Consider the following 57,671-nt stretch of genomic DNA (forward strand, 5'->3'; position numbering starts at 1 on the left):
CCGCGTAGCTCCACCAAATACGCGTTCACGGCGTTAATCGTGAGTCCGGGGTCCCCTTCGTCTAGAGGCCTAGGACACCGCCCTTTCACGGCGGTAACAGGGGTTCGAATCCCCTAGGGGATGCCAATTTTTGCTGAGTTTCGTAAAACCAGTGCTCGTCACCGAGGATAACAGTGGTCCGGGTCCCCTTCGTCTAGAGGCCTAGGACACCGCCCACCTTCTTTGGGTAGAGAGTCGGCGGTAACAGGGGTTTGAATCCTCTGGCAAATACCATAATTTTGGGGTTATAGCTCAGCTGGGAGAGCGCTTGCATGGCATGCAAGAGGTCCGCGGTTCGATCCCGCGTAGCTCCACCAAATACGCGTTCACGGCGTTAATCGTGAGTCCGGGGTCCCCTTCGTCTAGAGGCCTAGGACACCGCCCTTTCACGGCGGTAACAGGGGTTCGAATCCCCTAGGGGATGCCAAAAATTTTGGGGTTATAGCTCAGCTGGGAGAGCGCTTGCATGGCATGCAAGAGGTCCGCGGTTCGATCCCGCGTAGCTCCACCAAATTTTAAACCACCTTCACGGGTGGTTTTTTGTTTTTGGCGTTCAGCACACTGTTGCTGATCCAGACGCCCTGTCTTGTTTGGTGCTGTCCTGCCTTATCAATTTCATTCCCTTAGCAGCGTGTTTGCTGAAGCGGCTGTCGGTTATCCAATTCCCTGCATTGTTTCAACTGCCACTTGACCTCTGTAGCGCCAGAGCCTCGGGACAGGGCGTGGTGGAAATGGGAAGGACGCTAAAAGGATGCAGAGGTTTACCGGCCCAAAACAAAAAGACCCTGATTGTTCGGGGCCTTTTTCTCATTTGTATGTGTTGCGTACGAGCGGCGTATGTTCCAAAAGCCAGTCAGTAAAGCTTAGCTGTGTCTGGGCACGTTACTCAGTGCCGAGGAAGCCTCCGGTCTGGTGCGCCCACAGCTGAGCATAAATGCCGCCTTGCTCAATCAGCTCTCTGTGGCTGCCTTGCTCAACAATTTTACCCTCATCGAGCACGATAAGGCGGTCCATTGCGGCAATCGTTGATAATCGGTGGGCGATGGCAATCACGGTTTTGCCTTCCATCAGCTGATACAGGCTCTCCTGAATGGCCGCTTCGACTTCGGAGTCGAGCGCAGAGGTGGCCTCATCAAGAATAAGAATGGGCGCATCCTTAAGCAGCACCCGGGCAATGGCAATGCGCTGGCGCTGACCTCCCGAGAGTTTTACGCCGCGCTCGCCGACCATGGCATCGAGCCCATGGTTACCCGCAGGATCCGACAGATTGTCGATAAACTCTTTTGCCTGCGAGCGCGAAATGGCGCTTAACAGCTCGGCTTCAGTCGCATCCGGGCGGCCATAGAGAATGTTTTCCCGAATAGTGCGGTGTAAAAGCGAAGTGTCCTGGGTCACCATGCCGATGTTTGCGCGCAGCGAATCCTGGCTGACACTGTTGATTGCCTGATCGTCAATGCGGATTTCGCCGCGCTCGACATCGTAAAAGCGCATCAAGAGGTTTACCAGCGTCGATTTACCGGCACCTGAGCGGCCGACCAGCCCGACTTTTTCGCCTGCACGAATGTCGAGTTTGAGCCCCTCAATCACGCCGCTCACTTCGCCATAATGAAAGCTCACGTCATCAAAGCTGATTTTGCCTTCAGTCACCCGAAGCGGCTGCGCCGCCGGCGCATCGACAATCTGCGTGGGTTTGGAGAGGGTATTCATGCCGTCTATCACTGTGCCGACGTTTTCAAACAGCGAGCTGACTTCCCACATTATCCATTGGCTCATGCCATTAAGGCGCAGCGCCAGACTGACGGCAATCGCAATTGCGCCTATGGTGATGGCCTGCTCGGTCCACAGCGCAATGGCGATGGCGGCCACCGCAAATACCAGCACATAGTTGATGACCTGCACACTGACGTTAAGCCCGGTAACCAGTCGCATCTGGCGATAAACTGTGTCCAGAAATCCGCTCATCGCATCGCGGGCGTAGGCCGCTTCACGCTGATTGTGGGAAAAGAGCTTCACGGTTGAGATATTGGTGTAACTGTCGACAATCCGGCCGGTCATGGTGGAGCGCGCATCGGCCTGCTCGGTCGATACGGTTTTAAGCCGCGGGATGAAGTACCACTGCAGGCCGATATAGAATACGAGCCAGGCCAGCATCGGCAGCATCAAACGCCAGTCACTTTTGGCGATAATCACCAGCATCGACGTGAAATACACCAGAATGTACACGGCGACATCCAACAGCTTCATCACGCTTTCCCGCACCGCAAGCGCGGTTTGCATCACCTTGGTCGCAATGCGGCCGGCAAACTCATTTTGGTAAAAACCAATACTTTGGCGCAGCAAATAGCGGTGTGCGAGCCAGCGAATTGACATCGGATAATTGCCAAGCAGACTCTGATAGGCAATCAGTGCATGCAGCAACACCAGCAAAGGGATCGCGACCAATACCAAAAGCGTCATGCCAAGCAGGGTACGGCCTTCTTCCTGCAGCAGGGTGGCGGGATCTTTGGTGGCAAGCCAGTCCACCAATTGGCCCATAAAGCCAAACAGCGACACTTCAAGCATCGCGAGCAGCGCCGTAAGCACCGACATGGTGATGAGCGGCACTTCAAAGCCTTTGGTGTAATGGCGGCAGAAGGCAAACAGGGTTGCTGGGGGCTGGCTCGGCTCGGTGTCCGGCAGCGGCGTCGTCCAGCGTTCAAATAATTGATACAGGGTTTTCATCTTGGGCTTCCTTGGCACACAGCAATGCAGCATATCGTAAATTAAGGTTCTGTCTTCGATAAAAATGCCGATTTTTGCGTCCGTCTCCGTCATTGATTATTTGATTGCTTATTTGATTGGCTACTTGATTGGTTATTTGTAAGTCGCAAAGCCCTCAGGTCCATTAACCCTAAATTCAATTGAGGGCCGTTTTCCGCTGGTTGAGGGATCGCGGGCGCGCTAAAGTGACACAACGAATGATGAAACCGGGTCCGCCCACAGATGCCAGCCAAGAATGACGCTATAACTTTGCCTAAGCAGGAGCTGACCAAGAGTCTTCGCAAAGGCCAATCCAAGCCCGAGCGAAAAGACCAGCGCAAACCAGAATGCAAAGGCCAACCAGAACCCAAAAGCCAACTCGTGCAAGCTAAAGTGCCACACAATGGCCAAAGCGGCGCGCGTTGCCCTGATAATGACGTGTGCCAGCGGGCGCGCCTGAGCCGCGATGCGCGGTTTGACGGGGTGTTTTTTGTCGGTGTGTTTTCCACCGGCATTTATTGTCGCCCCGTGTGTCCGGCGCCGCTGCCAAAAGAAGACAACGTGCGCTACTTTGCCAGCGCCCAGGAGGCCGCGGCCGCAGGGCTTCGGCCCTGTCTTCGCTGCCGCCCTGAATCGGCGCCGGGCTCGGCACCCTGGCGCGGCACGGCAACGACCCTTGGCCGGGCGATGGCGCTGATTGATGCCGGTGCACTTAATGCGGCAATAGACAGTGAGCCAGATGGCAGCGCCATAGAAGCGCTGGCGGCGCGGCTTGGCGTTGGCAGTCGCTACCTTCGTAAGCTGTTTCAGGAGCAGCTGGGTATGTCGCCCAAGGCCTACGGCGATTATCGGCGCCTCTTGCTCGCCAAGGCGCTTTTGCATCAAACCCAATTGCCGATGTCCGAGGTCGCATTTGCCGCAGGCTTCGGGTCGCTGCGCCGCTTTAATGAAGTGTTTCGCGATAAACTGGCGCTTACGCCGGCATCGCTGCGCCGAAGCACGGCTTTGCCACAATCTCAAGAACCTGGCTGTGCGACCGACAGCAGCCATGTACGAACGACTAAAGAGGTAAGCAGCAATACAAGCATAAACATAGGTACACAGGAGGCGTGCAGGGTGCTCACGGCCGACATTCGCTTAACCTTAAGTTTCCGGCCGCCTTACGATTTTATGGCGCTGCGGCAGTTTTTTATGGCGCGCGCGATAAATGGCAATGAATGGTTTGTTGATGCGGCAGGCGAGCCCTGCATCGGCAAAGCTCTGAGCATCGGGCCGCTTAACGGCTACTTCGAAGCATCGCCCATCAAGGGTAAGCATGCGCTGATGGTCAGCATCTATCCCGGGCCTGAGCTTGGCAACCTGAGTGCGTTTCTTTCGCAAATCCGCCGGGTGCTGGATTTGGATGCAAACCTTGGCGTAATTGAGGCGCATATCAGCGATGCGATTAAGTCTCTGATCCCAAAGGCACGGCTTCAGCAGTCTGAAGATGGCGGCGATGAAACGCGCGCCTTTGATTTACGTGCGTTAGGCATGCAGGTGAATTCACTGCCGGGGGCCGGCAGCTATTTTGAAGCCTGTTGCCGCGCAGTGCTCGGTCAGCAGGTGAGTTTGACTCAGGCCACATCGTTACTGAATGCGCTGGTGGACGAAGTGGGGGAGACGGTAACGCTTGGCTCCCGCGAGTGCCGGCTGTTTCCGACACCGGCGGCGGTTGCGGGCGCCGAGCTCGCCACCCTTAAAATGCCCGGTGCTCGTAAACTTGCCCTGAACCGGCTCGGTGCACTGTTTGCCGGTACCGCGTTATGCGAGCTTGCAGAAAAAGCCGAAGGCATTATCGCAGACAAGGCCAGTAGCGATAGCGCAGAAAAGCATAACGGCATTCGCGCTGACGGGCTTGGCAATAGCGCTGACAAGGGCACCGAGCTGCTGGAGCCAACCGAAGCCTCTCTCCTTGCGCTTAAGGGCATAGGCCCCTGGACGGTAAACTACGCCAGCATGCGCGGTTTATCGTCGCCGGATGTGTTGCTTGATGGCGATTTGATTGTACGTCAGCGCCTTGAATTGTGCGGTCTTGCCGAGATGTTGCCAGTGCTTAAGTCGCGGGTATCACCCTGGGGCAGTTACCTCACGTTAATGCTGTGGCATATGGATGCAGACGTGCTGAAGACGCTGAAATCAACGCTAATCAAATAAAAATCAGATAATAAGGATAAAAGACTATGCAAACTCAAGCGGGTGGATGCCACTTTTCTTCCCCGGCACTGTCTTCGCCGGCACTGTTTTCCCCTGCACTGTGCGCGGCGGCGCGTGAAGTCATTACGCCGATTGGCCGCTTCTGGCTTGCAGCGAGCGCCAATGGCCTGATGCAGCTTGCCTGTGAGCTTGCGCCCTCGACGCTGAAGGAATTAACCCTTACTGCCAGCGAGCAGGACATCCAGGCCGCGAACGCTCACCTTGATGATGCCTGTGGCCAGCTTGAGGCCTATCTCGCTGGCAGACGGCAGACGTTCAGCCTCGCCCTTGCGCCCAAAGGCACTGAGTTTCAGCGCGCGGTCTGGCAGCAACTGGTTGCTATCCCGTTTGGCGACACGCAAAGCTACTCGCAAATCGCCACCGCCATTGGTCGCCCCAAGGCCGTACGGGCGGTCGGCGCGGCAAACGGCGCCAATCCCATCGCCATCATAGTGCCCTGCCACAGGGTGATAGGGAAAAATGGTACTCTCACCGGCTATGCCTGGGGCCTTGAGATGAAGTCGGCGCTGCTGGCGCTGGAATCGGCCCGCTGAGCAGGCAGTGCTTTTAGCCGCAGACAACAGGTAAAAAAACTGCGTTTTATCAAGTCAGACTTTGGCCGCCTTCTGGCATAATGGTGTCAGATTGGTGGTTGGGGACTGAAATGAAACATCTGTACTGGATGGTTGACGGGGTGCTGGCCGGACGCTGCGGCCCTTGCAGTGAGCCGTGGGATCTGGCGCAGCTTAAACAGTCAGGGATTGGCGCCGTGGTGTCTTTGTGTGAGGTGGCGGGGGATTTATCGGTATTTGCCGACGCCGGGCTTGAGCATCTGTATCTGCCGATGGCGCGCAACGTACCGCCCACCGACGCAGATTTGCAGATAGCTGCCGATATTATGCAGCGCTCGCTTGGCTGGATTGCCGAGCGGGAGCTTCGCGGCGTGCCTGTGCTGGTGCATTGCAGCCTGGGTAACGATCGCACCGGCCTTTTGCTCGCATCTTACCTGATGATGCAGGGCGCAGCGCCCGTGCATGCGGTCAGTCAGGTGCGAAGCTACCGGGACGCGGCATTTACTGCCGAAGGCTGGGATCAATTCGTATACGATGTGTTATATTCAATTCAAAGTTAATCCATTTGAAATTAAACGGAATTCAATTCAATGGCGCGACCGGTATCCTGGCATTCGTTTTGGGTAATGTTGCTTGGCTGTGTCACCCTCGGTGGCTGCGCGAGCTTGCCGCCGCAGGAAGCGCGGCCGCAAACCCTTAAGCTCACCTCAGCGCCGGATAGCCGGATTGCCGGTTATCTGGCTGAGCCGCTCGCGGCGCACCCGGGTAAAAGCGCGGTGCTTGCGCTGTTTGAAGGGCTCGATGCCATGGTGGCGCGCCTTGCGCTTATTCAGGCGGCCGAGACCAGCATTGACCTGCAGTACTATATCTTTCGAAACGATGACACCGGCCGTTTGATTGCCTGGCAATTGCTCGAGGCCGCCGATCGCGGCGTGCGGGTGCGGCTGCTGCTTGACGATACCGCGAGCGCCACCATCGACCGCCAGCTTGCCATCATTGCCAAACACCCGAATATTTCGGTCAGGCTTTACAATCCCTCGGCGCACCGGACGCTGCGTACGTTGTCGTTTCTTGGCGATTTTGCCCGCATGAACCATCGGATGCACAACAAGTCACTCACGGTGGATAACCGCCTGAGTGTGGTGGGCGGGCGCAATATCGGCAACGAGTACTTCTCCAACGATGAATCCGTGGAGTTTGGCGATTTGGATTTGCTGCTCGCTGGCCCTGTGGTGGATGAAGTATCGGATCAGTTTGATGCCTACTGGAATGCGCCTTCTACCTATGGCGTGGAGCAGCTTACTGAGGTGGATGAGCCTGCCGCCCTTGACGATTTCTATCAAATTGTCGCCTCGCAAAAGCTTGAGCTTGATGGTCATCCTTATCTCACCCGGCTTGCCAAATCGCCGCTGCTGCGGCACATGGCGGACAATCGCCTCAATTGGTACTTTGGCGATGCAAGGGTGTTGGTTGACCCGCCTGAAAAACGCGAGGGCGATACCCAAAGCTGGATGATCACGCCCCTACTTAAAGAGTTTGCCGGGGCACAAAAAAGCGTGGTGGTGATTTCGCCGTATTTTGTGCCCACAGATGAAGGGGTGACGCTGCTGAATAATCTTGTAAAACGGGGCGTTGCGGTCACGGTTATCACCAACAGCCTTGCCGCCACCGACGTGCTTGCGGTGCATTCGGGTTATTCGGGTTATCGCGAGCGGCTGCTTCGCGGCGGCGTAAAGCTTTATGAAGTCAAATCCACCGGCCGTAAACCCGGTTACTCCTGGAAAGGCAGCTCCCGCTCAAGCCTGCATGCAAAAAGTTTCGTGTTTGACGACACCCGGCTGTTTGTCGGCTCATTTAATTTTGATCCGCGCTCTGCCTGGCTTAATACTGAAATGGGGGTGCTGGTTGAGCAGGCCGAGATGAACAAAGCGCTGCGGGACTGGTTACCGACCTTTTTGCAAAAAAATACCTATGAGCTTAACTTGTCGCCGGACGGCCTTTATTGGCACGATTTGAAGACAGGTACCGATATTTATGCCGAGCCACAGGCCGGTTTCTGGCGCCGCCTGATGGCCGATTTTTTGGCGCTGTTTCCCTTGGAATCCCAGCTGTAACTCGTGAAGGGGATGTATGAAAAGTAAGGCCAATCAGTCTCAGGGGCTGCTGCTGTTCCATTTGAGCCGGCAACAGCTGTTTGCCATGGGCACGTTGAAAATCCGTGAGCTGGTGCCCTATACCCATTTGAATGCGCTGCCGCAGCAACACCCATCTGTGCTTGGCACGGCCACTGTGCGCGGCCAGACCATTTCGGTTATCGATATGTCGGCGGCGGTGGGGTATCCGCCAATCGCCGAAGAAGAACGCAAAAAGTGCTTTATCATCATCACCGATTGTCAGCGGATGCTGATTGGGTTTTTGGTGCGTGCCATCGATAAGATAATCGAGTGTAACTGGCGCGATATTCAGTCGCCGCCGGAAAACCTTGGTCGCAACGCTTACCTTACCGGCGTAACCCGCTATCAGGACAAGCTGGTTCAATTGCTGGATGTGGAGCTGCTGCTGTCAAAAATCTTCCCCATCAAGGATGACAAGCGTATCGCCATACTCACCGATATTCAGCGTGAGCAGCTTAAGCCGATGAATGTGCTGCTGGTGGATGACTCCAAGGTCGCGCGCAAGCAGCTTGGGGATGCGCTCGATGCGATTAATATCCCCTATCAGGTGTCCGCCAACGGACGTGATGCGCTCGAACTGATGCGCAGCAATGCCGCCGAGGGGCGGCCGGTAAACATTCTGGTGAGCGATATCGAAATGCCGGGCCTCGATGGTTATGAGCTGGCCTTTGAAGTGAAAAATGATGCACCGCTCGCAGGCGCCTACATCATTTTGCACACCTCGCTGTCGAGCGAAATCAGTGTCAGTCAAGCCAAGCAGGTCGGCGCCGATGAAGCGCTGACCAAGTTTGATGCCCAGGAGCTGATAGCCGCTATGCTGCGCGGGGTGGACCATCAGCACCAGCTCCGGGGCTGATGCCTGATGCAGTGTGAGTGGTTTTGCATTGCCTGTGTCAAGATGCCTGTGCTCAGCGCGCCTGAGCATTCAGCCTTACGGTGCGATTAACGTGGCGGTGAACTTTGCCTGTTTGCAGCCAAATTGCGCCATCAAGGTAACAGCCGCCACAAAAGCCGCCACTTTGCTGGACAAACCCTGTCAGTTTCGATAAAACCCATTGCCGGGGTGCCTCGGCGCGTTGCGCATTCGTTTAAGCGCAGCAGCGCTGTTGGCAGCAATAACAGTATTCAGCCTGGGGCGTTTGCCAGGCCCACGATAACGATAACAAGCTCGATAATAAGAGAAGGTCAAGTCATGAGTTCCAACACGTCTTTACTGGCGCGTCTCGCCGGTGGCAGCCTGGTGCTGCAAATCCTTGTGGGGATTATTCTGGGTGGGCTGCTTGCTGCATTCAGCCCTGAGCTTGCCAATCAGGTGGCCTTTTTGGGCGATCTGTTTGTTGGCGCTTTGAAGGCCATTGCCCCTGTGCTGGTGTTTGTGCTGGTGGCTGCATCCATTGCCAATCAGCAAACCGGCACCCAATCCAATATGCGGCCGATTATCGTGCTCTATTTGCTCGGTACTTTCGCCGCCGCGCTCACCGCCGTGGTGTTAAGTTTTGTGTTTCCGGCCAATCTGGTGCTGGTGGATGCCGCGGCGTCGGCCAATCCGCCCCAGGGCATAGGCGAGGTGCTCAATACCCTGCTGTTTAAACTGGTAGACAACCCGGTCAATGCCCTCATTACCGCCAACTATATCGGCATTCTTGCCTGGGGTTTGGGGCTTGGGATAGTGCTGCGCCACGCCAGCAGCAGTACTAAAACTGTGCTGTCTGATGTGAGCCACGGCGTATCGCAGCTGGTGCGTTTTGTTATTCGCCTCGCCCCCATTGGTATTTTTGGTCTGGTGGCCGCAACCTTTGCCCAAACCGGTTTTGAGGCTATCGGCGGCTATCTGCAGCTGCTGGCGGTGCTGCTTGGCGCGATGGCGATTATCGCCTTTGTGGTGAATCCGCTGATTGTGTTTTGGAAGATACGCCGCAACCCCTATCCGCTGGTATTCAAGTGTTTACGTGAAAGTGGCGTAACTGCGTTTTTCACCCGCTCAAGCGCGGCCAATATTCCGGTGAACATGGCGCTGTGTGAGCGTTTGAAGCTCCACGAAGATACCTATTCGGTGTCTATCCCCCTTGGCGCGACCATCAATATGGCCGGCGCGGCCATTACCATTACTGTACTGACCCTCGCGGCAGTGCACACGCTCGGTATTGAGGTGGATTTGGCCACGGCACTGCTTTTGTCTGTGATTGCCTCTGTATCGGCCTGCGGCGCTTCCGGTGTTGCGGGTGGCTCCCTGCTGCTTATTCCACTTGCCTGCTCACTGTTTGGTATTTCCAACGATGTGGCCATGCAGGTAGTGGCGGTGGGCTTTACCATTGGGGTCATTCAGGACAGTGCCGAGACGGCGCTTAACAGCTCAACCGACGTACTCTTTACTGCTGCTGTGTGCGAGGCGGCCGAGCGCAAGGCTGCCTGAGTCTTTACTGCCTGCTTTCGCTTCTACAGCAGCCTGAGCTCCAGTAGCAAAAGTTCCAGTAGCGAAAGCCCCAGACGCAAGAGCCCCAGACGCAAGAGCCTGAAGGAATTTGAACATCATAAAAAAGCGGCAGCATAATGACACTGCCGCTTTTTTTATGCCATTTTCAATGGTGTTCTTTGCCTGGTTTTTATATTACTTAGGGAGATTTGCCATGCTGCTGGTGGATTTTTCGAGGGCCGACACTCCCGTACGCTGGTATAGCATCAACGATGGGGTGATGGGCGGTTTGTCAGCATCGAGTCTGCGGCTATCCCCGGAAGGTTTTGGCGTGTTTTGCGGTCATCTGTCCCGCGAGAACGGTGGCGGCTTTGCCTCTGTTTATCTTGAATTTCCGCCGACTGACGTCAGTGCATTTACCGGCATTGAAATTGAATTAAGCATGCCGCAGCGGTCTTTTAAACTGAACCTTAAAGACAGAAACTGCCGCGACTATCTCTATCAGGCTGCACTGACAATGCCTGCCCCCCTCATCAGGGGCGGGAGTGGCCAAGCGAATGATGACGCCAATGAAGACATCAATGCTGCAGCATTTAGAGAAAAGGGTGCAGCAGAGGGCGGCAGGTGGCTGCGCTGCCGCCTGCCTTTTGCTCATTTCAAAGCAATGCGCCGCGGCATGCCGGTTCAGGCGCGAGCCCTTGATTTGACAGCCCTTACCGAGCTTGCCCTGGTCGCGGCCGGGGCGCCTGAGGGCGACTTCAGTTTGCGACTTCGCAGCATCGGCTTATACCGCGACTGAAGCTCAGTTTACTTTGCCCATCGCTCTGATGAGATGCATCCATGACGTTAGCCAATGGCTTTCTCGTTCCGGCACTTAGCTTTGACAGCTCCTCATTTACACAGTGCTATGCAGCTGACCCAAATCACGGCAGTGATATCGAACGATCGATAAAGTGAGCTTGCTCGCGTTTTTAATTTTCGGCGGCGTTACACTGGCGCCAGCAGATAAGTGAATTTTATCCCCTGCTAATTTATTGAATTATTGTTAGCTTCAGCTAATGGCTTGTTAATTATTTTATCGCATTCAATGATGTGGCCGCGTTGGCGGCGACATCAGGAGAAATCGGTCGATGGCGACTATGCTGAGTGCTGCAGCGGTTTTTGGCAGCTTTGCTGCAACGGAAAGCTGGCAAAGCCGGGTGGCGCCGTTAAGTGCCTTAATGCGCCGGCGTTTGGGAGGATGGGAGGAGCATATGGATTTGAGAGAGACTATCGGCAGTTTTGTCGATGAGCGGCCGGAGCAGGGCGACAGCCTGACCCTGTATCGGGAAAATGGGCGGGTGTATTTGCAAACCTGGTTCAGTGATGGCTGCCACAGCCGCGATGAAATGGCGGTGACTCAAACCGAACATGGCATGCGCCTTGACGACAAAGGTGGCAACTTTTTCGGCGAGTTTTTTGTAATGACAGCTGCCGGGCTTGAGTTTCATAACGACGCTGGCTGCTTTTACACGGCGCCCTTTTATCGCGAGCAGGCCGAAGCGTAAGCGCCGCTAAAACGGCGCTTTACTGATAAATTCCATCGATTTGCCGCTGTAGGGGTGGCGAAAACAAAGCCGCTCGGCATGCAGGCACAGCCTTGGCATAGCGCTTTGCACCGTGCCTGTTTCAGCGGCCGCGGTTTGAAACGCAGAATCACACCCGTAAAAGTCATCCCCCAGAATGGGATGGCCAATGGCCAGCATATGCACCCTAAGCTGGTGGGTGCGGCCGGTTTCTGGAATCAGTTCCATCAGCGCTGAGTTACCGCGCGTTTCAAGCACCCGATAATGGGTGATGGCGGCGCGGCCTTCCTTTTTATCCACCTTCTGCCAGGGCGGATTGTCCCTGTCTTTGCCAAGTGGCAGGTCGATGGTGCCTTTGCCATTCGCCGGTGTGCCCGCCACCAGGGCGATATAGCGCTTTTCTGTTTCGCGGTTCTGAAATTGGGTTTTCAGCGAGGATTCGGCCTGCTTGCTGCGGGCAAATACCATGATGCCCGAGGTGGCGCAGTCGAGCCGGTGCACGAGCAGCGCCCCCGGGTAGATCATTTCAAGCCGGGTGAGGGCGCAGTCATGGGTGTGCGCCGCCATGCCGGGGTTTGACAGGAGGCCCGACGGCTTGTTGATGATAATAATGTCCCTGTCCACGTAGCGGATATCCAGCCAGGGAAGTTTCGGGGGGCGGTATTCAAAAATCTGCATGTCGGCTCCTGTTAAGGGCCACTATTTTAGCGGATTTTTTACTGTCAATTCATCAGCGACGTAATAAAAAGCCGAAGCCGTAGGCCGGGCTCACTGGTAATGCCTCTGGTGACAAAGTGGATGTTGCCGTCGCCATCGACCACAAAAATCGACGGAAAGCCGCTCACGCCAAATTGTTTGGCAAGCGCGCCATTGTCGTTGATAGCATCAAACTCATAGCCTTGCTGCTGTAAAAAGGCCCGCACTCTTTCATCGTTTCCGGAATCCACCGCTATGGCGACCACGGGATAATCGCTCTCGATGCGGCTTATTGCAGGGGAGGTGAGTTTGCAGACACTGCACCAATCGGCAAAAAAGTACACCAGCGTGGGTTTGCCGCCGCTGTGGGGCAGGGTAAGCAGACTGTGCTCGACGCCGCTGGCGCTGATGGCCGGCGCGGTGTCTTTGAGCATGTCTTTTTGCTGAAAGGCGGCAATGCCGTAAAACAGTGCCATGGCGATGGCCGCTTCCAGCAACAGCTGTTTGCGGCGGCTCTTTTTCGGTTTGGGATCCAAGTTCAATCCTTTACAAATACTCAGCAGGGGTGGTGCGGGCAAAACGGCGGGAATAGGCCATCAGCTGCGGATACAGGGTACGAAATGCTATCTCAAGCTCGGTGTCGAGGCGTTTGAGCACTTCTTCTGCGCCGTCAAACAGCGCGGGTTTTGACACCCGGCGGCGCATGCCGTTGACGGCGGCATTCAGGCCGCTGCGAGACGCATAACCGCCAAGCCAATCTTCACGGCACATCAGCACGATGGCAGCAGAGAGGTTGTCAGGCAGGTCGGTTGCCGCCTGTAGTGAGGCGTAGGCGCGGGATGCAAAATCCTTAAGTGGCTCATGATGATATTCTTCCCAGTCGCGGGCGAGGCGATGGTCAAAACCCAAATCAATCAGCACAGGTGCCACGCGGCGAAGCTGCGCGGGAAACAGGGCGAGGGTTTCTTTAAAAATTTCGTGTTCGTCGGTGATTTTATCGATTTGTCGGTGCAGCCACAGTCCCTGTTGCAGCGATTTGGGGAAACGCGCGATCGGGCCTTTGGCAAAATCACCGGCCAGATTGGCCGCAAGACTGGTGCCGCTGATATCGGCCAGATGCAAATGTGCAAGAAAGTTCATAATTTGTGCTTTGAATGGCGCAAGGGATCAAGGTATCATGCGCGCCGATGTCTAGGGAACCCTTTACCAATTAAACAAGGCCAAAGAGCCAAGGGGAACCCTTAAGGATGTGACATCGAGCACCCTGAGTACACGGCCCCCAAAGGAGTCACGGACGATGTTGAATTGGTTTACCAACGCCCTTGGAATCACCAAAAAAAGTCAGCGTAAAAAAGTGCAGGTGGATATTCCCTTTGAACACCTGCAGAACGAACCCCGCAGCCAGAGCCCCCAAACCCCGTCAGAGAGTAATAAGCAAGCACCCAAGGATCCTTGATCTTAGCGGGCGCTGCCCCTAGACTACGCGCGTCTTTTTTGGCCACGGCTTGAGAGTTGTAGATGCGAGTAGCTGACTTTACCTTTGACCTTCCCAATGAATTGATTGCCCGCTACCCCATGGCAGAGCGTACCGCGTCCCGATTGCTGCAGCTCGACGGCAGCAGCGGCGCGTTATCCGACCGCCAGTTCACCGATATTCTGAGCCTGATTGAGCCGGGCGATCTGATGATTTTCAATAACACCCGGGTTATTCCGGCGCGTCTGTTTGGCCAGAAGGCCAGCGGCGGCAAGCTGGAGATCCTGGTGGAGCGCATGCTCGATGATAAACGCATCCTGGCCCATGTGCGCTCATCCAAGTCTCCCAAGCCCGGCACCGAAATCCAACTCGACGGCGGCTTCACCATGGTGATGGATGCCCGTCACGATGCCTTGTTTGAGCTGTCGCTTAAGGATGATAAAACCATCCTCGAAGTGCTCGAAGCCGTTGGCCACATGCCGCTGCCGCCTTATATCGACCGTCCCGATGACGATGCCGACAAAGAGCGCTACCAGACAGTTTACAACGAGCGCCCGGGTGCCGTGGCAGCGCCCACCGCCGGTTTGCATTTTGATGAAAAAATCCTCGCCGCGCTCAAGGAAAAAGGCGTCGATACCGCCTTTGTGACCCTGCACGTGGGTGCAGGCACCTTCCAGCCGGTACGGGTGGATAATATCCTTGAGCACAAGATGCACTCCGAGTGGGCCGATGTGCCTGCCGATGTGGTTGAAAAAATTCGCGCCACCAAGGCCGCCGGTAAGCGGGTGATTGCGGTCGGCACCACCTCGGTGCGTTCACTCGAGAGCGCCGCCAAAGCCAGTGCAGGCGAGTTGCAACCTTTCTGCGGCGATACCGACATCTTTATTTACCCGGGGTTTGAGTTCAAAGTGGTCGATGCCATGGTCACCAACTTCCACCTGCCGGAGTCGACTCTCATCATGTTGGTCAGTGCCTTTGCTGGCTTTGATGAAGTGCTCAATGCCTATCGTCACGCGGTTGCGCAAAAATACCGCTTTTTCAGCTACGGCGATGCGATGTTTGTGACTAAAAAAGCCCCCTAAAGGCATTTTTTGTTTTAAAATGACGGCCCAACCCTCTGGTTGGGCTTTTTTTTGGTGTACATACAACCCTGTTTGGCGTGTTTACACCCGGTTGGACGCGAGACACCTTGAAGGTGACACCTTGCGTCCCCATGTCTTCGAAACCGGCCACTGCGGCCTTTGAATTCGGTCAGACTGTTTCTCTGACGAGGTCATTATGAAATTTGAACTGATTACTACCCAAGGGCGTGCCCGTCGCGGCCGTCTGGTGTTTGAACGTGGCACGGTGGAAACCCCGGCCTTTATGCCAGTGGGCACCTACGGCACAGTGAAGGGCATGACCCCGGAAGAAGTGCGTGCCACCGGCGCGGACATTCTGCTTGGCAACACTTTCCACCTGTGGCTGCGCCCCGGTGAAGAAATCATGCGTAAGCACGGCGATCTGCACGATTTTATGAACTGGCAGCGTCCCATTCTTACCGACTCGGGTGGCTTCCAGGTATTCAGCCTCGGCGATATCCGTAAGATCACCGAAGAAGGGGTACATTTCCGCTCGCCCATCAACGGCGAAAAGATTTTTATGGATGCCGAAAAGTCGATGCAAATCCAGCATTCACTCGGCTCCGATGTGGTGATGATTTTTGATGAGTGCACGCCGTATCCGGCGACCCACGATGAAGCGCGCAAGTCGATGCAGATGTCGCTGCGTTGGGCACAGCGCTCTCGTGATGAGTTTGACCGCCTGGAAAACCCCAACTCGCTGTTTGGGATTATTCAGGGCAGCGTGTATGAAGACTTACGTGATGAAAGCCTCAAAGGGCTTTTGGAAATTGGTTTTGACGGCTATGCCGTCGGTGGTCTGGCGGTGGGTGAGCCCAAGGAAGACATGCATCGAGTGCTTGAGCATGTGTGTCCGCAAATTCCTGCTGACAAACCACGCTATCTGATGGGGGTAGGTAAACCTGAGGATTTGGTGGAAGGCGTGCGCCGTGGCGTTGACATGTTTGACTGTGTAATGCCCACCCGCAATGCCCGAAACGGTCATCTGTTTACCAGCGAAGGCGTTATCAAAATCCGCAACGCGCGGCATCGCGATGACACTTCACCGCTCGATCCTAAGTGTGATTGCTATACCTGCACCAACTATTCCCGTGCGTATTTGCATCATTTGGATCGCTGCAACGAAATCTTGGGAGCCAGGCTCAATACCATCCACAACCTGCGTTATTACCAAAGGTTGATGGAGGGTTTGCGCGGCGCCATCGAGACGGGTACATTAGACGCCTTTGTTAAGGACTTCTATACCAGTCAAGGTCGCGAAGTTCCCGAGCTTAAAGACTAACAATCAAGCAATAAGAAGAGAAAGCTATGTTCATTTCAAACGCGTATGCCAATGCAGCAGCCGGCGCTCCACAGGGTGGCGGTACCATGGAACTTGTGATCATGCTGGGTCTGTTCGGCCTGATTTTCTATTTCATGATCTTCCGTCCTCAGTCCAAGCGCGTCAAAGAGCACAAGAACCTGATGTCGTCTCTGTCCAAGGGCGATGAAGTGCTGACCAGCGGTGGCATCCTCGGCAAAATCGCCAAAATCGCCGATGACAGCGATTACGTGCTGCTGGCGCTGAACGACAGCACCAACATCACCATCAAAAAGGACTATATCGCGGCGGTATTGCCAAAAGGCTCTATCCAGTCCCTGTAAGCCAAGAGGGCTAAAGGCGTGCTAAATAAATACCCAATGTGGAAGAACATCATGGTGGTGCTGGTCATCGCCATTGGTGGCTTCTATGCGTTGCCCAACCTGTTCGGCGAGGATCATGCCGTGCAGGTGGTGGCCACCCGAGGTGCCGAAGTAACGGCTACCACCCAAACTGCCGTGACGGAAGCGCTCGGTAAGCAAGGCATTGAGCAGAAGCGTTCTGAGCTGGAAAACGGCCAGCTGCTGGTGCGTGTTGCCAATGCTGAAGACCAGCTCAAAGCCAAGGAAACCATCGCCGAATTGCTTGGCGATAAGTACACAGTGGCACTGAACCTGGCACCGGCGACGCCTGAGTGGCTCGAATCGGTCGGCGGCAGCCCAATGAAACTCGGTCTTGACCTTCGCGGCGGTGTGCACTTCCTGATGGAAGTGGACATGAGCGAAGCCATCCGCAAGATGGAAGAAGCCAAGATTGCCGATTTCCGTGGTCAGCTGCGTGAAGAAAAGCTGCGTTACTCTGGCGTGCACCGCACAGTGCGCGGTATTGAGATCAAGTTCCGCGACGCCGAGACTGTCGGCAAAGCAGAGCGTTTCCTCAAGACCCGTGGCAATGACATGGTGTTTTCGGATATCTCCAGCGGCGAAAACTACGTGCTGCTGGCGGTGATGAGCGAAGCGTACCTCAAGCAAATCAAAGAGGAAGCGCTGCAGCAAAACATCACCACCATCCGCAACCGGGTGAACGAATTGGGTGTGGCCGAGCCTGTGGTTCAGCGTCAGGGTGCCGAGCGCATCATCGTTGAGCTGCCCGGCGTGCAGGACACTGCCCGCGCCAAGGAAATCCTCGGTGCGACTGCCTCGATTGAATTCCACATGGTGGACGAAAAAGCTGACGTAGCCGCAGCAGCCAATGGCCGAGTGCCAGCGGGCAGCGAGCTGTATCAGCGCCGCGAAGGCGGCTCTGTGGTACTGAAGAAAGAAGTGATGCTCACCGGTGACCATATCACCGGCGCCCAGCCTTCTTTCGATGAGTACAGCCGTCCACAGGTTGCTATTCAGCTGGATGCCAAGGGCGGGGAAATCTTCTCCAACGTCACCAAGGACAACATCGGCAAGCCGATGGCGACCCTGTTCATTGAATACAAGGACAGCGGTGAGCGTAACCCCGATGGCAGCGTGAAAATGCGCAAAATCGAGGAAGTTATCTCGGTTGCCACCATTCAGGCACGCCTTGGCCGTAACTTTGTGATCACAGGCCTTAGCCACAGTGAATCCCAGAACCTGGCGCTTTTGCTGCGTGCCGGTGCGCTGATTGCGCCCGTGTCTATCGTGGAAGAGCGCACCATTGGTCCAAGCCTTGGTGCCGAAAACATCGAAAACGGCTTGCAGGCGATGATCTGGGGTATGGCCGTGGTGCTGGTGTTCATGCTCATCTACTACCGCGCCTTTGGCTTTATCGCCAACCTGGCACTGTGCGCCAACCTCATCATGGTGGTGGGCGTGATGTCGATGATCCCGGGTGCGGTACTGACCCTGCCGGGTATTGCCGGTATGGTGCTGACAGTGGGTATGGCGGTAGACGGTAACGTACTGATTTATGAGCGTATCCGTGAAGAACTTCGTGCCGGTCGCAGCGTACAGCAGGCCATCCACGAAGGTTACGGTAACGCCCTGTCGACCATTGCCGACGCCAACATCACCACCTTTATCACAGCGCTTATTCTGTTTGCTGTGGGTACCGGTGCGGTCAAAGGCTTTGCAGTGACTCTGATGATTGGTATTGCTACGTCCATGTTCACGGCCATCGTGGGCACCCGCGCGATTGTTAACGCCCTCTGGGGTGGCAAGCGCGTGAAGAAACTGTCTATCTGAGGGGGCCCTGGTCATGTTTCAATTATTGGATTTCAAAGGCTCGGTTAACTTCCTCAAGCACGCGCTGCCCATCAGTATTCTGTCTGCCATTCTGGTGGTGGGCTCACTGGTGTCGCTGGCGACCCGAGGCATCAACTGGGGTCTGGACTTTACCGGTGGTACCGTGGTGGAGATGGAATTCTCCAAAGCGGTGGATCTGGAAACCTTAAGACAAGCGCTGGTTGAGCCGGAAGTTGCCGGTGCCGTGGTGCAAAACTTCGGCTCCAGCCGCGATGTACTGGTACGTCTGCAGGTGCGTGAAGGCGTTAAGAGTGACGATCAGGTACGTATTGTGATGGCCGATGCCAGCGCAATCGACCCACAGGTGACCCAAAAACGGGTCGAGTTTGTGGGGCCGCAGGTAGGTAAGGAGCTGGCAGAGCAGGGTGGTCTTGCGGTGCTGGTGGCGCTTATCTGTATCCTGATTTACGTGTCGTTCCGCTTTGAGTGGCGTCTTGCCGCAGGCTCGGTAGCTGCACTGGCCCACGACGTTATCGTGACGCTCGGTGTATTCTCTGTGCTGCAGCTGGAGTTTGACCTTACCACGCTGGCGGGACTCCTGACCGTAGTGGGTTACTCCCTCAACGACACCATAGTGGTGTTCGACCGTATCCGTGAGAACTTCCTCAAGATGCGTAAGGGCAGCCCGGAAGAAGTGGTTAACACCTCTATCACCCAGACCATGAGCCGTACCATTATTACCACGGGTACCACGCTTATCACTGTGGTGGCGCTGTTCCTCAAGGGTGGTACCCTTATTCACGGCTTCGCCACGGCGCTGCTGCTGGGTATTGTGGTGGGTACTTACTCGTCAATTTATGTGGCCAGTTACCTTGCCATTCGTCTGGGCGTGAGCCGCGAGCACATGATGCCGGTCGAAGTGGAAAAAGAAGGTGCCGATCAGCCGCCAATCGTGCCTTAACCGGCCGGTTAGCCAAAAAGCCATCCTGCGGGGTGGCTTTTTTTATCGAAAATTTTCAGGATCCTGAACAGTCTGTTTTAAAAATGCAGAAAAGAGGCGCGTTTATTTGCTCGATTTTGCAGCAGTTTGTCGTTAGCATGGGCAAGTTCCCACGCTCCTTCACAAGGGCTCCCACCAAAGCAAAACAAGGGAAACGGGATCGCGAGGATAATAAAAGAGACAGCCGTAGTTACAGGAAAGTCCGATGGAACAAAGAAAATGTTTGCTTGCCGGCGGCAACTTGCTGCAGGCCCACACCTGGAAAGGCTTGCTGCAAACAGCGGGTATTCAGGTTGAACTGAGGGGGGAAGCGCTCCTTGGCGGTGTGGGCGAATTGCCGGTGGATCTGCAAAATGTCGAGCTGTGGGTAAACGAGTCTGCGTTACCACAGGCGCTGGCACAGCTTGAGAGTATTGCCTGCGAGCGGCCACAGTGGCATTGCCTCAATTGTCACGAACTCAATGAAGCCAGTTTTGAGCTGTGCTGGAATTGCAGCGCCGAGCGCAGTGAAGCCCACAACTGAGTCGCAATTGGCCTTGTGAAGCCTGCGGCGCCACACTAAACTGGTCGCACACAGGCATCATAAGGATTTCAAAATGCAGCATAATCCCGGATTTCTCGCCCTGGTCGAATCCATTTTGCCCAAGGTCACTGAGCTCTCCATCGAAGACTATCAGGCCGACGACAGCTGGCAGCTTCTGGATGTGCGTGAAGATCATGAGTGGCTGGTTGACCACCTGCCCGGTGCCAAACACCTTGGCCGTGGCATTCTTGAGCGCGACGTCGAAACCCGTTTTCCCGATAAGGCTGCGCCGCTGCTTTTGTACTGCGGCGGTGGTTACCGCTCTGCGCTCGCCTGCTATAACCTGCAATTGATGGGCTACACCCGGGTTGCGTCACTCATTGGCGGTTATAAAGCCTGGGTTGCACGCAATTTGCCGCTGGTTAACGAGTAATCCCATCGATGCAGTATTTTCCGCTTTTTATTGATACCCAAGGGCTCAAGGTGTTGGTGGTGGGCGGCGGTGATGTGGCCGCCCGCAAACTTGAGCTGCTTTGCCGTACCCAGGCCACGGTGGAAGTGATTGCCGCCAGTGCCTGTGCCGAGGTGGCGCTGCTTGCCCAAACGGGCCGGATTGTTTTACACCAAAGGCCGGTGGCTGAGGATGATATTCAGCACTGCCGCCTGGTGTACCTTGCCACCAACGATGAGCCGCTCAACGTGCGTCTTGCCGCGCTTGCCCGCAGCCGCGGCATTCTCGCCAATGTGGTCGATAACCCGCCCAACTGCGATTTTATTACCCCATCGATTGTTGACCGTGGCCGTTTGGTGGTGGCGATAAGCACCGCCGGCGCGGCGCCTGTGTTTGCCCGGGACATTCGCGCAAGGCTCGAGTCCTGGTTGCCGCCATCGCTTGCGCCACTCTTTGATTACATAGCCGATAAGCGCACGCTGGTGCAGGAGCGTCTTGGCAGTGTCCCAGAGCGGCGCCGCTTCTGGGAGCGCTTTTTTGCCCTCAATGGCGACAGGTTTGATGCCGCCACGGACGGCCACTTTGAGGATGCCTTTGGTATGCTTCACGCCGAGGGGCAGCTGCTGCTGGTGGATGATGAGACTGCGCCCGGGCTTTTGCCCATTGCCGCCATGTCGCTGCTGCAGCGCCTCGATGTGATTGAAACTGATCAGCAAATTGAAGGCGAGCTTGCTGAGCTTTGCCGCCGTGACGCGAGCCGCCGCCCTGTTTCCGGTATTGCGGCCCTTGAGGCCGAGCTTGGCCGCGGCAGGCGCATTCTGGTGTATGGCAATAGCGCCCTGATTTCGGCGCTTAAAGCACATTTCCCGTCGGCGCGGCATCTTCGCGGCGGCGCGCTTTAGCGCTGTGCGAGCCGGGAGCGGGTAATGACGCTTAAGTCAGACATCCATAAAGTCACCCTGGATATTGCCGATCTGCAGCGCGGCTATTTTGCCCGCCACAAGCTGACCGTGGCGCGCCATCCTTCCGAAACCGAAGAGCGGCTGATGCTGCGGCTAATTGCGTTTGCGATGAACGCCTCTGAAGGGCTGCATTTTCACGGCGAGCTTTGCAATCAGGATGAGCCGGAGCTGTGTGAGCTTGAGCTTGATGGCCGCTATCGGCTGTGGGTGGAGTTTGGTCTTGCCGATGAGCGGCGGATAAAGCGCGCCTGTCAGCGTGCCAGCTTGGCGCGGGTTTATGCCTACGGCGGCCGGGATTTGGCGCAGTGGTGGCAGCAGCTTCAAGGTAAGTGCGCGCAGTATCAAAACCTTAGCGTGATAGCCTTTGATAATGCTGCCCTGACTTCGCTGCTGCCTTTTGCCGCGCGAACCATGGATCTTGCGGTCAATATCGATGAAGACGGCGGCCTTGAGCTGTCGGATGGGCAGCACGAGGTAAGCATCAGCCCCGACTTCTTACAGCCAAGGCGCGCAGCGCCTGCGCTGGCCGAGGATGACTGAGCCGCTCGGTTGAAGCGGCATTTACAAGCCAAAAAGAAAAGGAGCCCGAGGGCTCCTTTTTGCGGTTTATGCCTGGCTTACTGGAACGTCAGTTCCCATGCATCGATATAGCCTGTGTCGCGGCGAGAGCTGTCCACCGCTTTAAGCTTCCAGGTGCCTTGAGATGGCACACCGGCGGCATTTACCGAGTAGGTCTGATTGATGTTGTCGGCACCGGCACCTGTGTTGTCGTGCAGCACGAACACCTTGCCATTGGGGGCAATCAGCTGCACTTCCAAATCGCCAATATAGGTGTGCACTATGTTCACTTTCACCGACACGGTACCTGAATCGCCGCTGCGGCTCACCTGGATTGGGCTGGTGATCCCGGCTGTGCTGTTGTCAGGAATGTTGTAGTTGCCTGTGTTGGTGTAGGTAACCGGACCTGTGCTGCCACCACCGGTGCTGCCAGCGGTGTAGCTTGCCACCAGGCTCACGCCACTGAAGGCGTTGTAACCCTGTACCATGGCATAGTAAGTACCGGCCTGGGCATTGCTGATTGGGCAGGACTCAGTGTTGCCACCTTTCCATGGACGGCAGTCATAGCTTGAGGTGGTGGGGGCTGCGCCGTACTGCACGTACAGATCCGCATCACCTGTGCCGCCGCTCATGGCGAAGTTAAGGTTGGTTGCACCCGCTGGCACGTCGATGTAGAAGTGCAGCTCATCACCTTTGGCGCCCGCCAGATTGGTTTTGGCCACGCCGTTGGTCATGACGGCATCCGCGCCGCCATTGCCGCCACCGCCGTTGCCTGGGCCGTCACAGGACGCGTCCAGATACTCTTTGGCAGCCACGGCGTTAACCAGACCATAACCTGTCTTGTCGTCACGGCCGGCAACATCCAGATCTTCGGCTGTGGCACGCAGGGCCGCGCGCACCTGAGCGGCGCTACACTCTGGGTGATGGCTCCACACCAGTGTGGCCACGCCTGACACATGCGGGGTCGCCATGGAGGTGCCGTTGTAGTACTCGTAGTCCTTGCCGCCTTCGTTGGAGACAGTGACAGAGGAGCCGATGCGGCTACGCAGCGCAAGGCCGGTGGCGCGGTCAACTGACACTGACACCTTGGTCAGCTCGCTGTTGGTATCGACCACGAAGGGGTTTTGCAGGCCGGGCAGGGCAGTGTTCGAGTAAACAATGGTCGCGGCGGCGCCTGCGGTTTGACAGGCCTTGGCGGCGTTGATTTCAGGGTAGCTGGTGCCTTGGTTGCCGATACGCTCAACCAGACACACTTTACCTGTCATATTGCCGCAATTGAACACACCGCCTGACACGCTGCATTCGGCCAGTGTGGCAGTGACAGTACCGTTAATTGGCGCTGGCGCATAGCTGGTGCCGGATTTCACCAAACGGTTGTGTGGCACAACACCGTTGTTGAAGTAAGACTGACCGCCGATAACGATATCCGCGAGGCGTCCTTCGCCGCGGGTCACGGTAGACAGAATCGCTTCGCCCGGGCCAGAGACTTCGACCTGATTGGTAAACTGCGAAAACGCGGCGTGCTGTTTGGTGCTGTCAACCGCAGCAACCGACACAACGCTGTCGTAGGAGGCGGGGTAGCTGTGGGTGTTGTCACCGTCGTTACCGGCGGCGGCAATAAGCAGTACGCCATTGTTATAGTGGGCCGCCATGGCATTGCGCTCAGTGGTGCTTGAGCTTGCGCCGCCAAGTGACATAGACACCACGTTGGCACCGTTGGCCACGCAGGTGTCGATGGCGCTTACCAGGCTTGAGGAGTAGCCCCAGCCGGATTCGTTGAATACCTTGATAACATGGATATTGGCGTTTCGGTTTGGCAGCACGCCGACCACGCCTTCGCCGTTGGCGATGGCGGCGATGGTACCGGCGACGTGGGTACCGTGGGCGTTGTTGTTGCCGGGCTCAAACCAGTTGCCGGTGCCTGAGTTGTTGGTGCCGGTGACATTGTTGCCAGACAAATCCGGATGGGCGCGATCGTAACCTGAGTCAATGATACACACGGTGCGGTTGCCGCTTAAGTTGTCGGCAAGCTGCGTCGCGCCGACAAAAGTCTGGCCCCAGGGAGTGGTTTCAGCCAGCAGACGACGTGGCACGTCTTCTTCAACCAGTTCCACATCCGCGCGGGCGCGCAGCGCCTTGATGGCCTGATTATCCAGTTTTACCGAGTAGGCGTTGCTGCGACCGATGCGCTTCATTTCTTTCGCATTTACGGCATTGAGCGCGCGATGCTGGTCAAACACTTCGAAGGTGCGTGGCTGATATTCCATGCTGCTCACGCTTTCTTCTGCGCTGTACATTTCGGCTGCGGCGTTGTTTTTAAACTTGACCACATAACGCTTGGGCAGCGGCGATTCCTGACTTGCGCCAAAGAGGCCATTGGCCGGCGCGGCGTGTACACCGGCAGAAATCGCCAGTGCCAGGGTGGACAAACCCAGGGCTAAGGTTTTGCTGTTTTTGTTTGTCATACTCGTCTTCCATGTTTCAAGAGATAGAACAGTTTCAAGAGGTAGAACATTTTGTTTTTATTGCGCATCCATTCGGTATAACTGCTGAAATATCCGTTATTTCGCAGAGAATGTATCTACGAGTGACATATATGTAAATAAGATGTAATCGGTATGGCGTATTGCGCGGATGAACTGGTATGAGCAGCTTTGTTGCATGGATATGCAGTTATACAGGCTAATATTCAAGCGGGGCGGTTGTCGCTGAGTGATTATTCAAAAGTTTGAATGGCAATTGTTGACTGGGATGTTGTCGTTAATTAGGTTTAGGTTTTGCGTAATTTATTGAAATTAATTGAATTGAATTTTCATATTCAAATTAGAAATAACATATTCAGTAAATTTACAATGAACAATGTAGGCCTGAAATGCTGCTTTAACAGTGCGTAAAAATGCCATTCAAATGGCGGGCGTCAATCAGATACCGCTCAGCGTTCTGCGCCGCCGAGGCGTAAATGTTATCGAAATGGAATAAAAAAGGCACCTAGGGGTGCCTTTCTTATGGCTGCTCTGAGCGCTGCTTCGAACTGTGCTTCAAGCTCTGCTTCGAACTGTGCTGAGAGCGCTGCTTCGAACTGTGCTACGAGCTGAACTGTGTTAAAAGCTCAGTTCCGGGCTTTGCGCTTGATATCCGCCTCAGTTTTGCGGGGCAGGTGATGGCGCCGCAGGACGGTTTTCCTGCAGGCTCTGGTAGCCGCCACCGTTGTAGGTTGCCTCAAAACCTGCGGCAATCAGGGCATCGTTGGCCACGCCGCTGCGACGGCCGCTGCGACAGTAGAGCACCACCGGAGTGTCTTTGGCGATGGCACGCTTTTCAAATTCCGCCGCGACATTCTCGTAGGGAATATTGATAGCACCCTCGAGGTGTCCGGCGGCAAATTCCTCAGCCGTTCTTACATCGACTACCATGGCACCCTTGCCAATCTTATCCCACGCGGTGGCGGGGTCTTTATCGGCGGCGTGCGCCGCCGAGGTGCCCAGCAGCAGGGCGAGGGTCAGCAGGCAAGTGTGCAGGCAAGTGTGCAGATAGTTGGCCAACGTTTTCACGGTTTCTCCTTGTCTGTATTTATTGTGCCGTGTGGCTATTGTTTGAGTTTGCAAAGCTCGGCTTCGGTTTTTACGCCGAGCTTTTTCATCAGCATCGCTGCCGGACAAAAGCCGGTAAAGGCGCTTTGGAACAGATTAGCGCCGACAAAGGCGGTAAGCCAGACAAAGTTGTGATGCACAAAGGCAGTCAGTACCAGCGATAACAACACCATAAAACCGGCAAAAGCCATGATAGAGCGTTCGAGTGACATAGGATGTTCCTCCGTGGTGGATTAATGGGTCTCATAACCGTGACGCATAAAGGCGTAGTACAGCACGGGAATGACGACCAGAGTCAAAATGGTTGATATAAAGATGCCAAAAATCAAACTGATAGCCAGACCGTTGAAAATCGGATCGTCCAGAATGAAGAGGGCTCCTATCATGGCCGCCAGCGCCGTCAGCATGATGGGTTTGGCCCGCACGGCGCCCGAATGGATAACCGCCTGTGCAAAAGGTTCGCCCCGTGCCACTTCCTGATTGATAAAATCCACCAGCAGTATCGAGTTGCGAACTATGATCCCTGCCAGCGCAATCATGCCAATCATCGAGGTGGCGGTGAACTGCGCGCCAAGCAGGGCATGGCCGGGCATAACCCCAATTACGGTGAGCGGAATGGGCGCCATGATGATGAGCGGCACCAGATAAGAGCGGAATTGCGCCACCACTAAGAGGTAAATCGCTATCATGCCCACCGCGTAGGCAATGCCCATGTCGCGGAAGGTCTCGTAGGTGATTTTCCACTCGCCATCCCACAGCACGGCAACCTCAGTCAGCCCTGAAGGCTGGTTGATATAGTGCTGGTTATAGCCCATATCCTCACGGTCTGTGATGGTGCCGGCCATCTCGAACATGCCGTAGAGCGGGCTGTCCAGCGGGCCTGCCATATCCGCCACCACCATCACCATGGGGATGAGGTTTTTATGGATGATTGGCGCATCTATCACCCCTTTACGGATACTCACAAGCTCAGACACTGCCACCTGACCACGGCTGCCGGGCAGCGTCATGCCAAGGATGGCGTCCAAATCCAGCTTACTGCCTTCTTCAAGCTGCAGGCGGATAGGCACGGGGCGCGACTGGTTGTCGATATGCAGCACGCTCACATCTTTGCCGCCCACCGAGGTGGACACCAGCTCGACGATAGAGGCGTAAGGTACACCGAGCAGCGCCGCCTTGCTGCGGTCAATCAGTACCTGCCATTTTTGCTGTGAGGCAGGCAGGAAGATGTCCATGTCGACCACATGTTCTGTGGTCTGGAACACATCCAGTACGCGGCGAGCCGCTTCCTGGCGCATGGCTTCGTTGGGACCATAGACTTCGGCCACAATCGGAGACCACACAGGTGGGCCGGGCGGCACTTCAACCACTTTGACGTTGGCGTTGAAGTGACGGGCCACTTCCTGCAGTGGGCCGCGCACCGCCAATGCGATGCTGTGGCTGTCACGGTCACGGTGTTTCTTGTCTTTAAGGTTGACCTGAATATCGCCAAGCTCGGGGCTTGCGCGCAAAAAGTAGTGGCGAACCAGGCCGTTGAAGTTCATTGGCGCCGCGGTGCCGGCGTAGAGCTGCATATGCTCCACTTCCTCGACCTGCTTAAGCTCATCGGCAAGCGCCAGCAGCACCTTCTGGGTTTGCTCAAAGGTGGTGCCTTCCGGCATATCCACCATCACCTGAAACTCAGACTTATTGTCAAAGGGCAGCATTTTGAGCACCACCGCCTGCATCACCGGCAGCGCCACCGCCACCATGATAAGGCCGACAATGCCGAGCCCGAGCCCAAGGCGCGCCTTGCGGCCATCATTGCCACGCAGAAACGGCCCAATCAGACGGTTAAAGAGGCGCACCATGCGCGGATCTTCGCCGCCGTGGGGATGGGCATCGCTCGCCGCTGGGGTATGCCCGTCATGGGATTTCAGCAGTTTACGGCTGAGCCAGGGGGTGAGCACAAAGGCCACCGCCAGCGAGATCAACATGCCCATGCTGGCGTTGATGGGGATGGGGCTCATGTAAGGGCCCATCAGCCCGGACACAAAGGCCATTGGCAACAGCGCCGCAATCACGGTGAAGGTGGCCAGAATGGTCGGTCCGCCCACTTCGTCCACCGCCACCGGAATAAGCTCGGTCATGGACTTTTTGCCCATGGCCATATGGCGATGGATGTTTTCGACCACCACAATCGCATCGTCCACCAGAATACCGATGGAGAAAATCAGCGCAAACAGCGACACCCGGTTTAAGGTAAAGCCCCAGGCCCAACTGGCAAACAGCGTCAGCGCCAACGTGATGATAATGGCGATGCCTACCACCAGCGCTTCGCGCATGCCCATGGTAAAGAGCACCAGTACCACCACGGCAGCAGTGGCAAAAATCAGTTTAAAAATAAGGGTGTTGGATTTATCGGCCGCGGTTTCACCGTAGTTGCGGGTCACGGTGGCATGCACGTTTTCCGGCAGCAGGGTGTTATTAAGCACGTCGAGGCGCTCGACCACCGCATCGGCAATGTCCACTGCGTTCATGCCCGATTGCTTGCCAATCGCCACTGTGACCGCCGGGAAATTGCCGTCTTTGGTCACGTGCTGCACCTGGGCGCGGGGCAGGTCGGCCTTAAGGCTGATGTCGGCCAAATCCTTTAAGTACACAGGCTCGCTGTGGCCGGAGGCACCGGTACGCACCGCCACCACCAGGTTTTCAACATCTTCCAGGCTCTTTAAAAACTGGCCGGTCTGTACCTTGATTTCCTGATTGTCCTGCACCAGAGGCTGCGGCATAGAAATCTGGTTGTTGCCCATCAGCGCCTGATTGATGTCGGTAAAGCTGAGGTTGTGGGCCGACAGGGCGGCTGGGTCAATGCGCACATTGAGAACCAACTCATGTTGCCCGAGGGTGTAGATCTCGCGGGTGCCGGGAATGCGCTTAAGCTCGGTCTCAAGTCCGCGGGCAACATGGGTCAGTTGTTCTGGGGTGGTGTTTGGGTCTTCTGACCAGAGGGTCAGGCTGACGATGGGCACATCGTCAATGCCACGGGGCTTAATCAGTGGCTCGCCTACACCGGCGCCGCGCGGCAGCTTATCCATGTTGGAATACAACTGGTTATAAAGCGCGACTATGGCGTCGTTACGTTTTACCCCCACCTCGAAGATGGCGATGATAAGGGCGCCATCGGGCTGGGAAAACGAATACAGGGTATCAATGCCCTTGATTTCCGAAATCACCTGCTCGGCGGGCAGGGTGACCAGATGCTCGACTTCGGCCGGTGTGGCACCGGGGAAGGGAATAAACACGTCGGCAAAGGTCACATCGATTTGCGGCTCTTCTTCTTTGGGGGTGATAAGCACCGCAAACATGCCAAGCAGCAGCGCCAGCACCGCCAGCAGCGGCGTAATGGCGCTCGACTGAAACGCGCGTGCAATCCGGCCCGACAGCCCCATCGACTTGTTAGTGTTGTCCGTCATGATGCCTCCGCTCGTTACTGCAGTTTGACGCTGTAGCCATCGGCGGCAACCATGTCACCGTCATTCAGGCCTGAGAGCACCTGTACCCGCTCACCTTGCTGTTTGCCAAGGCGCACCTGTGTCAGCACCGGCTTATCGCCGTGCATCAGATACACGGCAGTAAGCTCGCCGCGCTTGATAATCGCACTTTGGGGCAGCAGCAACATGGGGCGGGTGCCCTGCACAAAGCTTACCTTGGCCCAGGTGCCGGGCTGTACGTCCATGCCGTCCGGCAGGTCAATACGAACCTGAAAGCTGTGGCTCTGGGGCGAGGCAAAACTGAAGATGGTCAGTTTATCGCTTTCAATGGCACGGCCACCGGCAAGGGCGAGTGACACCTTACCGCTCGCCTTGAGCGCATCCAGATAGCGGCCCGGCACCTGCATCACAGCGCGCATCTTTTCGGTGTCAAACCCCGACAGCAGCGGCTGGCCCGGGCTTACGGTTTCACCCTGCTCAACATGGCGTTCGGTCAGCACACCGGCAAAGGGCGCAAATACCGTGGTGTAGCCAAGGGATTCGCGGGCGCGCACGATGGCGGCATTGGCGGCGCTTACCGCCTGCTCGCTGCTTTTGGCGCGGGCGACGGCTTCATCAAAGGCGCCGCGGGAAATCGCCCCCTTGGGGAAGAGTTCCTGATAGCGCTTGAGGGTGGCCTGCGCTTCGGCATTCACCGCCAGCGCCTTGGCATAATCGGCTTCGGCGGCGGTCAGCGATGCGCTTTGCTCCTTGCTGGTGATTTCGAGCAAGGCGGCACCTGCGGGCACCATGTCATTGACATCGTAATGGATTTTAATGATGCGTCCGGACGTTTGCGCCGATACGGTGGCGGCTCTTACCGGCTCAATCAGGGCATCGAGGGTGAGGTATTGTGGCTCATCACTGTGCTGAACCTTGATGATATCGGTTGCCTGTGCGCCGAGGGACAGTGCCAGCAGCGACGCGCCGAAAAGCTGTTTGAAGAGGGTCATAAAATGGCTCCTGCTAAATTCATGAGTAAATTCTAATGGAAAGTCCTGACCGCAGCAATCGTTTCATTAGAAAAAAATCATGGAATGTGAACTTTGGCAGCTAAAAAAAGGGAGCCCCGAGGCCCCCTTTGTTAATCAATCGCTTAAGTAGTAAGTCACAGTACTGACAATCCGCACATTCTTGATGTGGGGCGAGTTGCTGTCTCTGTCGGTGATAATAAACTGCCCCTGACTGGCGTTTTTGATTTTGCCCAGGCTCGAGTTTGAGTCTTTGGCAAATTTCTCGGCCACTTCGCGGGCGTTTTGGGTCGCTTCCTGCACCATGGCAGGTTTTATGTTATTGAGTTCAGTGTACATAAACTCGGGTCGGCTTTCGTACTCGTTGCCGCCGATGGCGATGCCTTCTCGGGCCAGCGCCGCGATTTGTTTGCGGGCTTCAAGCAACTTGTCCACCTTGGGGGTGTAAAGCGATACCGTCACCTTGGCAAGGTAGCGATATTTAAGGTTCGGATCGCTGTAGCCCTGAGCGGTTCTGTCTTCAATGGCTGGCAGCGACAGGCTTATCTCCTCATCGCTGAAGCCCTGCTGCTTTAAGAAGGCGACCACTTTATCGGACTTTTGCTGCACTGTGTCGTACAGTGCCGGCAGGTCGTTGCTGACTTCGTTAAAGCGGATGGGCCAGATGGCGATATTGGCCATCACTTCTTTTTCGGCAAGGCCTTTGACGCTGACGGTTCTGTCCAGCGCTTTTAAGTTGGTGACAGTGTCACTGATGCTGTGGCCGATAAAGCCAAGCCCAAGGGTGATGCCGGCGCCAAGAATAAGCGCGGGCAGGGTGAGGGATCTTTCCATGAAGTCTCCTGGTGAACATGGCGTTCACAAAGCGGTTAGCAAAATCATCTGCCAGCATAAGGGATTATCGCGCTGTTTGCACCGCCTGATGCAGATTAATACACTGTGTATCATGAGCTTGTATCATGAGCTTGTATCAGTTGCTGGTATCTGGTGCAGGTTTAAGGCGCCTGTTCTCAGAGGCCAGCTGATGCCAGCACCTGCTTTATTTGCCTTATGCGCTGGGCAGCATCAATGCTCAGTCTTCCTGCGCCATTTGCCACAGTTCGACTTTATTGCCGTCAGGGTCGACAAACCAGCCAAAGCGGCCAAACTCAGTGTCCTCCCGCTCGGGCATGACCTCAGCGCCAGCCGCCGCGAGGGTACTGAGCATTTCATCCAAATCATCCACCACCAGATTCAACATAAAGGCCGATGATGAAGGGGCGAAGTAATCGCTGCTGTCTGCCATCGGGCTCCAGACACTGTAACTGCCTTTGGGAAGCGCGCTGGTTCTGAACGCGCAGCCGCCCCAGGCCTCCACCGGCATGCCAAGATGAGTTTTGTACCAGTTTGCCAACGCCTCTGGATCGGCGCTTTTGAAAAAGAAGCCCCCAAGGCCGAGAATTTTTGCCATTTACCTGTTCTCCCTGAAAAAAATGTTGCCAGATAAAGGGTAGGTGATGACGGGCGCGGATACAAAAAAGCCGCGCAGTGCGCGGCTTTAACTGAACAGGCCTGAACTACATATCAGAACTTGTAAGAGTACTGCATTGAGTAGTAGGTGGCGTTGGAGCGGGTGTGGGCAACCACGTCACCAATCAGTGCGCTCTGCTCAACCACTTCCACATCTTCGCCGCGAACAAAGGCCACACCAAAGTCCAGGGTGGATTTTGGCGTCAGGGCGTAGCTTGCACCCACTGTGTACCAGTTACGGTCTGAGTCAGGGATAGAGATAGAGCTGATTTCGCCAACCACGCCCTTGTCGTGCATGTAACCGGCGCGCACAGCCCAGGCGTCAGTCAGCTGATAGGTGCCGCCAACGCTGAAAAGCCAGGAGTCGTCCCAGGCGTAGTGCTTCAGCTGCGCCTCAGGAATGGTGGTGCTGCCCAGGGTGCCATCTTCCAGGGTGATTTCTTTGAAATCGCCCCAGCTGGTGTGCTGCGCTGTGTAGTGCAGGGCAAATTTTTCAGTCAGCTGATGGAAACCGGCTACCTGGAAGATATCCGGCAGTGGGATCACGATTTCATCGAAGCTTGCCTGAGCACGGGCCTGAGGCACGAACTGATTGATGTCGCCGCTGGCCTTGAATTCTGGGCTGAAACGGTAGCTCACGCCCAGACGGTGATTGGCGTTGAACTCATACACGCCGCCTACAATACCGCCCAGCGCCCAGCCGTCGGCATCCACATTCACCAGCTCAACGTTGGCAAGACCGCCATTTGGCAGTACTGGCAGCTGACCTTCACGGGTCAGTTTGCCCTGACCGTAGATCACGTCGATACCGGCGCCCAGGCTCAGCTGGTCGTTTACACGGTAGGACAGGCTGCCGTTGAAGTTCATGGTAACCACTTCGGTGTTACCCAGCAGATCAACCGGCGCAGGCACTGTGCCAAGGCCCGGAATGGTTTTAGCGTTATTGGCCAGCGCGCCTACATCAGTGCCGGTACCGAAGTTGGAGAAAACGGCAACGCCGTAGGCCCATTTGTCGTTGATTGGGCTGATGTAGTAGAAGTTCGGGATCACTTTTGCATCAGCGGCGGCATCTTCGCTGCCAAAGCAAACTGGAGTGCCGGCCTTGCAGACGTCCTTTACGGTCACGTCGATGTCGGCGTAGGTCAGGCCGACTGACAGGGCTTTGCTGTCAAACAGCGCCATAGCGGCTGGGTTACGGGACAATACAGAAGCGTTATCGGCGATAACGGCGTCACCGGCAAAGGCGCGACCCACGCCAGTGGCTGACTGGCTGTTCAGCTGAAAACCGGCAGCCAGAGTCTGGGTGCTGGCAAAGGCCACAGCAGCGGCAAGCAGTGTCTTGTTGAAGTACTTCATCGTCTCTTCTCTTTCTTGTGGTTGCCGACACGTTAAAGGGGCGCCGGTCAAATTAACTTGGCATCTTAGGAGTATGGCTGTATCACAACAAGTCCGACCAGAGCTTTTGCTTTAGTTAAAAAGTGTTAAAAATCAGTTAATTTTGATGGTTGAGGTTGATGGGGTTGGTAGGGTTTTGCATTTGAAATCGTGCTGGCATCATCGGCTTGACGGCGCTTGATTGAGATGGTCTGTTTGAAAGTGCGCTTTCTGGTCGGAGCAGTTTGGCGATACAAAGCTATACAGTTTTTGCCAATAAAAAAGCGTACAGATGTACGCTTTTATGGAAGGTGCGGGCCCTGAATGCTTATCAGGGCCGTGGCGGATTGTTAACAATCTGGTCAGTGTCAGGTATTAAACCCGCGCTGCTTTTACACTACAGTTTGCTCTTTAATCACAACCGGCTTTTAAATCACAGCTGGCTTCTAAACTTAAAGCTTGCTTTTAAACTCGGCAAATTCGCCGCAGACCTTAGCATCTACCTTCATGAGTTTGCTCACTGCCACACCGGCGATGGTTGCCAGAATAAAGCCGGGCAGAATTTCATACACATCAAAAATGCCGCCGGAAAGCTGCTTCCAAACTACTACCGTGAGCGCGCCGGTGATGATGGTTGCCACAGCGCCTGCCTTACTGTAGTGCTGCCAGAACAGCGACAACAGCACCACTGGGCCAAAGGCGGCACCAAAACCAGCCCAGGCGTAACTTACCAGCCCAAGCACGCTGCTTTCGGGATTCAGGGCAATCACACCGGCCAGAATAGCAATGGCCAGTACGCCAAAGCGGCCAACCCGCATCAGCTCTTTATCTGACGCCTGTGGACGGAACTTGCGGTAAAAGTCTTCGGTCACCACGCTTGAACACACCAGCAGCTGCGAGTCGATGGTGCTCATGATGGCCGACAAAATTGCCGCTACCAGCAAACCTGCAATCCAGGGGTTGAATGCGACCTGCGCCAGCTGAATAAACACAGTTTCGGGGTTGGTCAGCGGCGATGCGGCAAAATACACCGAGCCTACCAAGCCTGTGGCAAGGGCGCCAAGCAGCGACACTATCATCCAGCTCATGGCGATGCGGCGGGATACCGGCAGATGATCCGGCTTTTCAATCGCCATAAAGCGCGACAGGATATGGGGCTGACCAAAGTAGCCAAGGCCCCAGGCCATCAGCGACAGCACCCCAAGCCAGGTGGTGTTGTCGTTAATCAGCGACAGCATTTGCGGCTGCAGCGTCTCGAGGGTGCCATGGGTCTCGGGGTGAGAGAAAATTGCCATCGGCACAATCAGCAGCGCAATCAGCATCAGGCTGCCCTGGAAAAAGTCAGTCCAGCTCACCGCAAAAAAACCGCCAATAAAGGTGTAACCCACGATAATGGCCGAGCCAATGACCAGCGCGGCGTTGTAATCAAGACCAAACACCTTTTCAAACAAAATGGCGCCGCCGACCATGCCGGAGGAGGCGTAAAAGGTGAAAAACACCAGGATAGTCAGCGCCGAGACAAAGCGCAGCACGCCGCCCTTGTCATGGAAACGCTTTTCGAAAAAGTCCGGCAAGGTCAGCGCATTATCAGCAAGCTGAGTGTAAATTCGCAGCCGTTTGGCGACAAAAAGCCAGTTAAGCCAGGCGCCAATCACCAGACCGATGCCAATCCAGGCTTCACCCAGGCCGCCAAGGTATACCGCGCCCGGCAAGCCAAGCAGCAGCCAGCCCGACATGTCAGAGGCGCCCACGCTCAGCGCTGTCACGCCCGGGCCCATTTTACGGCCACCCAGAATGTAGTCATCCACAGAATCTGTGGCCTTGTAGGCCCAAAAACCTATGCCCATCATCAGGGCGAGGTAACCCACAAAGGTAATCAAAATCGGAGTATCTATGCTCATGCTATGTTAACCATGTTTTTATTGGACGGCTTTTGTACTTGTTTTACCGCAGAAAAGGTTGCACTCGGAAAGGCCGGTCTCAGTTTGCGTGCACGCAAGCCTTGGGTATTTCCGGGCCCTGAGGTCAGGTCTTTGGGATGCTAACAGAAGTTTGCGGCCGATCCCAACTTGCTGTCCGGATGTGATGCAAATCTGACCAGTGGGAGGGTGGGTGAGGTTAATAGTGGCGGCGCAGTCATTCATAGAAAAGATGCAGCGACAGAGTCGCTGCATCTTTTTTTAGCGTCAAGGTAACTCATTGGCCGCAGGTGAGCTTAACAATGTTGGAGGCGGCATTAAGTTGTTGAATTAAGATCGTGAATTAAATGAAGCGCTGGCGTACTTCTTTGGCGGCTTCTTTCAGCGCCGAGCCCTGTTCGCCTACCAGCAGCATAAAGGCTTCTTTGGTCTTAAACCCAAGCCCCTGATACTTGGCATCGGCAAACTGTGTTTCAAGCTGCATCCGCTCTTCAATCGGCACGATAAACAGGGTGACTTTGCCGCCGGCGTTTTCAAGTACCAGATGCAGGCTGCGCACACCGCGAAAATCACAGTATGCCTTAAATACCACTTGCCCGGGCTCACCCTCGAAGCGGGCATGTTCAAGGCCGCGAAGGCTGGCAAGGCTCGCATTCAAATCGGCAAGCTCTACCGTCGAGTCGCTAAGGAGCGCCTTGGGCTCGTGGTACACATGGGCAAGTGCGTGCTCGCCAAGGTCAACCGGACCAAAGCGCAGCACGCCAAAGCTGACCCCCACCACAAAGGCGACGGATGCGGCCATGGCAATCAAATAGCGGGTGCGGCGGCGCTGGCTGTGATGAGCCGTGAGCTGCTGTCGCAAAATAAGCTTATCGGCAAGCCCTTCCGGCACGTCGACCTTAAGTGCTTTTTCAACGCGCCGGTCAAGGCTTTTAAGCTCAGCGACAAACTGCTCCCTGGCCGGGCTTTCCTGCATGGCGGATAAAAACTCCGGCTCTTGGCTGTGGGGATCGCCGTAAGCGCGGCGGCGAAACTCAAGTTCATCCATTGGATTGACCTCGCAAATCTGTGTGCTCAAGCGCCTCTTTGAGTTGATTGCGGGCGCGAAAAAGTCGTGTCATCACTGTGTTACGGTTAAGGCCCAGCAGCTCGGCAATTTCATCGCCGCTGAAACCGCCAATCACCTGCAATACCAGCGGCTCGCGGTATTCATCGTCAAGCTTGGCGATTTGCCGCCTGAGCCAATAGTGCTCGGTTTCATCTTCGCTCGAGAGATGCTGCGCATCTTCCAGCGACTCCTGCTCTACATCGCTGTAATCAAACTGCTTGCGCTCAAAGCGGCGGGCATTTTCGCGGCGTAAAATGGTGATGAGCCAAGCCTTGGCAGCCTTGTCATCCTTTAAGGAATCCAAAGACTTCCATGCGCGCAGGAAGGCTTCCTGAGTGATATCTTCCGCCACGTGTCTGTCGCCGCAAAGCCAGTAGGCATAGCGAAACACGTCGGTGTGAAGAGCCCTGACAAGGCTGTCGTAACGTCGTTGTTTATTCAGCATGTCAGAGTTGACCTGATCGCTGCCGATTTTATTTCGAAACCTTGCAAACATTTTTTTGCCCGTTCGAAGTGTTAACCCCTATGCCAGACGTTGTGTGTCGTAGCTGGGGGTGTGTTAGCCCGGATTGAGCGGCTTAAGCTCTCTTGATGCAGATGCGTTTGCTTCAGCGCCAAGCATTTGTATTGCTTTATAAAGTGCTGCGCCGTCCGGCTGCTGCGCTGCATCACTGCCATACAGGGCACGCTGAATTTGACTGAGCGCCGCCGCCAGTGGCAGCGACAAACGGCCTGCGCTTTCAAGCGTTACACTCTCGCCCTGGCGCAGCGATAAATAACCAAGCACTGCACTTAACATCTCGCGGCCATCGTTGCCATCGCAGGCACGTTTAAGCTCGGCAAGGGCCGCTTTCTGGTGCACATTGCCGGCGTTTGACTTTGATGCTGTTTGCATAAAGCCGCGCTCGTTTTCACCTGCGCGGGAGTTGCCAGCAGGAGAGAGCCGCGCATCCGCTTTCCATCTACGGGCGGTAACTGCCCAGCCAATGGCCGTCAGCGCCCAGCCAAGGCCAAGAATGGCGGCAAGCCAGGGCCACCATTGCCACCCCTGCGGCTCGGCGGCCTGCGGTGGCAGCGCTGCCGCTTCGGCCTTGGCAGGCCCAGTGACCCGAATGGTGCGCGGCGCAATCACAGCAAGCTGGCGTTTACCGAGCTGGGGGTTAAACCAGGCGACCTGCAGCGCGGGAATTTCAAAGGTGCCGGGCTCCATCGGCACTATGGCCTGGGTTAATTTTAGCTGGGAAACCAGCTGCCCCTCGCGAAGATAACTGCTGCGCTCGGGCTTTTCGGGATAGTTTTTAAGCTCAGGCGGCAGCTGTGGCTCCAGCGCCGGCAGGCTGGTTTCATCCACATTGGTTGCCACCAGTGACAACGTGCGGGTGATGGGGGTGCCCACGGTAAATTCTTCAATGTGATCAGGAAACTCTTCGGTGAGCGCCACCAGATCGGCAACCAGCCAGGGACCTTGCCAGTCGGCGGGTTTGTCCAGCACCTTAAGGGTGCGGCTCTCGCCTGAGACCCGCATCGGCCGGCTTTCGTTAAAGTTGAACATGCCGCCATTGCGGGGGGAGGGCACCAGCACGTCGCCTTCAAATACCGGTGCCTTAACCTCAAGCTCGCCGGCGGTATCCGGGATAATGCCGTAGGTGCGCTCAATGACGCGAAAGCGGCGGCCATCGACAATTTCGCTGCCGTCTTTGTCATCACCAAGCTGCTTGATTTGCGCGCCGGCAAGCTCGGGGGCGCTGATTTCACCGCGCTGCAAATCAAGCCCGAGGTAGAGTTTGATTTTATAAAGCGCCATCTGGCCGACATAAACCAGCGGCGACAGAAGCTCGCTGGTGACATAAAGGTACTGGGTGTCGCGGTTAATTTCGCTTTCAGCCGAGACAGTTATCTCAATCGGGTTGGAACGCACCCCATCGATGCTGAATGCCGGGATGGTAAAGCTGCCGCTGTCCCGGGGCGCGAGCAGCACCTGCCAGCGGGTTTCTTTTTCGCTTGAGAAATTCACTATCCGGGTTGAGCGGCTGATGCTGGTGCGCCCAACCAGAAAGTTTCGCAGCAGCGGCGAGGTATCAAGTCGACTGGCTTCCACTTCATCGTCGGCCACAACGGTCAGAATGAGGCTTTCATCGCGCCCGACCGGATTTTTATCCACCGAGGCTTCGATGCGCGACAGCGCAAAGCTCTGGGCGCTGAACACAAGCAGCGCCGAGGCGAGCAGGAGTTGTTTTACCACTTTTGTTTTTCCTGTCTGTGTTCACCGCGCTCGCGGCGAAGCTGATATTCCAATTGCATCTTGTTGCGAAGCAGTACCGATGGGTCATCATCGACGCTTTTTAAGGCCCGTTCCATTTCGGGTGGCAGCGCGTTACCTTCGTTGGTGGAAGGCTCGGGTACAGGCACATTCGCCCCAGTTTCTTTGTCTGCACTGTCGTCGGGACTGCCGCGCGCGGCGCCTTGCTGCTTGTCTGCGTCGCCGTCCTGCGGCTTGTCAGCCGCGGCTGCACTTGCGCTGGCGGCCGATTGCTGTGGCTTTGCCTCTTCACCATTAGACTTGGTTGCGCCGGTGGCACTGTCATTATTTGTACTGGTGTCGGCGCTCATGGGCGCGTCATTGCCACCTTGCTTGTCGCCGCTGCCGTTTTGGTCGCTGTTTTCACTTTGCTGACTGTTGGCGCTTTGCTGGCTGTCTGCGCTCTGGCTCTGCTGTTCACCCTGACCGCCTGAGCCTTGTTGGTCTCCTGAGCCCTGGTTGCCTTCTGAGCTTTGGTTGCCTCCTGAGCTTTGGCTTTCTCCTGAGTTTTGCTGCTTTCCCTGAGACTGTTCGCTTTGGGAGTTTTCGTCCTGGGACTGTTCGCCCTGAGACTCTTCATTCTGAGACGAGTCACCTTGTTGCGAACTCTTGTTCTGCTTGGATTGCTCGGCGAGGGCCTTGGCGAGAGCCTGATTGGTTTTGGCGTTTTCAAAGTCAGGATTTTGCTCAAGCGCCTGCTGATAACGTTTGGCCGCTTCGTCAAACTGGCCAAGCTGCATCAGCGCATTACCTTGATTGTAAAAGCCTTCGGCGCTGCTGTCGGCTTCAAAGCCCTTGAGGGCTGACTCAAAATCACCGGCACGATAGTCGGCTGCCGCTTTCCAGTCACTGCGCTCAAAGCCTTCAGCGGCGGACTTGTAATCGCCGCTGCGAAACTTCTCCATTGCCTGCTGATCGGCGGTTTGCCAGATGGCGGCCGTGGCGGGCGGTGGCAGCAGCGGCAGCAGGCACAGCAGCGCCGCCAGCGTCAGGCCGTGGCGAAAGGCAAGCAGCAGCGGCAGAATAAGCAGCAGCGCAAGATAGGGGCCCAAATCCTGCCAGCTGTCACCCAAAAGCTCAGTGCGGGTGGCGTCGCCCTCGGTCGCAAGCCATTGGCTCAGCTGTTGTAAGTCTGAGCCATCGAGCTTGGCGCCGATATAAATGCCATTGAGGCTTGCGGCAAAGTCATTAAGCCGTTGAGCGTTCAGGGTCGGCATCACCAGCGCATTGTCTGCGCCGCGCACAAAACTGCCGTCGGGCAATTTCATCGGCGCGCCCTGCGCAGTACCAAAGCCGTAAATCGCAAGCCGGAAACGGCTGTCTTTCATGGCACGGCGGATATCCGCTTCGTCCACTTCATCGAGGCCATCTGTCATCAGCACTATGTCGCCGCTTAAGTGGCCGCCGTGGGTTAAAAGCTCAATCGCTTCTTTCACGCCTTCGGCGGGCGCCGAGCCAAGCGCCGGCATGATGTCGGGGCTTAACGAGGGCAACAGATTGAGCAGGGTATTTTTATCGCGGGTCAGCGGGCTGATGACAAAGGCGTCACCGGCATAGGCGATAAGTCCGGTATCGCCTTCGCTGGTTTGGTTTATCAAATCGGTGGCGCGAAACTTGGCCTGAGTCACCCGGTTTGGCACCAGATCGGTGGCGTACATCGACACCGACATGTCCATCACCAGCACCCGCGCTGCGCCGCTGGCAAACACCGGCAGCGGCACCTTGTTGATGGCAGGGCCAGCAAGGGCGGTTATTGCAATCATCAAACTGGCGCCAAGAACCCACAGGCCGCGGCGGCTTTTATGCTCGGCCTTGCCGCTTATCAGCGCGCCGGCGAGATGCGGTGCTATATACGACTGCCAGTCGGAGCTGGTGCTATGTTTACGGGCAAGGAACCACAGCAAGAGTGCAAGCGGCGCCAGTGCCAAAAACCACTCGGGGCGGATAAAGTGCAGGTTCATGGACGACTCCTCAGACCCGGGCGGCGAATGCGCTCGGCGCCGCCAAGGGCTGCAAATACACATAACAGCAGGGCGATGCCAAGCGGCCAGTAAAAGAGTTCGCTGCTGGGGCGATAGGTTTGTGCATCGCGGCTGACGGGCTGCAGCTTGTCGATTTCGCTGTAAATAGATTCAAGCTCGTCGCTGCTGCGGGCGCGGAAATACTTGCCGCCTGTGGTATCTGCAATGCGTTTAAGCTGCGCTTCATCGAGATCCATCGACGGATTGACCCGGTCGCGGCCAAACAGGGTGCGCCGCTCCATGACTTCGGCGCCGACCCCTATGGTATAAATCACTACCTTGCGCTCGGCGGCGATGGTGGCAGCCTTATCGGGCTCAATGTTGCCAGCGTTGTTGGTGCCATCGGTCAGGAGTACCAATACCCTGTTACTTTCCTCGAGCGCATCGAAGCGTTTGACCGCAAGGGCGATGGATTCGCCGATGGCGGTTTGCTTGCCGACAAGCCCGATGCGGGCTTCCCGTAAAAAGCGGGCCACAGAGCGCCTGTCCTGGGTAAGCGGCGCCTGCAAATAGGCGTGGTCGCCAAATAAAATCAATCCTATTCTGTCGCCGGCACGCCGCTCAATAAAGTCGCTTACCACCTTTTGTACCAGGGTAAATCTATCCACCGTCTGGTTATTGAGCACCATATCTTCAATCTGCATTGAGCCGGATAAATCCACCGACACCATCAAATCCCGCCCCTTGGCGGGAATATCAATTGGCTCGCCAAGCCACTGCGGGCGGGCAAGGGCGAGCAGCAAAAAGGCCCAGATAAGATATAACAGCGTGCGGCCTCGGGGCGCTTGTTTTGCCAATACCTCGCCGCCAAGGGCGCTGGCGCCGGGTAAATGCAGATAACCGCCGTCTGCAGTGCTGGGTTTGGCTTTAATCAGCAGCGGCAGAGGTAGTAGCAGTAACAGCCAAGGCAGGGCGAGGGTCAGCATTGGCCATCCTCCCTGCGCTGGTTTTCGGCCGAGTTTTTAGCAGAGCTTTTAGCCGAGCTTTTTGCAGCGCTTGCGGGCGATTGGGCCTGTGTGGCTTCGGCCTTTTGATTGTACTCGAGCGCCGATGCGGGCAGTCCTGACAGCCAGGCGCGGGCGGCGGCTTTAAGCCCATCGGCCTCGGCTGATGAAAGTGTAAGCTGACGGTAACTGTGGCTGTGAAGCAGCGTAAAGCTGTGGCTGCCTGTTTTGGCAGGAGGAAGTGTGCGCGCCAAAAACTCGCTCCAGGCGTTACCGCTTAACGAGGCAACTTCATCCCGGGGGAAATAACTCAGCGCCGCGCGCTTTAACACGCCGCTTAGGGTAAGTACCGACTCACTGTCATCGAGTGTGATGTTATCCAAAAGCGCAAGCGCCGCCTCTTTGGGGGCAAGCAAGGCCTTACGCTTGGCCCTATTCACTTTAAAACGCCGGTAAGCCCACCATAAAAGCAGTGATAACAAGACAAAGAGCAGCAATGCCATGGGGAGCACCCAGGGGGCGGGCGGCCAGAACTCGATGTCCGGCGGCAAACTGATGTCTTTCATCTGCTCAAGCAAGGGATTGGCGGCGGTTACTTGGTCCATAAATTAGCGCAATATATCCATTTGGTTTGCAAGCGGCAGTGCGGCGCTGATAGTGCGCGCCCTGACATCAAGGCGGGACATGAGTGCTGAAAACTGCATGCTCCGGCGTGCTTCATCGGCAAGCCAGCGCTCAAATGCGGCTTTATCGAGCAGCCGTTTCTGGCCGCCTTCCCACACGGGCAGCGCAAGCTTGGCTGGCAAGTTAAGCTCGCCCTGACGCAGCGGGTCGGTTATCAGAAACGCGCCAAGCTCGCAGTGACGCTTAAGCTCCAGCAGCGGGCCAAGGCAGGCATCGGTAAAACCGGCGCCATCCGACAGAATAAAGATAAGCGAGCCCGGTTTGGCTATTCGCCCAAGCCGCTGGCAGGCGCGAAGCAGATGATCAGGCTCCGGGGATGCCGTGGCAAAGCGCTGCAGCTGATGGCTGTGGATGTCTGTTATGGCGCGGATAAGCGCAAGCATCCCGGCCTTGCGGCTTTTGGGTTTAAGCTCAATGTGCTCATGCTCGCAGGCAATAAAGGCGCCGACCCGGTCGCCATGGTTGGCGGCGCGCCAGCCGAGGGTGGCTGCCAGATGCGCTAACTGTACGGCCTGCAGCATCAGGCTGGAGCCAAAATAGAGGCTGTGGCTTAAGTCCAGCAGCAGAATGACCGGCCGCTCGCGCTCCTCGACAAACAGCTTGGTGTGGGTTTTGCCGGTGCGGGCGGTCACCCGCCAGTCGATGGTGCGCACATCATCGCCTTTTTGATATTGGCGCACCTCGGCAAACTCCATGCCGCGTCCCTTGATTTTACTGGCACGCAGGCCCGCGAGCCCTGCACGCGCCTGGGTGCGCACATCCGGCAGCGCCCGGGCAAGGCCCTGACAGGCCATCAGCTCAGCAACGCTTAAATGCACGCCGTCGGCAAAGAGCGGCAGCGCAGCGGGCGCCCTGTCAGCGCTGCCAGGTGCTCTTGCGGGGTTAAACGTGGCGCTGCTGGCAGAGGGCGATACCTCGGCTGCTGCCCGGCCTGTGTGCTTTATTGAGGCGCGGCGCATTAAGGAACTGCTACCTGACTCAGAATATGGTTAATCACATCGTCGGCGCTGACGCCTTCGGCCTGGGCATGGAAACTCAGCAGCAAGCGGTGGCGCAGCACATTCGGAGCCACCGCCTGAATGTCTTCCGGCGAGACAAAATCGCGGCCATCGAGCCAGGCACGGGCGCGGGCACAGCGCTCCAGCGCCTGACTGGCGCGGGGGCTCACGCCATAGTCAAGCCAGTTACCCAGCTCTTCGCTGTATTTATGGCCTTGGCGAGTCGCCATCACCAAATCGACAATATAGTGCTCAAGCGGCTCGGCGAGATAGAGCTCCAGCGCCTCGGTGCGGGCTTCAAAAATATCGGCCTGGGCGATGGGGGTAATTTGTGGCAGCTCGCCGCTGAGTGCTTCGCTGCGGGACAGTTTAAGAATCTGCCGCTCTGTGTCTGCATCCGGATAGTCGAGGTTCAGGTGCATCAAAAAGCGGTCGAGCTGGGCTTCCGGCAGCGGATAAGTGCCTTCGTTCTCGAGTGGGTTTTGGGTTGCCATCACCAAAAAGAATTTCGGCAGTTTGTAGCTTTTTTTACCGACAGTGACCTGACCCTCGGCCATGGCTTCGAGCAGCGCCGATTGCACCTTGGCCGGCGCGCGGTTGATTTCATCGGCCAAAATCAGGTTGTGGAAGATGGGACCCGACTCAAACTCGAAGGTGCCGGTTTGGGCGCGGTAGATGTCGGTACCGGTCAAATCGGCCGGCAGCAGATCCGGCGTAAACTGAATACGGTGGAAATCGCCTTCCACGCCATCGCACAGGGCCTTGACCGCGCGGGTCTTGGCAAGCCCCGGCGGGCCCTCTACCAGCAGGTGGCCATTGGCAACCAGGGCTATCAGCAGGTTTTCGGTGAGCACTGGCTGACCGATGATCAAGGTATTGAGGTATTTCCTTAAGGCTTGAAAGCGGCTCAAAGGCATGATGCTTCTCGATTTATTCTATTGATTAGCGTGAGACAGTCTCTATGGTAAAAAATTCCCTCAGCCCTTGCCAGCGGTAAAAATGCAAACAGTTGTTTAAAACCCGGTGACAAGAAGTTAGAATCGGGTCACACTTTAATGGTCAGACCTGTTATAAGGCTTTCAGGTCAACAAGGATATGAGCTGCTGCAGGTAAAGGCCTGCTGCACATAATAAAGAGGGTGACAAATGAGTGACAGACAACAGGTAACCAATGCCCGCGGTGAGCGTATCGCCATCGTTGCCGGCCTGCGTACCCCCTTTGCCAAGCAGGCGACCGCGTTCCACGGCGTGTCGGCACTGGACATGGGCAAAATGGTGGTCAACGAGCTGCTCAGTCGCAGTGAGCTTGATCCCAAGCTGGTTGAGCAGCTGGTATACGGTCAGGTAGTGCTGATGCCTGCTGCGCCCAATATCGCCCGCGAAATCGTGCTCGGCACCGGCATGAATGTCGGCACCGATGCCTACAGCGTGACCCGCGCCTGCGCCACCAGTTTCCAGTCCACGGTGAACATTGCCGAAAGCATTATGACCGGCAACATCGAGGTGGGTATTGCCGGCGGCGCCGATTCATCCTCCGTATTGCCAATTGGTGTCTCGAAAAAGCTGGCTCACGCCCTGGTTGACCTGACCAAGGCCCGCACCTTCGGCCAGAAGCTGGCGATTTTCCGCCGCCTGGGTCTGAAAGACCTGTTGCCTGTGCCGCCTGCGGTAGCTGAATATTCAACTGGCCTGTCGATGGGGCAGACCGCCGAGCAGATGGCCAAGACCCACGGGATCAGCCGCGCCGATCAGGATGCGCTGGCGCACCGCTCACACACCCTGGCGGCCGAGACTTGGGCCTCCGGCGTGCTTAAAAGCGAAGTGATGGTTGCCCATGTGCCGCCATACAATCAATTTATTGAAAAAGATAACAATATCCGCGAAAACTCCGAGCTTGGCTCTTACGCCAAACTGCGTCCGGTGTTTGATAAAAAGCATGGCTCAGTGACCGCGGCTAACAGCACCCCGCTGACCGATGGCGCCTCGGCCATCCTGCTGATGAGCGAAGGCAAAGCCAAGGCATTGGGTTACACCCCGATTGGCTATATCAAGAGCTACGCTTTTTCTGCCATCGACGTGTGGGAAGACATGCTGATGGGGCCATCGTACGCCACGCCGCTGGCGCTCAAGCGCGCCGGTATGCAGCTTGAAGATCTGACCCTGATTGAAATGCACGAGGCCTTTGCCGCCCAGGCGCTGGCCAACATGAAGATGTTTGCCTCGAAAAAGTTTGCTGAAGAGAAGCTTGGCCAAAGCCGTGCCATTGGTGATATCGACATGAGCCGCTTTAACGTGCTTGGCGGCTCGCTCGCCTACGGTCACCCCTTTGCGGCCACCGGCGCCCGCCTTATCACCCAGATGTGTAATGAACTCAAGCGTCGCGGCGGCGGTGTGGGCCTGACTACGGCCTGTGCGGCCGGTGGTCTTGGCGCGGCAATGATTTTGGAAGTGGAGTAACAGAACATGGAAAAAACCTTCAGTCTGACTCGCCGCGATGACGGTATCGCCCTGTTAACCATGGATGTGCCGGGCGAAACCATGAATACCTTGAAGGCGCAGTTTGCGCCCGAGATCACTGCCATTTTGCAGGAGATCAAAGCCGATAGCAGCATCAAAGGCTTGGTGCTGGTGTCCGGTAAGCCGGACTCCTTTGTGGCTGGCGCCGACATTTCCATGCTTGATGCCTGTAAAACTGCAGAAGATGCAAGATTGCTGTCCCGTCAGGGCCACCATGTGTTTGCCGAGCTTGAAGGGCTTAATATTCCGGTAGTTGCGGCCATTCATGGCGTGTGTCTGGGCGGTGGCCTTGAGCTTGCGCTTGCCTGCCATCAGCGGGTATGCAGCGACAGCAGCAAGACCATGCTCGGCGTACCGGAAGTGCAGCTTGGTTTGCTGCCGGGCGGTGGTGGCACCCAGCGTCTGCCACGCTTGGTGGGCATAGCCACTGCGCTGGATATGATGCTCACCGGCAAGCAGGTTCGCCCCAAGCAGGCCATCAAGATGGGGCTGGTGGACGATGTGGTGCCTCAGTCGATTTTGCTGGAAACCGCGATTAAGATGGCGGCGGCCGGTAAAAAGAGCAGGGCGCCCAAGAAAACCTCTTTGGTGACCAAGCTGCTTGAAGGCACAGGCGTTGGCCGTAACATCATGTTTGATCAGGCCGAAAAGCAGGTGATGAAGAAGACTCAGGGTAACTATCCTGCGCCTTTAAAAATCATCGATTGCGTGCGTGAAGGCATGGCCAAGGGCATGGAGAAGGGGCTGGAAGTGGAAGCGGCCCATTTTGGCGCGCTGGTGGCTACACCGCAGTCGGCGGCGCTGCGCTCTATCTTCTTTGCGACCACAGAGATGAAAAAAGAAACCGGCGCCGGGGATGTTGCACCCCGCGCGGTGAAAAAAGCCATGGTGCTTGGTGGCGGCCTGATGGGCGGCGGTATTGCCTCTGTTACCACCACCAAGGCCAAGGTGCCGGTGCGGGTGAAAGACATCAGCGAAAAGGGCTTGTCCAATGCGCTGGGTTACGCCTACAAGCTGCTCGACAAGGGCGTGAAACGCCGCCATATGACACCTGCCGAGCGTGACAAGTTGATGGCTCTGATGACCACCACGACGGATTATCGCGGTGTAAAGGATGCCGACATAGTGGTCGAAGCCGTGTTTGAAGATTTAAATCTCAAACATCAGATGGTGCGCGATGTGGAGCGTGAATGCGCCGAGCACACCATTTTTGCTTCCAACACTTCATCGTTGCCTATCACCCAGATTGCGGCGGCTGCCGCGCGGCCTGAAAACGTGATTGGTCTGCATTATTTCTCGCCGGTGGAAAAAATGCCGCTGGTGGAAGTGATTGCCCACGACAAGACCTCGCCCGAAACTATCGCCACAACCGTGGCCTTTGCCCGCAAGCAGGGTAAAACCCCGATTGTGGTGAAAGACTGCGCCGGTTTTTATGTAAACCGCATCCTCGCGCTTTATATGAACGAGGCGGCGCAGCTGCTGCTCGAAGGTCAGTCGGTTGAGCATCTCGATAAGTCGTTGGTGAAGTTTGGCTTCCCGGTGGGCCCTATGACGCTGCTCGATGAAGTAGGCATTGATGTGGGTGCCAAGATTTCGCCGATTTTGGAAAAAGAGCTGGGTGAGCGCTTTAAAGCACCGGCAGCCTTTGACAAATTAATGGCCGACGAGCGTAAGGGCCGTAAAAATGGCAAGGGCTTCTATCTTTACGGCAAGGCCGCAGGCAAAACCAAGAAGGTGGATGAGAGCGTGTATGGCGTGCTTGGCCTGGTGCCTGGCACTGCCAAAGAAGCCGGTGAAATCGCTGAGCGCTGCATAGTGCAGATGCTGAATGAAGCGGTGCGCTGCCTCGAAGAGGGCATTATTGCTTCTCCCCGTGACGGCGACATAGGCGCGATATTCGGTATTGGTTTCCCGCCTTTCCTTGGTGGCCCGTTCCGTTATATGGATACTATGGGCGCTGCCAAGCTGGTTGGCCTGCTCGAAGGCTATCAGCGCCGATTCGGCGACAGATTTACGCCTGCGCCGCTGCTTAAATCCATGGCGGCTGAAGGCAAGTCCTTTTATTAAAAGTGACTGATAAGATTAAAAAAGCGGCATTCCGATGCCGCTTTTTTGTTGCCGGCGGGAAAATAATTGCCTGAAAAATGTTCGATTTCGCCCATGGTATCCGGTAGACTTGGCGCTCTTTTTCACGCCGCATACGTTTGGTTAATGACCGTTTGGTTAATGACGTGTTCAGCTGCTAGCTTGTTTCGGCATAACGCTGTGCCGAAATGCAGCGCCGGTAAGCGGCATTGGCAGGGCTTTCCAAGTAAATCAGAGAGGTGGGTGATGCTGGTGTTGACTATGTTGAGTTTAAGTCTGTTGTCGGCTTGGTATTTTGGCACCCGGGCCTTTGCCAAGGGCATGGGCGTCAAGCGCTGGGCCTGCATCGGCGCCGCCATGGGGCCGGTGGCTTATCCCTTGTTTACCACACACAAGCGGCTGATGGAGCGTAAAGCTGGCCTTTACGGCGAGCGCTGCATCGGGCTGTAACTGCTGGCGTCATTGTTTGAGTGCATTGTTTGAGCATCGCGCACTGAGAATAGAAAACTGAGAGCTGAGCACTGAGTAAGAGTGTAACTTGCTATAACGACAAAGGGAGCCAAACGTCTCCCTTTGTCTATTACGGCGATATCAGTTCCACCAGCCTTTGGCGTTAACGACCTGCAGCTCGTTGATACCCCGTGGCAGCTTCACCTTTTTCCGTTCAGGTTTGGCCAATCCGAGCACTTTCATGATTGAATCAAACATAACCTAATCTCCCGTGGAAAAATGACGAATTAAGCGGTCTGGGTCTCAGAGAACTTAATGTTTGGTGTGCCAGCAGCCTGAGTTTCAGAGAACTTAATGTTTGGTGTGCCAGCAGTCTGAGTTTCAGAGAACTTAATGTTTGGTGTGCCAGCAGTCTGAGTTTCAGAGAACTTAATGTTCGGTGTGCCAGCAGTCTGGGTTTCAGAGAACTTAATGTTTGGTGTGCCAGCAGTCTGAGTTTCAGAGAACTTAATATTTGGTGTGCCAGCAGTCTGAGTTTCAGAGAACTTAATATTTGGTGTGCCGACGGATTCGAAAACTTGGGACTCAGTGTAAAGATGAGCAGTAGTTATCAGGGCAACAGTTGTCAGAATTCCTTTGATCATTTTTATATTCTCTCAGTAGTTAGGGTAAAAATGTTGACACTGAGAGAGTATCTGCATGTGTCGTGCCAAGTTTTTAACCTTGGCACGACATTTTATCTTTGATGGAATTTTTGATTGATAAACTCGCTGAAGTCGCGCTCAAGCAGAGCGCCAAATTCATGCTCAGGCAGTGCTTTACTGTAGATGTAACCCTGAATTTCTTCACAGTTTAGTGCGCGCAGTATGTTGAGCTGCGCGGGCGCTTCCACGCCTTCTCCCACCACCGTCAGCCCCATGTTGTGGGCAATGGTGATGATGGAATCGACCATCTTTAAATCCCGGTCGGACTTATCGATGTCATCCACGAAGGCCTTGTCAATTTTAAGGCAGTGGATAGGGAAGCGCTTAAGGTATGACAAAGACGAGTAGCCGGTGCCGAAATCATCCAGTGCCAGGCTTACGCCCATCTTGGCGAGTTGCTGCATTACCTTGATGGCTTTTTCCGGCTGCTTAATTACCGTCCCTTCGGTGATTTCAAGCTCAAGATTGGCGGCAGGCAAACGGGTGAGTCGTAAAATTGACTCAATACGCTGCTGAAGATCGGGTAAGGCAAATTGGCGTGACGATAAATTGACTGCCACTCTGCCGTTAAATAATCCCTGTTCACGCCATTTCTGCGCGGCGAAACAGGCCTTACGAAGCACCAAGTCGCCGATTTCGACTATTAATCCGGTATCTTCAGCAAGAGGGATAAATTCAGAAGGCGGAATGAGGCCATGAACCGGATGCACCAGGCGAACCAAGGCTTCCATACCAGCAAGGCGAGAATTTCTGAGGTCGACTTTCGGCTGGTAATAGACTTCAAACAAATCGTCCCTGAGTCCTTCACGGATAAGATTCTCGATTTCCAGTTGGCGCATGGCATTGCGGTTTAACGACTCAGAATAAAACTGATAGCGGTTACCACCTGCCGACTTGGCGTGATACATAGCGATGTCGGCTTTTCGCAGTAAGGCCTGTTCGTTCTGTTCATCTTCCGGGTAAAGCACAATACCTATACTGACGCCGACAACTAATTTTTCACCGGCAAGTTCAAACGGCATTTCAAAGGCATCGATAACGCCTTTGGCGATGGCGGCAGATGCGCCGATATCGGGCTGCTTATCCACCAAAATCGCAAATTCATCCCCACCGAGGCGGTACAAACTGGTGTGGCGCGGCAAAGCCGAAGACATACGGTTTGCGACCATCAGCAGTAATTCATCACCAATCTGGTGACCGAGGGAGTCGTTAATTTTCTTGAAGTTATCCAGGTCCAAAACCATCAGAGTATGATGGGTATCTTTTTTGACCAGGTTGCTCAGCGATACCTGCAAGTTGGAGCGGTTGGGTAATCCCGTGAGCAAATCATTGTTGGTCAGTTTTCTAAGCTCTTCTTCCTGTTGCTTGCGGCGTGAAATATCGGAAAATACGCCAACAAAATGACTGAGTGCGCCTTGCTCGTCGTAAATGGCGTCGACGGTAAGCTCCATCAGAAATATGGAACCATCACCGCGTCTGGATTCAATTTCGGCACTCCAACTTCCTTGTTGGCGTAAAATTATTCGCACCTGCTCGGAATATGCTTCTGGGTAGCAGGAAAAGGCGAGGGTAGTGCCGAGAAATCCCTGCCGGTCGATAAGGCAAATGTCACAGCAAGCCTCGTTAACCTCGACGAAGCGAAAATCGCTGTCCAATATAAACATCCCTTCAGAGATGTTTTCAATTGCACGTTCAAACAGCCTAAGCTGCTCCTCGGCCAGTTTGAAGTTATTAATATTTTTGATGGTGCCGGTCATACGCAGGGCATGGTCACTGTCATCCCGCTCTACAATTTTCGCGCGGTCAAGGATCCATACCCACTGCCCATCCTTGCCCTTCACCCTGTATGCCGCTTCAAAGTGATCGGTTTCGCCATAAAAATGACGGTTAAGTGCTTCGCGGACCCGCTCCTGATCCTGTGGGTGTATATTGCTTTCTTCGTCAGTACGGCCTGATCTGTGGCCATCTTTCGGGAACTCCAACGAACCCCAAATATTTGAGCGGTAGATTTTGCCGGTTTCTATGTCCCAGTCCCACATTTCATCACCGCTGCCCCAGAGTGACAGTTTTAAGCGCTCTTCACTGATGGCAATCTGGCGTTGAACTTCACGTTTCTTTAGGACTGACTTAAGAATCAATGCCAAGATCAACATTGTGAATAGTGCATATGCGATTTTGGCTTCCGCAGACATCCACCAAGGTGGAGTAATTACGATAGCAATGGACTTAACTGGACCAGATTTTTGACTGAGCACATCTTTTGCATACACTTCAAAGGTATACCTACCTGGTGACAAATTCGTGTATGTGGCCATTCTGGTAGATTTAGTACTAACCCATTCATCGGAAAGTCCAGCGAGTCTATAATAATGGATTACGCTAGAATTATTATGTTTCGGAGTGGAAAATTTTATTGCAAAAGGATAGTCGGAATATTTTAACTTTATTAGATTGGAGTGGTTAATCGATTTTTCGAATATGTTTTGTGTTTCGGTTACTTCTTCATTAAATAGAAAAAGTCCTGTTAAAGACGTTTCAAGCTTGCCTTGTGTTGCTTCAATTATACTCTCAAGGTTATTTTTGTTTATTACAGAAATACCTTGTATTCCACCTAAAATGACACCGTTTTCATAAGTCCCAAACCCTTGGTTGTTATATTCGCCTTGCGCTCCGTTTTCAGACTGCAATATGTAGGTTGATGATGGAGATATTACATATATTTTATTGATGGACGATGCAAAAATGAAATCGTCAAATATACCTATGCTATATATTGGTGTATCTGATGAGATTAGATTTGTTGTTTTATTTAAAGATGTGTCATATGATAAAACACCATCGCCGGATGCGAGTAATATATTATGTTCAAAAAACTCTATTCCATATATAATCTTATTAATTACAAGATTTTCAATCTCTCCATTTTCGCGGATAAGTGTTAATCCTTTTTGATGTGATATATAAATTTTATTTGTGCTATGGTCTATCTTGATCTGAAAAATAGGGGAGTTACTATCCCAAACTATTTTCTCATTAAGATTCTCGATGTTTAGAGATGTAATGCTGTGGTCTTTGGTTCCAATTATCAAGGAGTTTGAGCTTTGGCTAAATGCTAATGAGTAAGCATGTCTTTCTGATATCTTTTCATGTGTATTTTCTAATTTTTTATATAAAAAAATACCATTTTCAGTGCAGTACGCAATCGTGTTATCATCTATAACTGCAGTGGCTTTGAATCCATTTGTCGACGTTTCTATGGAATCAAAGATGGTTAGGTTTTCTTGGTTATACAACCGAATTTTTGAACTTTCATCTGAAACTAGTATTGAATTTTTATAATTCTCAATATTCCAGATATTATTATTTTTTTGTTCAACTGCAACTCTGACAATGTTTCTATTTCGCTGTACATAATAGAAGCCGTTATTCATGCTGGCAATAATAGCGCCATTGCTTACTCTAAATAGTAATGGCGATAATACAGGAAGAGAGTCGTCTAGTATGCCATTCTCTGAACTGTCGCCTTCCTTTAAAGTTAATACCTTTCCCAAGATGGAAATTTCTGCTGTTCCAGCTTCAGTAATGTAGTCATATTTATTACTTTCAATTTTCTCAATATTGACGTTTTCGTTTACTCTGTAAAGACCGTCTCTTTTATATATGGTGAGGCTACTAACATCTGACTTAATTGACAGTGCTCCATTCGTAATAAATTCTAGATTCTTCGTGGACGATGAAGTTGAGAATACTGAACCGTCATGATTTCTAACGTAATATCGGTTTTTGAAACTAACAACTTGTTTTATGAAGTCTAACTTAGAATCTTTTATTTCAAATTCAGTTGATAAATCTTTGTTAAGAACCTTAAATGAACTAGCGGATCCAAGAAATATTTTAGAGTCAAAGATCCTGAGATACGTTACCGGTTCACCGATATCTAATACTTTTGAAAAAGTTTCGTTTTCTAGGTCCATCTTTAGAAGATTTTTATCTGTCCCGATGAGGAGACTATTATTAAATACTTCTAAGCTATGAATAAAAGAGCTATCTAGACTTTTATATTCATCAGCATAGTATTTTTTAAATTCAGAACCATCAAACCGGTTCAATCCGTTGAGAGTACCAATCCATATAAAGCCGTCGGGATCTTCTACAACAGAGGTGACTGTATTTTGCGATAGGCCCTGTGAGGTAGTAAATATGTCAGTATTGAAAGTTAATGCAGAATCGGACAGTACACTACTGTCTGATAGTTCTTGATGTGCGAAAACTGACCAAGAAAGACAGAAAAACAGAATGATTTTAAAAAAAGTGGCTTTTTGCATATGTTTTTGTTGGTTTTTATGCAGTTATGGTTGCACTTGGGTATTATCCCACTCTTTCAGAAAGTGAGAGCTTTGTCAAAAGGATTGAGACGAATTTTTCTTTACAGGCCAGTTAGATGAGCAAAAAGCCGACGATATGCGGTTTGCGTGCGAACGTGTGCTTGTGTCGCGGTTGATGGCACTCTTGCAATAAGTCTTGGAGCCAATAGTTGCTTTTTGCGGAGAGAAGATGGGAAACGACATATGGCAAATTGTTTGACGCGAGGTTAGGACTCATAACTTTCGATGCTAAAGCCGTTTCAGCCGTTTCAGCCGTTTCAGCCGTTTCAGCCGTTTCAGCCGTTTCAGCCGTTTCAGCCGTTTCAGCAGTTGCTGAGTCTAACGCTGTGCTGAAACTGACTGCCGTTACCAAAGTCTATCCCCGTGGGCTGGTAGTCACAGAGAGATTGTCCTGCCTAGAGTGAAAACTTGCCTGACTGGAGCTTGAATGCTCGCAGGTCGGTGATCATGTTGTCGGAGTTTAGTGCCGGCAATTGTTTGTGCTGCTCGCCGGTGCTGAATAAGACCAGGCGATCGCCGTGCTTGGTGCGCATTTTCTGCATCATGAATTTAATCAGATCGGCGCGGGTCAGCTTTTCAATTTCAGCCACTACCAGCTCGCGCTGATTAAAGTCGTAGTCTTTGTTGCCGATGCTCGCCCAGTAGCGTTGGCTGCGGGTTTTAAGGTTGGCATCGTGCTCCATCACCTGATTGATGAGGCCGATTTTGGTCGCTTCCCATTGCTCTTTGGTGATTTGCATTACTGCGTAACTAAAATCGGCAATAAACTCATCAATGGCTTGCAGTAACTTAAGCGGCGCAGCCGACGGAGATTGAATATAGAAAATCATCCCGGGATGGCGGTTAAGCGGCAGATAGCCTGTGCCGACCATATAGCCGAGCTGCTGCTCGGTTCTGAGTTCATGGAAAAAGGTCGACGACATGGTGTGATTAAGCAGGGCAAACAGTGCCATCATTTCGGCGCTGGCTTCGTTTGACTGGTAGTAAACGATAATCGCGCTGTCCTGATGGTTGATGGCAAGCTCGCGAAGTACTGTGCCTTTGCCGGACAAGTCCACCAACTCCCGCGCCGATTCGCCGCTCGGTGTGGAGACCAGCGACAAAATGTGGCTAAGCCGCTCGGCAAGTGCTTTTGCTTCACGCCTCAGCCAGTCGCCGTAAACCAGCCCCTCAAGATAAATCTTTTCATAAAACGCCCGCACGTGGTCGTGCAGATCGTCCAGCGTGCATTCTTCCAACATTTCGGCCATGCGCAGTGGCTCGTAGGAGCGGCGCTGCAGGGTTACTGTCAGGCTGGTAAAAAGCTGTGAAATCGGCTTAGCCTGCGCCGCGTTATACCAGCTTCGCAGTAACTGACGCTTGGTGACATTAAAACGCTCTTCGGTGAAGTTACGCTCCCGCGCCTTGTTGATAAGCAGCGCCAGCAGTGTCTCCTGATTGCCGGTAAAGCCACTGAGGTGCAGCGTCAGCCCACCCTGATGTGGGTAAATGTTGTAGTTAAGCCCTGCCACCTCGGCCGGATAGGTGTACTCGGTGAGGTAATCGAGCAGCATTTCGACGTAAAGGCGGGTGAGGGCCGCGCGGCGCGGATCGGCGCTTGCCTGATCGGAATCCAGCGATAAAAACAGATGCCCCTTTGGCACCTTGAATTCATCATCCTTCTTGTGCCAAAGCCGGTAACCGGCGGCCTCGGCCACCACGGTCGGTACCATAGAGTCGCTTGCATCGGGGCGTGCCTGGGCATCTTCCACAATAAAGGGATTGGGTTTTGGCAGGGCAAGGCCTGAGTAGTCGCCGGTGGCGGCCCAGCGCGACAATTGGTCGGCACAGAGTTTTCTAACCCCATAAGGCGTGTAATACCATGCCGCCTGACGGTCTGTTTCAAGCTCCTGACACACCAGCTGCACCCGCAAATTCTCCGGGCTCATGCGTGCAAGCAGCGCCTCGCACTCATTGATATCCAGCCCATCCATGCGATAGTCGCCGAAAATCAAATCTTCAACGCCATAATGATGCATGTTGATGGACAGGTGACTGGCCAAATCCAGCGCCTTGATTTGCTCCTGATAGCGAAAGGCTAACTTGAGCAGATTCGCCCGCTCGCGATAACGCCAATCTTCCAGCCCCTGCTGTTTTATCAGTGCTATGTATTCAAAGGTTAAGCGGATTATGTCATCAAGCTTACCAAGCCCGCGGTCGGTAAGCTGAAAACTGATATTGTAATCTTTGAAGTTGTAGCCATTTACCCCGCCACCGGCGGAGATTTGATTAACCCAGCCCTTGTCTTTCAGCAGCGCCTGCAGGCTGCCTTCACTTTCGTTACCAAGCAGGTGGCTGATAAAGGTGAGCGGCTTTCGCCGGTACAGATTGTCGATGCCGGGCAGGGCAAAGGTGAGGGTGAGGCGCTTTTGCTCCTTGAGCGGTATGGCCTGCACCCAGGTGCCAAGCTGCGCCTCGCTGTACAGTGGTATGTCTGGATAGGTTTTGCCGATATCGTGATTAACGATGGCGCTGAAATAGCGCTCGGCCAGCGCATCGAGGGCGTTAAGCTCAAGCGGCGCCACCAGACACAGGGTCATCAGGTTGGCGCTGTAATGCTGCTGGTAAAAGGTGAGCAGCTCTTCGCGGAGCATGTCTTCGCTGCCGCCCAGGGTTTCAAGATTACCCACCGAAAACTTGCTGAAGGGGTGCGCCTGATCCACGGTTTCTTTGTGCACCTGATACATGCGGCGCACATCGTCTTTAAGCTTGAGGCTGTACTCAGACTCAATCGCCTGGCGCTCACGGTCAACCAGCTCGCGGTTAAATAAAGGCGCAATAAAAAACTGACTGAATCTGTCCAGCGATTCTTCAAACACCTCGGCATTGATGGTGAAAAAGAAGTTGGTATGCTCGGTGCCGGTCCAGGCGTTGTTGTTGCCGCCATGCTGATTGATAAAGGCATGATATTCGGCAGGATCCGGGTACTTTTCGGTTCCGAGAAACAGCATATGTTCCAAAAAGTGCGCCATGCCGGGCCGTTGCTGCGGATCATCGAAGTGGCCCACATTCACGGCCATGGAAGCGGCAGCCTGGGTTGCCTGACTGTCGGACACCAGCAGTACCCGCAGGCCATTGCCGAGCAGCCGGTAGCGGTACTGACGATGATCATTGGGGCTGGTAATAGGGACAGGATTGACAGGCAAGGCGAGTCTCCGGCGACGGACAGTCGTTATATATTGATAGCCAAACAGGTTTTTGGCAAACCTTCAATCGGTCGCTCGACTAAAGATTAACGCTTTTTCAGTTTGTCAGTCGGCAGATCCAAGCTACAATTGGCGCGAAATCACTTGCGGGGCGGCGAAAAGAAGTATGCAGCTATTTTTGATGAGACACGGTGAAGCGGGTTATCAGGCTCAATCAGACAGGGACAGAACCCTGACCGATACCGGGCGTTACCACACCAGGCTCATGAGTAACTTTTTAAGCCGTCTGGTCACCGAGTTTGATTTGGTGCTGGTAAGCCCCTATCTGCGTGCCCAGCAAACCTGGCAGGAGCTTGCCACTCATTTTCCGGAGCCGCGTAAGTGGCTGACGATTGACGACTTGACGCCGTCATCCGATCCAGCCACTGCTGCCAGTTTGATTGAGGCCTATGCCGATCAGTATAAGGCCGACAAGGTGTTGGTGATTGCCCACATGCCGCTGCTTGGCTATCTGGTCAGTGAGTTAGTGCGCGGGGTCGAACCGCCGCTGTTTGCCACATCCGGTATCTGTTTGCTTGACCGCCATGGCGAGCAGTGCCATCAGGTGTGGATGCACAATCCCCACACCATCAGCTGAAAGCACGCAGTGGGTTCGACAGCGGACTGAGTGAACGAAATTTATTGAAGATAAAAGCAGCCTCTGGCTGCTTTTTGCGTTTTGAATGAGTCCAGCTCACGTTCGGGGGGCTGGCCCAATCTTATTTAGACCCAGATCAAGACCCACATCAAGACGCATATCGGCGCGATAAAACCATATCAGCCCGATAAAACCACATCAGCGCAATAAACCCACCTCAGCGGCGAAACGGCGCTTCCCCCAAGTCCACCAAGATCAGCAGCGCCGCATCGCCGCCCCATTCTTTGGGTGCCTGATGAAAGGCCAGCACCTTGGGGTGCTGGGCAAGCCATAGCGGCAGTTGCTGCTTAAGCACCCCGGTGCCGTAGCCGTGCATTACGCTAACGCACTGGCTGCTTTCACGGATAGCCGCTTCAATCAGCGCCGCAAGCTCCAGTTTGGCCTCGGTCTGGCGCATGCCGTGCAGGTCGAGAATAAGATCGGGTACATAATCACCCCGGCGCAGGCGTTTTAGCACCAGATTGTCGGCATGGTCAGCGCGCCAGCGCATCGGCCCGTCACTTGGCAGCAGCGGCTGAAAGGTATCCGAAAAGTAATGGGACACGGCAAGCTTGGGCGCCTGCTCATTCAGCTCGCTGCGGCTTTTCACCGGCGTACCGAAATGCTGTTTGTCCTGGGTCAGAGGGCGGATGCCATCGACCAGCGCCTGAAAGTCTTCCAGGCCTTCATGGGAGATAATCTTGGTCAT

48 protein-coding genes and 4 tRNA genes are annotated in these 57,671 nt (G+C 54.7%); 26 read left to right on the top strand and 26 right to left on the bottom strand.

Annotated features, from left to right (window positions below):
* The first annotated feature begins 50 nt into the window (after nt 1–50).
* From KJI95_RS17430 to KJI95_RS17445, 4 genes are all read left to right on the top strand, one after another.
* Nucleotides 51–126 (top strand) — tRNA-Glu (locus tag KJI95_RS17430).
* 154 nt (nt 127–280) lie between these two features.
* Nucleotides 281–356, top strand: a tRNA-Ala gene (locus tag KJI95_RS17435).
* Between the two features lie 34 nt (nt 357–390).
* A tRNA-Glu gene (locus tag KJI95_RS17440) sits at nt 391–466 on the top strand.
* 8 nt (nt 467–474) lie between these two features.
* A tRNA-Ala gene (locus KJI95_RS17445) sits at nt 475–550 on the top strand.
* 371 nt (nt 551–921) lie between these two features.
* Here KJI95_RS17445 and KJI95_RS17450 read toward each other — a convergent pair.
* Nucleotides 922–2,760: an ABC transporter ATP-binding protein gene (locus tag KJI95_RS17450; protein WP_432653816.1), complete on the bottom strand. Its 1,839-nt coding sequence runs from the start codon at nt 2,758–2,760 to the stop codon at nt 922–924.
* A 399-nt stretch (nt 2,761–3,159) separates the two neighbouring features.
* On the opposite strand from KJI95_RS17450, the gene KJI95_RS17455 reads away from it, so the two are divergent.
* The 8 genes from KJI95_RS17455 (at nt 3,160) to KJI95_RS17490 (ending at nt 11,716) form a co-directional block, all read left to right on the top strand.
* Nucleotides 3,160–4,971, top strand: coding sequence for a DNA-3-methyladenine glycosylase 2 family protein (locus KJI95_RS17455; RefSeq protein WP_349356755.1), 1,812 nt, complete (start codon nt 3,160–3,162; stop codon nt 4,969–4,971).
* Nucleotides 4,972–4,997: 26 nt separating this feature from the next.
* Nucleotides 4,998–5,564, top strand: coding sequence for a methylated-DNA--[protein]-cysteine S-methyltransferase (locus KJI95_RS17460; RefSeq protein WP_214508487.1), 567 nt, complete (start codon nt 4,998–5,000; stop codon nt 5,562–5,564).
* A 110-nt stretch (nt 5,565–5,674) separates the two neighbouring features.
* A complete protein-coding gene (locus KJI95_RS17465; protein WP_214508488.1) occupies nt 5,675–6,142 on the top strand; it encodes a phosphatase domain-containing putative toxin in 468 nt (155 codons plus the stop codon).
* Between the two features lie 30 nt (nt 6,143–6,172).
* The gene (locus KJI95_RS17470) at nt 6,173–7,696 is read left to right on the top strand and encodes a phospholipase D family protein (protein WP_214508489.1); all 1,524 of its coding nucleotides are present in this window, start codon (nt 6,173–6,175) and stop codon (nt 7,694–7,696) included.
* A gap of 16 nt (nt 7,697–7,712) precedes the next feature.
* Nucleotides 7,713–8,612 (top strand): chemotaxis protein, encoded by a 900-nt coding sequence (locus tag KJI95_RS17475; RefSeq protein ID WP_214508490.1) that lies wholly within the window; start codon nt 7,713–7,715, stop codon nt 8,610–8,612.
* 336 nt (nt 8,613–8,948) lie between these two features.
* Nucleotides 8,949–10,169: a serine/threonine transporter SstT gene (gene sstT / locus KJI95_RS17480; RefSeq protein WP_214508491.1), complete on the top strand. Its 1,221-nt coding sequence runs from the start codon at nt 8,949–8,951 to the stop codon at nt 10,167–10,169.
* Nucleotides 10,170–10,278: 109 nt separating this feature from the next.
* Complete coding sequence (locus KJI95_RS17485) at nt 10,279–10,968, top strand: CIA30 family protein (protein WP_250885929.1); 690 nt, start codon at nt 10,279–10,281, stop codon at nt 10,966–10,968.
* Nucleotides 10,969–11,422: 454 nt separating this feature from the next.
* A complete protein-coding gene (locus KJI95_RS17490; RefSeq protein WP_250885930.1) occupies nt 11,423–11,716 on the top strand; it encodes a hypothetical protein in 294 nt (97 codons plus the stop codon).
* A 6-nt stretch (nt 11,717–11,722) separates the two neighbouring features.
* On the opposite strand, the gene KJI95_RS17495 is transcribed toward KJI95_RS17490, so the two are convergent.
* From KJI95_RS17495 to KJI95_RS17505, 3 genes are read right to left on the bottom strand one after another with little or no spacing between them, the layout of a single operon-like run.
* Entirely contained in the window at nt 11,723–12,412 is a 690-nt protein-coding gene (locus KJI95_RS17495; RefSeq protein WP_214508493.1) for an RluA family pseudouridine synthase, read from the bottom strand.
* A 44-nt stretch (nt 12,413–12,456) separates the two neighbouring features.
* Nucleotides 12,457–12,966 (bottom strand): protein disulfide oxidoreductase, encoded by a 510-nt coding sequence (locus KJI95_RS17500; protein WP_214508494.1) that lies wholly within the window; start codon nt 12,964–12,966, stop codon nt 12,457–12,459.
* A 10-nt stretch (nt 12,967–12,976) separates the two neighbouring features.
* A complete protein-coding gene (locus KJI95_RS17505; protein WP_214508495.1) occupies nt 12,977–13,570 on the bottom strand; it encodes an acyl carrier protein phosphodiesterase in 594 nt (197 codons plus the stop codon).
* 157 nt (nt 13,571–13,727) lie between these two features.
* Between KJI95_RS17505 and KJI95_RS17510 the strand changes: the two genes are divergently transcribed.
* The 10 genes from KJI95_RS17510 (at nt 13,728) to KJI95_RS17555 (ending at nt 22,014) form a co-directional block, all read left to right on the top strand.
* Nucleotides 13,728–13,886, top strand: a complete 159-nt coding sequence (locus KJI95_RS17510; protein WP_214508496.1) for a hypothetical protein — start codon at nt 13,728–13,730, stop codon at nt 13,884–13,886.
* 62 nt (nt 13,887–13,948) lie between these two features.
* Nucleotides 13,949–14,986 (top strand): tRNA preQ1(34) S-adenosylmethionine ribosyltransferase-isomerase QueA, encoded by a 1,038-nt coding sequence (gene queA, locus KJI95_RS17515; protein WP_214508497.1) that lies wholly within the window; start codon nt 13,949–13,951, stop codon nt 14,984–14,986.
* 196 nt (nt 14,987–15,182) lie between these two features.
* Nucleotides 15,183–16,307: a tRNA guanosine(34) transglycosylase Tgt gene (gene tgt, locus KJI95_RS17520; protein ID WP_214508498.1), complete on the top strand. Its 1,125-nt coding sequence runs from the start codon at nt 15,183–15,185 to the stop codon at nt 16,305–16,307.
* Nucleotides 16,308–16,333: 26 nt separating this feature from the next.
* The gene (yajC, locus tag KJI95_RS17525) at nt 16,334–16,669 is read left to right on the top strand and encodes a preprotein translocase subunit YajC (RefSeq protein ID WP_214508499.1); all 336 of its coding nucleotides are present in this window, start codon (nt 16,334–16,336) and stop codon (nt 16,667–16,669) included.
* An 18-nt stretch (nt 16,670–16,687) separates the two neighbouring features.
* Complete coding sequence (gene secD, locus KJI95_RS17530; RefSeq protein ID WP_214508500.1) at nt 16,688–18,538, top strand: protein translocase subunit SecD; 1,851 nt, start codon at nt 16,688–16,690, stop codon at nt 18,536–18,538.
* Nucleotides 18,539–18,551: 13 nt separating this feature from the next.
* Nucleotides 18,552–19,499, top strand: a complete 948-nt coding sequence (gene secF / locus KJI95_RS17535) for a protein translocase subunit SecF (protein WP_214508501.1) — start codon at nt 18,552–18,554, stop codon at nt 19,497–19,499.
* Nucleotides 19,500–19,743: 244 nt separating this feature from the next.
* Nucleotides 19,744–20,061: a putative signal transducing protein gene (locus KJI95_RS17540; RefSeq protein ID WP_214508502.1), complete on the top strand. Its 318-nt coding sequence runs from the start codon at nt 19,744–19,746 to the stop codon at nt 20,059–20,061.
* A gap of 73 nt (nt 20,062–20,134) precedes the next feature.
* Nucleotides 20,135–20,494 (top strand): rhodanese-like domain-containing protein, encoded by a 360-nt coding sequence (locus KJI95_RS17545; protein WP_214508503.1) that lies wholly within the window; start codon nt 20,135–20,137, stop codon nt 20,492–20,494.
* Between the two features lie 8 nt (nt 20,495–20,502).
* Nucleotides 20,503–21,414 carry a precorrin-2 dehydrogenase/sirohydrochlorin ferrochelatase family protein gene (locus KJI95_RS17550; protein WP_214508504.1) on the top strand — a complete coding sequence of 304 codons (912 nt, stop codon included), beginning with the start codon at nt 20,503–20,505 and terminating at the stop codon, nt 21,412–21,414.
* Nucleotides 21,415–21,438: 24 nt separating this feature from the next.
* On the top strand, nt 21,439–22,014 hold the full coding sequence (locus KJI95_RS17555) for a YaeQ family protein (RefSeq protein ID WP_214508505.1): 576 nt from the start codon (nt 21,439–21,441) through the stop codon (nt 22,012–22,014).
* Between the two features lie 77 nt (nt 22,015–22,091).
* Here KJI95_RS17555 and KJI95_RS17560 read toward each other — a convergent pair whose 3' ends face one another.
* The 17 genes from KJI95_RS17560 to KJI95_RS17640 form a co-directional block, all read right to left on the bottom strand.
* Complete coding sequence (locus tag KJI95_RS17560; RefSeq protein ID WP_214508506.1) at nt 22,092–24,497, bottom strand: S8 family serine peptidase; 2,406 nt, start codon at nt 24,495–24,497, stop codon at nt 22,092–22,094.
* A gap of 675 nt (nt 24,498–25,172) precedes the next feature.
* Nucleotides 25,173–25,583, bottom strand: coding sequence for a rhodanese-like domain-containing protein (locus tag KJI95_RS17565; protein ID WP_214508507.1), 411 nt, complete (start codon nt 25,581–25,583; stop codon nt 25,173–25,175).
* A gap of 35 nt (nt 25,584–25,618) precedes the next feature.
* On the bottom strand, nt 25,619–25,834 hold the full coding sequence (locus tag KJI95_RS17570; RefSeq protein WP_214508508.1) for a YgaP family membrane protein: 216 nt from the start codon (nt 25,832–25,834) through the stop codon (nt 25,619–25,621).
* A 21-nt stretch (nt 25,835–25,855) separates the two neighbouring features.
* Complete coding sequence (locus tag KJI95_RS17575; protein ID WP_214508509.1) at nt 25,856–29,077, bottom strand: efflux RND transporter permease subunit; 3,222 nt, start codon at nt 29,075–29,077, stop codon at nt 25,856–25,858.
* A gap of 14 nt (nt 29,078–29,091) precedes the next feature.
* The gene (locus tag KJI95_RS17580; protein WP_214508510.1) at nt 29,092–30,087 is read right to left on the bottom strand and encodes an efflux RND transporter periplasmic adaptor subunit; all 996 of its coding nucleotides are present in this window, start codon (nt 30,085–30,087) and stop codon (nt 29,092–29,094) included.
* 135 nt (nt 30,088–30,222) lie between these two features.
* Nucleotides 30,223–30,939, bottom strand: a complete 717-nt coding sequence (locus KJI95_RS17585) for an SIMPL domain-containing protein (protein WP_214508511.1) — start codon at nt 30,937–30,939, stop codon at nt 30,223–30,225.
* Between the two features lie 238 nt (nt 30,940–31,177).
* Entirely contained in the window at nt 31,178–31,555 is a 378-nt protein-coding gene (locus tag KJI95_RS17590) for a VOC family protein (protein ID WP_214508512.1), read from the bottom strand.
* A gap of 113 nt (nt 31,556–31,668) precedes the next feature.
* A complete protein-coding gene (locus KJI95_RS17595; RefSeq protein WP_214508513.1) occupies nt 31,669–32,970 on the bottom strand; it encodes an OmpP1/FadL family transporter in 1,302 nt (433 codons plus the stop codon).
* Nucleotides 32,971–33,440: 470 nt separating this feature from the next.
* On the bottom strand, nt 33,441–34,889 hold the full coding sequence (gene putP / locus KJI95_RS17600; protein WP_214508514.1) for a sodium/proline symporter PutP: 1,449 nt from the start codon (nt 34,887–34,889) through the stop codon (nt 33,441–33,443).
* A 361-nt stretch (nt 34,890–35,250) separates the two neighbouring features.
* Nucleotides 35,251–35,955, bottom strand: coding sequence for a DUF3379 domain-containing protein (locus KJI95_RS17605; RefSeq protein ID WP_214508544.1), 705 nt, complete (start codon nt 35,953–35,955; stop codon nt 35,251–35,253).
* A complete protein-coding gene (locus KJI95_RS17610) occupies nt 35,948–36,511 on the bottom strand; it encodes a sigma-70 family RNA polymerase sigma factor (RefSeq protein ID WP_214508515.1) in 564 nt (187 codons plus the stop codon). The genes KJI95_RS17605 and KJI95_RS17610 overlap by 8 nt, the downstream gene beginning before the upstream one ends.
* A 63-nt stretch (nt 36,512–36,574) precedes the next feature.
* Complete coding sequence (locus KJI95_RS17615) at nt 36,575–38,257, bottom strand: BatD family protein (protein WP_214508516.1); 1,683 nt, start codon at nt 38,255–38,257, stop codon at nt 36,575–36,577.
* Nucleotides 38,251–40,275: a vWA domain-containing protein gene (locus KJI95_RS17620; protein ID WP_214508517.1), complete on the bottom strand. Its 2,025-nt coding sequence runs from the start codon at nt 40,273–40,275 to the stop codon at nt 38,251–38,253. The genes KJI95_RS17615 and KJI95_RS17620 overlap by 7 nt, the downstream gene beginning before the upstream one ends.
* Nucleotides 40,272–41,261 carry a vWA domain-containing protein gene (locus KJI95_RS17625; protein ID WP_214508518.1) on the bottom strand — a complete coding sequence of 330 codons (990 nt, stop codon included), beginning with the start codon at nt 41,259–41,261 and terminating at the stop codon, nt 40,272–40,274. The genes KJI95_RS17620 and KJI95_RS17625 overlap by 4 nt, the downstream gene beginning before the upstream one ends.
* Nucleotides 41,255–41,884, bottom strand: coding sequence for a DUF4381 domain-containing protein (locus KJI95_RS17630; protein ID WP_214508519.1), 630 nt, complete (start codon nt 41,882–41,884; stop codon nt 41,255–41,257). The genes KJI95_RS17625 and KJI95_RS17630 overlap by 7 nt, the downstream gene beginning before the upstream one ends.
* Before the next feature lie 3 nt (nt 41,885–41,887).
* On the bottom strand, nt 41,888–42,757 hold the full coding sequence (locus KJI95_RS17635; protein WP_250885938.1) for a DUF58 domain-containing protein: 870 nt from the start codon (nt 42,755–42,757) through the stop codon (nt 41,888–41,890).
* 164 nt (nt 42,758–42,921) lie between these two features.
* On the bottom strand, nt 42,922–43,878 hold the full coding sequence (locus KJI95_RS17640) for an AAA family ATPase (protein WP_214508521.1): 957 nt from the start codon (nt 43,876–43,878) through the stop codon (nt 42,922–42,924).
* A 228-nt stretch (nt 43,879–44,106) separates the two neighbouring features.
* Between KJI95_RS17640 and fadI the strand changes: the two genes are divergently transcribed.
* The 3 genes from fadI (at nt 44,107) to KJI95_RS17655 (ending at nt 48,012) form a co-directional block, all read left to right on the top strand.
* Nucleotides 44,107–45,417, top strand: coding sequence for an acetyl-CoA C-acyltransferase FadI (gene fadI, locus KJI95_RS17645; protein ID WP_214508522.1), 1,311 nt, complete (start codon nt 44,107–44,109; stop codon nt 45,415–45,417).
* Between the two features lie 6 nt (nt 45,418–45,423).
* Nucleotides 45,424–47,544: a fatty acid oxidation complex subunit alpha FadJ gene (gene fadJ / locus KJI95_RS17650; RefSeq protein ID WP_214508523.1), complete on the top strand. Its 2,121-nt coding sequence runs from the start codon at nt 45,424–45,426 to the stop codon at nt 47,542–47,544.
* 279 nt (nt 47,545–47,823) lie between these two features.
* Nucleotides 47,824–48,012, top strand: a complete 189-nt coding sequence (locus KJI95_RS17655) for a hypothetical protein (RefSeq protein WP_250885932.1) — start codon at nt 47,824–47,826, stop codon at nt 48,010–48,012.
* A 287-nt stretch (nt 48,013–48,299) separates the two neighbouring features.
* Here the strand turns inward: KJI95_RS17655 and KJI95_RS17660 are convergent, their stop codons facing one another.
* From KJI95_RS17660 to KJI95_RS17675, 4 genes are all read right to left on the bottom strand, one after another.
* The gene (locus KJI95_RS17660) at nt 48,300–48,656 is read right to left on the bottom strand and encodes a hypothetical protein (RefSeq protein WP_214508524.1); all 357 of its coding nucleotides are present in this window, start codon (nt 48,654–48,656) and stop codon (nt 48,300–48,302) included.
* Nucleotides 48,657–48,748: 92 nt separating this feature from the next.
* Nucleotides 48,749–53,041, bottom strand: a complete 4,293-nt coding sequence (locus tag KJI95_RS17665) for an EAL domain-containing protein (protein ID WP_214508525.1) — start codon at nt 53,039–53,041, stop codon at nt 48,749–48,751.
* 112 nt (nt 53,042–53,153) lie between these two features.
* Entirely contained in the window at nt 53,154–53,453 is a 300-nt protein-coding gene (locus KJI95_RS17670) for a hypothetical protein (protein WP_214508526.1), read from the bottom strand.
* A 43-nt stretch (nt 53,454–53,496) separates the two neighbouring features.
* Nucleotides 53,497–56,286, bottom strand: a complete 2,790-nt coding sequence (locus tag KJI95_RS17675) for an insulinase family protein (RefSeq protein WP_214508527.1) — start codon at nt 56,284–56,286, stop codon at nt 53,497–53,499.
* A 166-nt stretch (nt 56,287–56,452) separates the two neighbouring features.
* Between KJI95_RS17675 and sixA the strand changes: the two genes are divergently transcribed.
* Nucleotides 56,453–56,923, top strand: coding sequence for a phosphohistidine phosphatase SixA (gene sixA / locus KJI95_RS17680; RefSeq protein WP_214508528.1), 471 nt, complete (start codon nt 56,453–56,455; stop codon nt 56,921–56,923).
* A gap of 217 nt (nt 56,924–57,140) precedes the next feature.
* Here the strand turns inward: sixA and smrB are convergent, their stop codons facing one another.
* Nucleotides 57,141–57,671, bottom strand: coding sequence for an endonuclease SmrB (smrB, locus tag KJI95_RS17685; protein ID WP_214508529.1), 531 nt, complete (start codon nt 57,669–57,671; stop codon nt 57,141–57,143).

This window comes from Shewanella jiangmenensis, from assembly GCF_018596335.1.
Taxonomy (GTDB): domain Bacteria; phylum Pseudomonadota; class Gammaproteobacteria; order Enterobacterales; family Shewanellaceae; genus Shewanella; species Shewanella jiangmenensis.

Excerpts from the sequence above, each read along its gene's own strand:
- KJI95_RS17550 (WP_214508504.1), top strand. The coding sequence starts at position 20,503 with ATGCAGTATTTTCCGCTTTTTATTGATACCCAAGGGCTCAAGGTGTTG.
- KJI95_RS17605 (WP_214508544.1), bottom strand. The coding sequence starts at position 35,955 with ATGGATGAACTTGAGTTTCGCCGCCGCGCTTACGGCGATCCCCACAGC.
- KJI95_RS17595 (WP_214508513.1), bottom strand. The coding sequence starts at position 32,970 with ATGAAGTACTTCAACAAGACACTGCTTGCCGCTGCTGTGGCCTTTGCC.
- KJI95_RS17610 (WP_214508515.1), bottom strand. The coding sequence starts at position 36,511 with ATGTTTGCAAGGTTTCGAAATAAAATCGGCAGCGATCAGGTCAACTCT.
- KJI95_RS17585 (WP_214508511.1), bottom strand. The coding sequence starts at position 30,939 with ATGGAAAGATCCCTCACCCTGCCCGCGCTTATTCTTGGCGCCGGCATC.
- sstT (WP_214508491.1), top strand. The coding sequence starts at position 8,949 with ATGAGTTCCAACACGTCTTTACTGGCGCGTCTCGCCGGTGGCAGCCTG.
- yajC (WP_214508499.1), top strand. The coding sequence starts at position 16,334 with ATGTTCATTTCAAACGCGTATGCCAATGCAGCAGCCGGCGCTCCACAG.
- putP (WP_214508514.1), bottom strand. The coding sequence starts at position 34,889 with ATGAGCATAGATACTCCGATTTTGATTACCTTTGTGGGTTACCTCGCC.
- KJI95_RS17505 (WP_214508495.1), bottom strand. The coding sequence starts at position 13,570 with ATGAACTTTCTTGCACATTTGCATCTGGCCGATATCAGCGGCACCAGT.
- KJI95_RS17665 (WP_214508525.1), bottom strand. The coding sequence starts at position 53,041 with ATGCAAAAAGCCACTTTTTTTAAAATCATTCTGTTTTTCTGTCTTTCT.
- KJI95_RS17450 (WP_432653816.1), bottom strand. The coding sequence starts at position 2,760 with ATGAAAACCCTGTATCAATTATTTGAACGCTGGACGACGCCGCTGCCG.
- fadI (WP_214508522.1), top strand. The coding sequence starts at position 44,107 with ATGAGTGACAGACAACAGGTAACCAATGCCCGCGGTGAGCGTATCGCC.
- KJI95_RS17555 (WP_214508505.1), top strand. The coding sequence starts at position 21,439 with ATGACGCTTAAGTCAGACATCCATAAAGTCACCCTGGATATTGCCGAT.
- tgt (WP_214508498.1), top strand. The coding sequence starts at position 15,183 with ATGAAATTTGAACTGATTACTACCCAAGGGCGTGCCCGTCGCGGCCGT.
- KJI95_RS17490 (WP_250885930.1), top strand. The coding sequence starts at position 11,423 with ATGGATTTGAGAGAGACTATCGGCAGTTTTGTCGATGAGCGGCCGGAG.
- KJI95_RS17660 (WP_214508524.1), bottom strand. The coding sequence starts at position 48,656 with ATGATCAAAGGAATTCTGACAACTGTTGCCCTGATAACTACTGCTCAT.
- KJI95_RS17630 (WP_214508519.1), bottom strand. The coding sequence starts at position 41,884 with ATGGACCAAGTAACCGCCGCCAATCCCTTGCTTGAGCAGATGAAAGAC.
- KJI95_RS17545 (WP_214508503.1), top strand. The coding sequence starts at position 20,135 with ATGCAGCATAATCCCGGATTTCTCGCCCTGGTCGAATCCATTTTGCCC.
- secF (WP_214508501.1), top strand. The coding sequence starts at position 18,552 with ATGTTTCAATTATTGGATTTCAAAGGCTCGGTTAACTTCCTCAAGCAC.
- KJI95_RS17655 (WP_250885932.1), top strand. The coding sequence starts at position 47,824 with ATGTTGAGTTTAAGTCTGTTGTCGGCTTGGTATTTTGGCACCCGGGCC.
- KJI95_RS17590 (WP_214508512.1), bottom strand. The coding sequence starts at position 31,555 with ATGGCAAAAATTCTCGGCCTTGGGGGCTTCTTTTTCAAAAGCGCCGAT.
- KJI95_RS17570 (WP_214508508.1), bottom strand. The coding sequence starts at position 25,834 with ATGTCACTCGAACGCTCTATCATGGCTTTTGCCGGTTTTATGGTGTTG.
- KJI95_RS17575 (WP_214508509.1), bottom strand. The coding sequence starts at position 29,077 with ATGACGGACAACACTAACAAGTCGATGGGGCTGTCGGGCCGGATTGCA.
- KJI95_RS17470 (WP_214508489.1), top strand. The coding sequence starts at position 6,173 with ATGGCGCGACCGGTATCCTGGCATTCGTTTTGGGTAATGTTGCTTGGC.
- fadJ (WP_214508523.1), top strand. The coding sequence starts at position 45,424 with ATGGAAAAAACCTTCAGTCTGACTCGCCGCGATGACGGTATCGCCCTG.
- KJI95_RS17495 (WP_214508493.1), bottom strand. The coding sequence starts at position 12,412 with ATGCAGATTTTTGAATACCGCCCCCCGAAACTTCCCTGGCTGGATATC.
- KJI95_RS17460 (WP_214508487.1), top strand. The coding sequence starts at position 4,998 with ATGCAAACTCAAGCGGGTGGATGCCACTTTTCTTCCCCGGCACTGTCT.
- KJI95_RS17510 (WP_214508496.1), top strand. The coding sequence starts at position 13,728 with ATGTTGAATTGGTTTACCAACGCCCTTGGAATCACCAAAAAAAGTCAG.
- queA (WP_214508497.1), top strand. The coding sequence starts at position 13,949 with ATGCGAGTAGCTGACTTTACCTTTGACCTTCCCAATGAATTGATTGCC.
- KJI95_RS17560 (WP_214508506.1), bottom strand. The coding sequence starts at position 24,497 with ATGACAAACAAAAACAGCAAAACCTTAGCCCTGGGTTTGTCCACCCTG.
- sixA (WP_214508528.1), top strand. The coding sequence starts at position 56,453 with ATGCAGCTATTTTTGATGAGACACGGTGAAGCGGGTTATCAGGCTCAA.
- KJI95_RS17475 (WP_214508490.1), top strand. The coding sequence starts at position 7,713 with ATGAAAAGTAAGGCCAATCAGTCTCAGGGGCTGCTGCTGTTCCATTTG.
- KJI95_RS17465 (WP_214508488.1), top strand. The coding sequence starts at position 5,675 with ATGAAACATCTGTACTGGATGGTTGACGGGGTGCTGGCCGGACGCTGC.
- KJI95_RS17540 (WP_214508502.1), top strand. The coding sequence starts at position 19,744 with ATGGAACAAAGAAAATGTTTGCTTGCCGGCGGCAACTTGCTGCAGGCC.
- KJI95_RS17635 (WP_250885938.1), bottom strand. The coding sequence starts at position 42,757 with ATGGCCTGTCAGGGCCTTGCCCGGGCGCTGCCGGATGTGCGCACCCAG.
- KJI95_RS17625 (WP_214508518.1), bottom strand. The coding sequence starts at position 41,261 with ATGCTGACCCTCGCCCTGCCTTGGCTGTTACTGCTACTACCTCTGCCG.
- KJI95_RS17620 (WP_214508517.1), bottom strand. The coding sequence starts at position 40,275 with ATGAACCTGCACTTTATCCGCCCCGAGTGGTTTTTGGCACTGGCGCCG.
- KJI95_RS17640 (WP_214508521.1), bottom strand. The coding sequence starts at position 43,878 with ATGCCTTTGAGCCGCTTTCAAGCCTTAAGGAAATACCTCAATACCTTG.
- KJI95_RS17580 (WP_214508510.1), bottom strand. The coding sequence starts at position 30,087 with ATGACCCTCTTCAAACAGCTTTTCGGCGCGTCGCTGCTGGCACTGTCC.
- smrB (WP_214508529.1), bottom strand. The coding sequence starts at position 57,671 with ATGACCAAGATTATCTCCCATGAAGGCCTGGAAGACTTTCAGGCGCTG.